Raw genomic sequence first — 45,835 nt, 5'->3', positions numbered from 1 at the left:
GAATGTTCATTCGCGGCGATCCCTCCGACTCGAGATGTGGTAGCTCCAGTCTCCTCGATCCGCTCCGAATGGACAACCTCCCGAAAGCTCACACCAGAGCGGTTCAGCTTTTCACGGAAACGCGGAACCGCTCTAACCTTTTGGATTTACGCAATTCCGAAACTCAAAACCGCCGTGCACTTTTGCTGGAATTGCTCCGCGGAATTTTTACTGGCTTTCGGGCAGGCCGGCGCCGACACTGTCGCCGACCGAACCGACCGTGTTGTCCATCGACTGGCCGAGCCGTTTCAGCTGCGCATCGTAATTGCGCCGGGTGCGCGGATCGAAGATCGCGATCGGGGTGCTGACGGCGACGCTGACGGCACTTCCGGCGGTCTGGGCAGCCCCCATCGCCACCGCGCCGACGGCCTCGCCGAGACCGACATTGGAATCGGTGATCGTCTGGCCGGCAATCATCCGATCACCGATCAGCTTCACCACTTCGGGGCTTTCGGCGAATTTGCCGTGGTTCAGCCGGTCGCCGCCCTTAAGCTTGGTGAGATCGAGCACGGTGATGCCGGCGGCTTCCAGCTTGCTGCGATAGGGCTCGGCGGAAGGATCAATCTGGCCGAGCCGGTCGACATTGCCGGAGATGCGCCGCGACAGCGCCAGCGCCCGATCATCCCTGGAGACGAAGATGGTGAAATGCGGCTTGTCTTTGCCGAGGCTCATGAACTGACGGCCGAAGACGTCGACATCGAGATCCGGCGAGGCAAGGATGACATTGTTGATCTTCGAAGCGACCTTACCGTTGCGGATCGCCATCTGCCGGAGCGCTTCGACGGTCAGCCAGGTGCCCATCGAATGGGCCATGACCGTGACGTCGCTGACGGCGGGATTGGCGGCGGTGCGGGTGAGCAGCTCTTCCAGCGCATCGCGGGAATAGTTGGTGCTTTCCTTGTCGTAATTATAATCGAAGATGCTGGCGCGCGACGGCCAGGTGAAAACAACCGGCGCGACGTCGGCATGCGAATCATGGACGATCTGCGCGAAGCGGTAGACGGCATCCTCATAGCGATTGTTGAAGCCATGCACGAAGACCAGCACGCGGCGGCTCTTCGGCATATGGCTCTTCAGCCAGCTTTCGCCCGCCCGCTCGCCCTCGAGCGGATCGACGGAGACGGTGACGAAATCACGGAGCGGATCGGCCGGCAGCCGCTTTGGCCATTGCACCTGGCCGACCTTGCGGTTGGCTTCCGGCGGGATCGACACATCGACGGCGTTGACGGCAAGCCCCGTGCCGCGTTCGCCGGAGAAAAGCACGGCCGGATTGTCGTCGGCAGCGCGCGTCGTCGCCACCAGGAGATCGACCTTCGACGTGCCCGGCGGCACGGTGCCGGCCGCCTGCATCACCCCGACTGGCCTCCCACCGCAGCCGGCGAGCACCATCGTTGCAACCAGAAGCGCTGCCAGAGCCGCATGCGAGCCGCGCCATTTGCCGATCATGACCAAACTCCAACCGGTTCACGCGCCGGACGGGCGGCACAGGTTCAAATAGTCCGACGAAGCCTGTCGAGTCAAACCGCGTGCTAGAGCAGCGCCGGCGGTTGGCATGAGGGGAAAAGAAAAGAGCCTGGCGCGGGAGGAGGTGCGCCAGGCTCTTGATCCTGACCGACAACTGGGAGGAGGAGTGTTGTCGGTCCGATGTAAGAGCGCTTGGGAGGAGGAGTGCGCTGCTTACGGAGATAGTGATACCCCATGCATTTGCCCGGGAACAGCGAAATTACCGCAATGCAGCAATGCAGTGAACGCAAGGCTTGCCTTTTAAATGACAGGTCATCGCCTCATTTTGCAGCATCTTTGACCGGGTGGTCAAAATTTGCTGAAAGATGTGGCAATGGCGGCAGCCCCTCATCCGCCCGCCGGCCAGCTCCGCACTGTTCCCGCCCTCACGCCGCCTTGAAGACCTTTCGGCCTTCGGCGTCGAGCGCCGTGAACTCCTCATCCGACAGCGTGATGTCCACCGCCGCGACGTTTTCTTCCAGGTGCCTGACCTTCGACGTCCCGGGGATCGGCAGCATCACCGGGCTGCGCTTCAGCACCCAGGCGAGCGCGATCTGGCTGGGGGCGGCATTGTGCTTTCTGGCGATCGTATCGAGCAGCGAGCCTGATTGGGCGAGATCGCCGGCGGCGAGGGGATACCAGGGGATGAAGCCGATATTGTGCTTGGCGCAATAATCGAGCACGTCCTCGCTGGTGCGATCGACGAGGTTGTAGCGGTTCTGGACGGTGGCGACCTTGAAGTGTTTCGAGGCCGCCTCGATCTCGGCGACGGAGACTTCGCTCAGACCCGCATGGCGGATGAGGCCGGCATCGAGCAGCGATCTGATCGCATCGAATTGTTCCTTGGCCGGCACCTTCGGATCGATGCGGTGAAGCTGCCACAGATCGATCTGCTCGACGCCGAGATTGCGCAGACTCTTATGCGCCTGCTGGATCAGATATTCCGGACGGCCGACCGGCAGCCAGATGTCGGGGCCGTGTCGGGTCAGGCCGCCCTTGGTGGCGACGACGGATCCGGCGCCATAGGGATGCAGCGCCTCCTTGATCAGCCATTCGGAGACATCGGGGCCGTAGGAATCGGCGGTATCGATGAAATTGACGCCAAGCTCCGGCAGGCGCTTCAGCGTCCGGATGGACTCGGCGTGATCATCGGGCTCGCCCCAGATCCCCTTGCCGGTAACGCGCATGGCGCCGAAACCGAGACGGTTGACCTCGATCTCGCCGCCGATCCTGAAGGTGCCTGACTTGGCTGCGTTGTGACTGGACATGATCTTTCCTCTCTTCGTCACTAAAATCGTTCAATGTCGATGAAATGGCCGAAGCCGCCCGCTTCGCCAGCGCGGGGATGCCGGGCTGGCGAGGATGGATCCGGTTCTGAATGTCTGCCGTGTCTGGTGATGCCCGGCATGGTGATGACCCGGCCGCCGCGGCGATATCGGACATGCGGCCGTAGCGACGCTTGCACATATAGGACGACCCCGCTGGGATAACAGGGAGGGGCCGAAAACATCGTCCTTCGACCGGCGCCGCAGCGGTGCGCCGGGATATCGGCCGGGGTGCGTCGAAGCCTGTCGCTTCCGCTTAGCCGTTGCGGCGTTCAGCCGACCGATTCGCCGGAAAAGGCGGCGACTTCGATGTCCGCCTCACGATATCTCGGGCGCTCGCGCGAGAGTTCCAACGGTTTGCGGCGCGAGATCCGGTAGACGGAGGCCGGCGGCAGGTTGCGAACCGTGCCGCCAATGCGAACGGCTTTCAGGCCGAGGCGATCGAGAATCGGCCGCGGCACCGGGCAGCGCGGACCATAGGTAAATTGATAGACCGCCCCGCCCGGGCGCATATAGGTGAAGACGCCGGCAAGAATCGAGGCGATCTTGCGCGGCGACATCGACAGAAGCGGCAGGCCGCTGATGACGGCGCCGACCGGTTCGCCCTCGAAAATATCCGCCTGGGCCAGGTGGGCCGCGTCCATCTGCAATATGCGCGCCGCCGGGAACCGCGCCTGCAGGGCATGGATGAATTCCGGGCCGTATTCGATCAGCGTCAGATCCGTTTCGCTAATGCCGCGGGCAAGCAGCGCCCGGGTGAAGACGCCGGTGCCCGGGCCGAGCTCGATGATCGGCCCATCGAGCGCCGCAATTTCGCTGGTCATGATCCTGGCAAGTGAATCACCCGACGGCGCGATGGCGGCCACCCGAAGCGGATTGCTGATCCAGGAGCGGAAAAAATGCAGGAAATCGGAGCATGCAGCCTTTGCGGTCATGACTGTCCCACCTGTCTGAAATTCAATTGATTATGAATGCGACCATCGCGGCCAGAATGGCAATTCCAAGGCAGAGACGTCAATCGCCCTTGTGAGCCGGCATTTCCCACCTCTTTTCCCACCGGCGTCCGGCATTTTTGCATCAATGGCAGCTATGACATATGGAGCGCCATCGTATGCGGCGACGAAGGGCGGCCGGGAAGCCGCCCCCCCCCCCCCATGGTCTGGTCGCCACCGCAAGGCGCCGTTAATAGTTGCAGCCGGAGCTGCTGGTCGGATTGAAGCCGAGCTTGCAACCCATGTTCAGCGGCTTCTTCGGGTTCATCATATAGGGCGAAGCCATGCCCTTCTGGCTGCGTTCACCGATCGAACCGGTCGTGCCCCTGTCGTGCTGTACGCGGGTCTCGTTCCGGGCAACCGGCTGCTTGACCGAGCCCTGCTCCGTCGCGCTCGACTGGAGGGGAGCCGCTTGTGCTGCGAAGGCGGAAAGGCCGAACATTGCGCCGAACGCCGCCGCCGCCAGGCCGCTCTTGAACGTCGTGGTCATGGTCGTCTCCTTGGGAGGATCAGGTGAATTTACGCCGAGGAGTTAGGAAGCGGATCTGTCACAATCTACCGCATCGCAACAGAGGTCACGAACATGTGAGCGGCGCCCGAAACAGGAAAAAGGTGGCACACGCCGCCTTTTTCATTCGCCGGCTCAATAGCCGTTATCACAGGGCATGCTGCCGGGACCGATCGACCCCGAAAACGTAGGGTTGCACATTGTCGGAGCCGCCGGCCTGTTCACCGGCTGGCGGACGATGGAGCCGGTGGCGCCGGCCTCGACACCGAAAGCGGCAAGCGGATACCAGTAGCCATCGGAATGACGGCGGGTGCCGGGACGCTCCGTTCGAAAGCCTCGATAGCCATGCCAGAAACCCGGACGCGGCTTATATTGCACTGTTGTTACGTAGGAAACATTGGGCGGCCGAACCGTTTGAACGGGAGTGGCCTCAGCTCGGCCGATCGGCGCGAGGGCGAGAAGGGCACTGAGCGCGGTGGCGGAACGGACAATATTGAACATCTTCATGATAAACCCTCCTTCGTGGATTTATCCCGGCAAAATGCCTTTCCCAGCTGCGCGGTTCCGCACGCACGCGCAGCTTCCAAAACTCGTGATTGCAGGCGATTCCGCGTGAGATTTTCGCGAGAAAACGTGAAAAGCCGCGACGGCAAGAATGGCGCGAAGGGGCGCTGGCCAAGAATGCGAATTCTCTGTTCTCAATTCGCATATAATGCCCGATAACCCTGGGCGGACAGGCAAGCGACATATTGGCGATGGGCGGCGCCGCGCGCCGTCGTTTCCGCTTCCAGCGCATCGGCCTCGGCATAGCCGGTCAGCTGCGCGCGCAGATCGTACTGCTTCTTCGCCTCGTCATACATAGCGTTGCCGTCGGTTACGCAGATGCCCTGGGCGACGGCAGGCGGATTGACCGGCACGCCGATGGGTAAAAGCACGGGCGCATTCGCATGGTCGACGCAGCCGGCAAGGGCGGCCATCGTCGCCGCCGCGCCCAAAGCCCGAAAAGTTCCCATCGCCATGCATTCCCCCGGCTGAAGCGCCTCAAACATCGTCAAACTCGCGGATACACGAGCAAGGTTGCGCGAAACTAGGCATGCCGGCAGCAGGCAACCACGCCACCAGCTCCTGGTTTGATCATCTTGCGGACTCATGAGGTACTCCTCACCAAGATCTATATAGCACTGCGGAATCCCGAAATTGGTTGGGGCATTGAAATCATTGCCTATTCCCGCGCCTCGACTTCTCACGAGGCGCGGCGAATTTCGGGATCCCGAAGCGGGGGAATTTCGGATTCCCGAAGTGGCGTTTTTTTTCTTCCTGCCGACCCGCCCGCGTTTGTCTGCGGCAAGCTTGCGGTCCATCTCCGACCACTTGCGGCACCTCTCCGCCTGGCATCGCTGCCAATCGTTCGTTGGCGGCGCGCCTTCATGGTCGCCGACAAAAGTCAGCGTGAACAGGTTGGGATGCGCGACACCGCTGCCCGCCCGGCCGCGGCGAACTTTGATGAGGCCCTTATATTCCAGCTCATCGAGGGCATCGGCCACATATTCACCGGTCACGCCGTAAGAGACGAACTGCGCGTGCGTCACGACTAGCTTGCCATTTTCCAGGGCGGCATGCGCGGTGTGCTCGATGATGATGCGGAAGAAGGCGCGGCTGGCATTCGCGCTCAGCGACGTGAACGCCGCCGATTCCAGCAGCTGAATCGTCAGCCATTGCCAGCGAAGGCTGCTGTCGTTGCTCCCGCTTGGCGGCGCGGTATGTTTGCGCACAAGCGATCGCGTCTTGCCGGCACTGGTTCGGCTCTTGTCGCGAGGATTGAATTCCGCCATCAGCCCCTCGCCTCGGCTGCCGGCACGTCCTTCCCAGAAACGACAGAAGAACGCATTTTTTCAGGCGTGCGGAGGGAAAGACCCACCCAAGCACCCACATCACCAATCACTGCAAAATTCTTCGACATTCAACATTCCATGGTTGCAACGGTGAGCAATCTAGCGTAAGAACGTTTCAAGAACTAGGAAAATAATCTTAGGCGATTTTGATATCATCTGACGACGGGTAATTGCGGCGGAGGCCAGAATGCGAAAGAGCGGCATGAGGGAGAAGGGCTCGATGGTCTACGGCCAGCGGCTGATGGCATTGATTTCAATCTTGCTGGGAAGCGCCGTCCAGGCTTTTCCCTGCGATCAGCCAATCATGATATCGAATTGGTCGCTCTGTGCGATCGCCAATGTGAGCGACGAGGGTGGGCAGGCTGATTGGAAAGCCGTGCCTGCATGGACTCGTCAGAAAGCCATAAGCGCGTATTTCGGAAACGAGCCGCGGATGCTAGCAAACCACGGACTCTGCAACGCCAAGTTTCAACGCGTCGTGCTCTGCCTGCCGGGATGGGACATGGGCGACCCGGATGAGTGCTCCTATCTGATTTGCAGCGGCTATTACTCATCCATGTCCGGGAAGAAAGACCGGGAAGACTTTGAGAAAGAGTTCAACTAGGCGATCTTTCGATACTTTTCGCTTTCCTGCATTGGGATTGAGAATCAAGCGGCGAAAAGAAGCGACTGCCGGAAAATAGGCGAGCCGAATATACCGGTGTTTCACGAGGCAGCTCACTGCTCGATAAAACATCGCGTTCAGGCGGCCACCTCGCCACGCCGAATGAATTGCCTTATGTGAGCAGGCGGCAGAGAATACGCAGTGGAGATCCTGCAAGCATGCAAACCCTATGGAAGAAGCCGGTGACGCTGGCCCTTGAAGGTCCGGATCAGTGGGTGGTTATCCAGACGACCCAGGCCGCCACATGGGCCCTGATCGAAGACTGGCCCACCGAGGAGGGCCCTGCGCTCGACAGAGCGTGTGCGGTTTGCGCCGATGTCATATCTGGGAAACGGAGCCGGGAAGAGGCGCGGCAGGCGTTCATTGAGGCTGCGGTCGAAGCCGGGATTCCTATCAAGGAATGAGCGGCCGCCCCAGCTATTGTGCATGCCTCCAAGCGGGGAAGCGAGGAGCGAAGCGCTGATTGGGGCGGCAGCGATGTCCGACGCCTATAACTTTGCTGATGCATGTGGGAAAGAATGGCGCACCCGAAGAGATTCGAACTCCTGACCCCCAGATTCGTAGTCTGGTGCTCTATCCAGCTGAGCTACGGGTGCGTGGCAGAAGCGGCGGTGCCGCTTGCGTGGGCGATCCTCTAAATGGTCCTTTCGGACATTGCAAGAGCATTTCTGAAAAAATCACGTCTTTGCCTGGTTGCGGCCGCGCCGGCTGAAATTCCGTCACTTCTCGCCGTGCGTCCGGTTGCGGTAATCGTCCAGCGAAACCGGGCGATCGGGAATCTCAATGCGGAACTGGGTGCCTACCGTCGGCTTTTCCACCAGTGCGATCGTGCCGCCATGGGCGAGCACCAGTTCACGGGCGATGGTCAGGCCGAGGCCGGTGCCGCCGGAGCGGGCCGAGCCGCGAAAGGCGGCAAAGAGGTTCTGGCGCGCCTTCAGCGGCATGCCGGGGCCGGTATCGTCCACAGTGATGCTGACGACGCTGCCGACACGCTGGGCGGAGACGGTGATGCGCCTGATGGCGCCGGGGCCGCCCTCGCCCGGCGAAGTCAGCGCCTGCAGGGCGTTGCGGCAGAGATTGTGAATAACCCGGAAAAGCTGCTCGCCGTCGGCATCGACTTCGAGATCGGCAGCGAACTGTTCGACAAACTCGATGCCGCTGTGCGGATCGATCGCCAGCATATCCTTGACGTCCTGAGTCAGTCCCAGCAGCCGAACATGGCGGCGGCGGGGCGCCGATTCGCTCGCCTTGCCGTAAGACAGCACCTCCGTCGTATAACCGACCGCGCGGTCGATGGTGCGCAGCAGCTTCGGCGCGAAGCTCTTGACCATCGGATCGTCGACATCGACGAGCCGGTCCGACATCAGTTGCGCGGAAGCCAGGATATTGCGCATGTCGTGATTGATCTTGGAAACGGCGAGGCCAAGAGCGGCAAGATTCTTCTGCTGCTTCAGCGTCTTCTGCAGCTCCATCTGCATCGAGGTGAGATTGCGGCCGGCCACCGCCAGCTCGTCACGGCCGCCGTCACCGATATAGATATGGGCCGGGTTCTCGGGATCGGAAGAGAATTGCTGCATGCTGCCGGTCAGCCGGCGAATCGGGCCGATCAGAATACGGTTGATCGCAAAGAAGATCAGCGTCGCCGTGAACAGCGAGATCAGTACCGAAAGCAGCAGCACGTTGCGGGAATAGGCGAACATCGCCGTGCGCAGCGGCCGATCCTTCATCACAACCTCGACGCCGACCTTGTTTTCACCGACCGGGCCGTAGACGCGGATCATCCTGCTGCCGCCGAAAATCAAGGTGTCGAGAGCGTCGCGGATCGCCGTCAGCGGCGGCACGTCGGTGAGGTCGTAGGATTCGTCGACGGAGGTCGGCATGTCGGTCGTCGCCAGCAGCCGCGACGTGCCTTCCTTGCGCAGCACGATCGCCTTGGTGCCGGTCGCTTCCAGCGTCTCCTTCTGCAGGGCGCGCGGCAGCTCGATCGGCTGCAGCCCGTCGATGACGATGGCGGCGGCGGCGGCCGTGTTCAGCCTGTCCTGCAGCCAGCGCATCCGCATGCTGGCGACCGAGGGAAAGAAAATCAGGATCTCGGCGAGCATAATGAAGACGACGGTGAGCCAGAGCAGCTTGCCCGAAAGCCCGCCGAACAAGCCGGACGGGCACCGCCCCTTGGCAGCCTCGCCGGCCGCCGGGATGTCAGCCGAAGGATCTTTGCCCTGGTCTCGAACCGGCATGGTCATCTCGCCCGATCGGCAGCGCTCGCCGCCCTCACCGTTGGGTTCATATATTAGACCAAGATGCTCCGCTTTCAAATCTTTGCGAGCAGCGTCACCTCGTCACAACAAAACGTGCGGAGTGAAGCCCCCTCCCCAACCCCTCCCTACAAGGGGAGGGACTAATTTGCGGCACCCGCGCAGCAAATAGCAGCCTTTCCGCGGATGAATCGGCGAAGTGGGAGGCGCCGGTGCTACAGGTTAAGCCCCTCCCCCTTGTGGGGAGGGTTTTGGGCGGGGTCGTTGCCCGGCGCGGACCGGGCAGAACTAACGCCGCCCGGAGGCGGCGTTAAAAGGCGCCTGATCAGTGACGATCAGAACTCTTCCCAGCTCTGCTCGGCTGCGGCCGCATTGCCGCCGCCGAAGGCGCGGGTGACCTTGGCGATCGCCCGGCGGGCGGGCGAGGCGACCGGCTGCCTGTGCGGCTCGTTGCGCACAAGCGCCACGGGCGCCACCGCATCCGAAAGCCTGAATCGGGCGATGAGATGCACCAGCCCGTTGGCTTCGGCCGAGAGCCGGTGCGTGGCGGCGGAGGTTTCCTCCACCATCGCGGCATTCTGCTGGGTCACCTGATCCATCTGGTTGACGGCGGTGTTGACCTCCTTGAGGCCAGTCGACTGTTCGACTGCGGCCGTGGCGATCGAATGGATATGGTCGTTGATGGCGATGACGCGGGTGCCGATTTCCGACAACGCCTCACCGGTCGCCTGGACGAGCTTGACGCCGACCTGGACCTCGTCGCCAGACTTGGTGATCAGCGCCTTGATGTCCTTGGCGGCCGTCGCCGAACGCTGGGCGAGTTCACGCACTTCCTGCGCGACCACTGCGAAACCCTTGCCGGCCTCGCCGGCGCGGGCGGCTTCGACGCCGGCATTCAGCGCCAGGAGGTTGGTCTGGAAGGCTATCTCATCGATGACGTTGATGATCTGGCTGATTTCGCGCGAGGCCTGCTCAATGCGGCCCATGGCCTCGACGGCGTTGCGGACGACGACGCCGGAGCGGCCGGCATTTTCCTTCGCTTCGGACACCATGACGGTTGCTTCATGCGCCCGCACGGTGGAATTCTGGACGACGGCGGTGATCTCGTCGAGCGCCGCCGAGGTTTGTTCGAGCGCTGCCGCCTGCTGCTCCGTGCGCTTCGACAGGTCGTCGCTGGCATTGCGCAGCTCTGATGTGTTGCCGTTCATCGCTTCGGTCGTCTCGCGCACTTCGCGCATCGTCGCCTGCAGCGTTACGAAGCTGTTGTTGACGTTCTGCTGCAGCTCGGCGAAGGCGCCCTGGAAATTGCCGTTCATCGTCTGGGTCAGGTCGCCTTCGGCAAGGCTTGCGATGACGCGGCGGGTCTCGCCGATGCCGGCATCGACGCTCGACAGCAGCGTGTTGATATTGCCGGCGAACTGATTGAGGTTCTCGTCCTGATAGTCCTTGTCGATGCGGTGGCTGAAATCGCCGGCCGCAGCCGCGGCCACGACGACGGACATGCTCGACTGCAGATCGTCGCTCTTGGCGCGCATCGCCGCCTCCTGAGCGTTCAGGCGCTTGACGGCAAGGCCGTTCTCCTTGAAAACCGCCACCGCGGCGGCCATCTCGCCGATTTCGTCCTTGCGGCCAGCAAAGGGAACCTCGGCGTCGAAATTGCCATTGGCGACCTCCTTGATTGCGTGGGTGACACGCTTGATCGGGCGGCTCAGATGGCTGGTGCCGATATAAAAGCCCATGCCGATGCCAACCGCGATGCCGATGCCGGTAATGCCGAGCACGAGCGTCAGGATCCAAGAGCGGAAACTTTCGATCCCGGCGTTAACGGCCTCGAGCGCTGCCTTGTCGGTAGCGACGACCGCGTCGATTTCAGCCTGGAAGGCCTTGCGATTGGCGCGATTGGCCTCATTGTTGCCCTGCTGGCTGGCGGCCTCGGGCCCGACTTCGGTGCCGAGGCGGGCCGTTTCCGTGCGGAAGGTGCGGAATTCGGCGGCGCGGGAGACGAGCTTGGCGAAGTCGGCCTTCTCGTTTTCGGGAACGAGCGGCGCCCAGCCGGCAATGACCTTGTCGATCTCATCCAGCGCGGCCGTAAGACCCTTGGCGAAATTCGGCGTATCCTTGATCGTCTTGGCCGCATAGATGCCGCGCGATTCCATGACGACCGCGGTAACGAAACGGTTGAGGCGCTCGCCGGCATAGGCGCGGGCGGCGGCCTGCTCGTAGGCCGTGAGGTTACGGCTGTATTCGCGCATGGCCGACAACGCCGTTGCGCCGATCAGAAGCGCCACCGCGCCCATCACGCACACCAGCAAATTAATTTTCCCGCGGATCTTCAATGCAGTGCCTCCTAGCTACCCCAAACTGCCTGGAAAGCAAATTCCCAGCCGGTGATCCGACTATCGGCGAAATTCCTTAAAGTTGGATTTCTAATATTTACGATTATGACCACTAAGAAATAGCCATGCCGGCGTCCGTCCGAGGCGCAAGTCGCTGAAAATCAGAGCTTTTCATCGCGGCGGCGACAAAGTACAACCTCCTGGAGCAAAGCGGGGCACGTTAACACTTGTGTGCGAAAATCGCGCGCCGGTCAGCATTGCCAGTGAATTGATCTGGTATAATTGACTTTGGCGGCCTTCATCCGTATAAGCCGCCGCACGTCCGGTCACCTAAGGCCTTCATGGCCCGCCCGTTCGAAAAACAACGCTCCTTGCATCATGCAAATTCAAGAAGGGCCGCACTCCGCGGTGTTTAAATAAATGAAGCGTACCTACCAACCATCCAAGCTTGTTCGCAAGCGTCGCCACGGCTTCCGTGCGCGCATGTCCACGAAGGGTGGCCGCAAGGTCATCGCTGCCCGCCGCGCGCAGGGCCGCAAGCGTCTCTCGGCTTAAGGCCGGGTTGCCCGATAAGAGATGGCGGGCGAATTGACGACCAGTGAGAAGAAACACGCTGTCGGGCGGCTGAAGAGCCGCCCGCAGTTTCTTGCCGTGCGCGAGGGCGAAAAACGCCGGGGAGGACTCTTCCTTCTCGAAATCCTCGACCGGAAGGAGCCCGACAGCCAGGCGCGTGTCGGTTTTACAGTCACCAAAAAACATGGCAACGCTGTCGAGCGGAACCGCATGCGCCGCCGCCTGAAAGAGGCGGTGCGGCTTCATGCGGGGTTTGCAATGCAGCCCGGACACGACTATGTGGTTGTCGCGCGCAGGGACGTGCTTGACGCGTCCTTCCAGGAATTGGCCGCGGAATTGAAATCCCGCGTGGAAACCAGGCCGAAACACCGGCGCCCCGGAGACGGACGCCCCAGGAACCTATGATGGAAAACAACCGCAATTATTTCATTGCGATCGCTCTCTCGGTGCTGATCGTCCTCGGCTGGCAGTTTCTCTATATGAATCCGCGCATCGAAGCCCAGCGCAAGACGCAGGAAGCCCAGAAGGCGCAACAGCAGACCGAGCAGACGCAGCAGCCCGCGGCAGGCGGCCAGGCGCCTGCCCAGACGACCGGCGCGGCCCCGTCCGGCCAGGCGGCCGCGACGGCGACCCGCGAGCAGGCGCTCGAAAAGACCCCGCGCATCGCCATCGATACTGCTGCGCTTTCCGGCTCGATCAACCTTGCCGGCGCCCGGCTCGACGACCTGAAGCTCAAGGGCTATCACGAGACCGTCGACGACTCGAGCCCGACCATCACGCTGTTCAGCCCGGCGGAAACCAAGGATGGTTACTTCACCGAGCTCGGCTATATCGGCAGCGACGCGACCGGTGCGGTTCCCGGTCCCTCGACGCTGTGGACGGCGCCTGAAGGCGCCAAGCTCACCGAGAAGACGCCGGTGACGCTTTCCTATACCAATGACAAGGGCCTGACCTTCACCCGCACGATTTCCGTCGACGAGCGCTACATGTTTACCGTCGCCGACAAGGTTCAGAATTCGGGCCAGGCTCCTGCCTCGCTTTCCTCCTACGGCCGCGTGACCCGTTACAACAAGCCGACGACCCCCTCCGTCTACGTGCTGCACGAAGGTTTTATCGGCGTCATCGGCGACGACGGCCTGATCGAAACCAAATATAGCGCCGTCGAGAAGGAAGCTGTGGCCCCGGCGAAATCCACCGGCGGCTGGCTCGGCATCACCGACAAATACTGGGCGGCGACGATCGTTCCGCCGCAGACGTCAGCCTATGAGGCGCACTTCTCGTATTTTTCCGACGGTCAGCCGCGCTATCAGGCCGACTATAAGGACGATGCCTTCACCGTTGCGCCTGGCCAGTCGGTCGAGCTCAAGAACCTCGTCTTTGCCGGCGCCAAGGAAGTGCCCGTCATCGACGGCTACGAGGCCTCCTATTCGATCCCGAAGTTTGACCGGCTGATCGACTGGGGCTGGTTCTATTTCATCACCAAGCCGATGTTCAAGCTGATGGACTTCTTCTATCGCTTCTTCGGCAATTTCGGCGTGGCGATCCTCTGCACCACGATCGTCGTCAAGGCGCTGTTCTTCCCGCTCGCCAGCAAGCAGTACGCCTCGATGGCGAACATGAAGCGCATGCAGCCGAAGATGGAGGAGCTGAAGGCGAAATTCGGCGACGACCGCATGGCGCTGCAGCAGGCGACGATGCAGCTCTACAAGGACGAGAAGATCAACCCAATCGCCGGCTGCTGGCCGGTGGCGCTGCAGATCCCGATCTTTTTCTCGCTCTACAAGGTGATCTACATCACCATCGAGATGCGGCACGCGCCTTTCTTCGGCTGGATCAAGGACCTTTCAGCGCCCGATCCGACGACGATCGTCAATCTGTTCGGCCTGCTGCCCTTCGAAGCGCCGACCTTCCTGCATCTTGGCGTCTGGCCGCTGATCATGGGCGTCACCATGTTCCTGCAGATGCGCATGAACCCGACGCCGCCCGATCCGACGCAGGCGATGATCTTCAACTGGATGCCGCTGGTGTTCATGTTCATGCTGGCAAGCTTCCCGGCCGGCCTCGTCATCTACTGGGCCTGGAACAACACGCTTTCGGTGATCCAGCAGTCGGTGATCATGAAGCGCCACGGCGTGAAGATCGAACTCTTCGACAATCTGAAGGGTCTGTTCCGACGAAAGACGGCGCCGTCGAAATGATGCCCACAAGCCCCGCTCCGGCGGGGCTTTTCATTTCCGGGCGGCCCGCGAAGCAAAGCGCGGTCGCCTCAAAGCTTGACATCCGCCCCTAAAACCACGAAGCCGACTGAAGACCGAACCCGGAGATTGCCGAGCCCGCATGCCCGAAACCGAAAAGCCGCTCTTCGGCCACCCATGGATCTTCATCCGCGGCGTCCCGTCGCTCAACTTCCTGCCGCCGGAAGGACCGCCTGAAGTCGCCTTCGCCGGCCGCTCAAATGTCGGCAAGTCGTCGTTGATCAATGCGCTGGTCGGCCAGAAGGGCCTGGCGCGCACGTCGAACACGCCGGGGCGCACCCAGGAGCTCAACTATTTCGTTCCCGACGGTTATTCCGGCGAAGCGGGCGACCTGCCGCCGACGGCGATCGTCGACATGCCAGGATACGGCTATGCGCAGGCGCCGAAGGAGCAGGTCGACAAGTGGACCAAGCTCGTCTTCGATTACCTGCGCGGCCGCGCGACGCTGAAGCGCGTCTACGTGCTGATCGACAGCCGCCACGGCATCAAGAAGAACGACGAGGAGGTGCTTGATCTGCTCGACAAAGCGGCCGTCTCCTACCAGCTGGTGCTGACCAAGACCGACAAGATCAAGGCGCCGGCCGTGCCGAAGCTGCTGGCCGACACGGCGGAGAAGATCCGCAAGCGTCCGGCCGCCTATCCCTATCTGCTGTCCACCTCCTCCGAAAAGGGCGACGGGCTCGACGACCTGCGCCAGGCGATCGCCGAAACGGTCGGCATTGCAACCTGGAAATAAAAGGGGGCGCCCCGAAGAGCGCCCCTTCCTGCCGATACCGGTGGTCTTACATCTTCGGCAGCAGCACTTTGTCGACGACGTGAATGACGCCGTTCGACTGCTTGACGTCGGCGATGGTCACATGGGCAATGCCGCCGTTTTCGTCGGTCAGCGTGATCTTGCCCATGCTCTCCCTGGCTTTGATCGCGCAGCCGCCGACGGTCTTGATGTCGTGCTCGCCGCCATCATCCTTGATCATCTTGGCAACGGTTTTGGCCATAGCGTCCGCAGCCACCAGGTGGCAGGTCAGAACTTTGGTCAGCGTCGCCTTGTTTTCCGGCTTCAGCAACGTATCGACGGTGCCCTTGGGCAGGGCGGCGAAGGCCTCGTTGGTCGGCGCAAAGATCGTAAAAGGCCCCTTGCTCTCAAGCGTGCCGACGAGACCGGCGGCCTTGACGGCAGCGACCAGGGTCGTGTGATCCTTGGAATTCATGGCGTTCTCGATGATGTTCTTGTTGTCGAACATCGCAGCGCCGCCGACGACCGGGTTCTTCGCCGCAGCAAAGGCGACAGCGGACAGGGCGGTGGCAAGCGCAAAGCCGCGCAATAAGGACTTGATCATGATCTTCTCCTCTGGCCGGATAGTCTTCGCCGGCATCATGCCTGAGCGTCGTCCGGGCAATGCCAACTACGAAGGGATGCGCCGAAGAGTTTCAGAGGAGAGAAATTGATTATGGCCGGCGTACGGTGCCGCTCGCAATCACCGGACCGGTCACCTGTCCGCTCGGCGAGCCGCCAAAAGGCTCGAGGCTGACGGCAAGCGTTGCGCCAGCGGCGACATTGTTGCGCAGATCGGCGGGAATGACGAGTTCGCCGCTTTCGCCGGGCTGGAAGATGCCGAGCGATTTCGGGGCGCCGCTGCCCGGCACCAGCCAGAGTTCCAGCGATTTCTCCTCCGGCTTGCCGGCCGCGACCGGCACGATCTTCAGCCGGCCGCTCTGGATCTCGTAGGAGGCGCGGAGATTGATCGCGTTGTTCTGACTCGAAAGTTCGGCCACCAGCGGTGCCGGCCCCTGCGGCTGCGGTAAAAGGCCGGAGGCGAAAATGACGGCACTGACGGCGATGACGATGCAGGCGAACGCCAGTGAGCGCCAGAAGACCGCGGAATTCCACAGCCCCTGCGAAAAGGATGCGGGCTTTCCGGCATCGCCGAACAACCGAGACTCGATCTGCTTGAAGGTTTCCCGGCTTGGCGCGACGCCGTCATATTCGTCGTTGAATGCGGAGAGGTTGGTTTCCCAACGGCTGACGATCGCAGCAAAGGTGCGGTCGCGGCGCATGCGCTCTTCCACCACCCGGCGATCCTGCAGCGACAGGACGCCCAACACATATTCACCGGCGAGGACCTCGTCGCGGGAGCGATTTCCCTTACTTTTGTCGGGCGATGTCATCGTTCCATGCACTCTCTCAGTTTCAAGAGCTGCGCCTGAGCCAGGTCCGCATCGTGTCCAGCGGAACGCCGAACTGAGCCGCCAGTTCCTGATAGCTCAGCCCTTCGACATAAGCCCGTTTCACGGCGACCGCACGATCAGCTTCCAACTCTTCCATGCAGGTGTCAATCCGCCTTCCGTCAACCTTCGTCACCGTCTGTCTTTCCAGGTCGGGTTCGGTATCGGCAAGATCGTAAACGCTGTCGAGTTCATCGGCGACGGGCTTGCGCGCACGCAGCAGATCGATCGACCGGTTGCGGGCAATTGCGGCCAGCCATGCCCGGGACGATCCCGAGGCTGCCTGGAAGCTTCGAGCGCGTTGCCAGATGCTGATATAGACCTCCTGCAGGGCCTCCTCGGCCTCCGTGCGGTCTGGTTGTAGAGGGCAGCGAAGGCCATGCGGTCGCAGAGCGCGACGCGGCCGATCAGGCCCTTGATCTCATCGCCTTGCATGCCGTTCCCCTATCGCGCCTGGCTCAGCCGGCGGGTCCAACTCCCCCGGCTTCGTGCCACATACGAAAAACTATTGCGTTCTGGATTATTCCCTCTGTCAGAAACTTGCGATAAAAGGCCGCGATCAATTCTGCGGGGTTCCCATGAACGAAACCGAAAGCGAACTTCAGGCACGGCTTCTGGCCAAGGCGCTGCCCTTCATGCAGCGTTATGAAAACAAGACGATCGTGGTGAAATACGGCGGCCATGCGATGGGCAATCCCGAGCTCGGCAAGGCCTTTGCCAGCGACATCGCGCTTTTGAAGCAGTCGGGCGTCAACCCGATCGTCGTTCACGGCGGCGGTCCGCAGATCGGCGCCATGCTGACCAAGATGGGCATCGAATCGAAGTTCGAAGGCGGCCTTCGCGTCACCGACCAGAAGACGGTCGAGATCGTCGAGATGGTGCTCGCTGGCTCGATCAACAAAGAGATCGTCGCGCTGATCAACCAGACCGGCGAATGGGCGATCGGCCTTTGCGGCAAGGACGGCAACATGGTCTTCGCCGAAAAGGCGCGCAAGACCATCAAAGATCCGGATTCCAACATTGAGCGGGTGCTTGATCTCGGCTTCGTCGGCGAAGTGGTCGAAGTCGACCGCACGCTGCTCGATCTGCTCGCCCGCTCCGAGATGATCCCGGTCATCGCGCCGGTGGCACCCGGCCGCGACGGCGCGACCTATAATATCAACGCCGACACTTTCGCCGGCGCCATCGCCGGCGCGCTGAACGCCACCCGCCTGCTGTTTTTGACCGACGTTCCAGGCGTGCTCGACAAGAAGGGGCAACTGATCAAGGAGCTTTCCGTCGCCGAAGCGCATGGGCTGATCGCCGACGGCACGATCTCGGGCGGCATGATCCCCAAGGTCGAGACCTGCATCGATGCGATCAAAGCCGGCGTGCAGGGCGTCGTCATCCTCAACGGCAAGACCGCTCATTCCGTCCTGCTCGAGATCTTCACCGAGCACGGCATCGGAACGCTGATCGTTCCCTGATCGAGGACTATGCCCCTCATCACACGAGGGGTGCATCTTTCTCACGCCGGCGCATCGCCCGCCCAACTCTTTCCTGCTCCCGCGCCCCATTGTCCCACGATTACGCCGGCATGGGATTCGCCCGCCGCTCAAGGCAAATCCTTCGCGCGAGCGCGCGCCTGGCTTTCCTTTTTGATCGGCCGGCCGATCGGGCAGACCTCCTGCACGAAGCCGTTGAGCGTGTTGACGAGATTGTTCTCGATCAGGGAATAGTGAACGAACTGGCCCCGTTTCTCCCGTCGGATCAGCCCCGCAGTTTCGAGGACGGAAAGATGCTGCGAAACGGCCGGCTTGGACATGCTGAAGCGGTCGGCTATCTCCCCGGCGGTCAGGCCCGATGCGGAGAGATAGGCGAGGATTTTTCGCCGTGGCGCGCTGGAAAGCGCATGGAATACCCGTTGCGCGGCGCCGACAGAGCTGCCTTCTGCAAGGTCATCGAAAGTCTCGTCTACCAAATCCGGTCTCCGTGGCGCGGCATCATCTCATCGATGCGCCACAAATTAAGCAATTAGCTTATTGCTTAATTATTTTTTCTGGCGCAAGGTAATTAGGCAATTTCTTAATTAATGAACGGGCGGGCGATGTTCAAGCGGAGAATGCGCCCGATCGGAAGGAGTTAGCATGAGCAGTATTTCCACCGGACGCATGATCGATAACAACAGCGATCCGGCGAAGGGCAGAGTGGTCTGGGTGCCAGCAAAGTCGATCTGGATCACCGCCATGAGCCTGACCGCCATAATTGGCGGGCCGGCGACCTTCACCTGGGGCGCATTTGCCGTCTTTATCCTCGCGACCGCCATCACGATCTGCCTCGGACATTCGGTCGGCATGCACCGGCTCCTGATCCACAGCTCCTTCCGCACCCCTCTCTGGATCGAGTATTTTCTCGTCTATCTCGGTACACTGGTCGGCATGGCCGGCCCCTGCGGCATGATTTACGCGCATGACATTCGCGACTGGGCGCAGCGGCAGCGAAACTGCCATGACCTGTATGCCCACCGACGGCCTTTCCTGGTCGACGCCTTCTGGCAGATGCATTGCGTCATGAGGCTCGCCCATCCGCCGCGTTTCGAGATTGAAGAGCGCGTGCGGCACGATCGCTTCTACCGCTTCCTGGAGGCGACATGGATGGCGCAGCAGCTTCCCCTGGCGCTCGCGCTTTTCGCGCTCGGCGGGCTGCCGTGGCTGGTCTGGGGGACTGCGGTGCGGATATCGGTATCGCTGATCGGGCACTGGCTGGTCGGCCATTTCGCCCATCGTGGCGGCCATCAGGGCTGGAGCGTCGATCATGTCGCAGTGCAGGGCTACAACCTGCCGCGTTTCGGGCTCGTAACCTTCGGCGAAAGCTTCCACGGCAATCACCACGCTTTTCCGCAATCGGCCAGACTGGGCATCGAACGGGGCCAGTTGGACCTCGGCTGGTGTTTCATCCGGCTGCTGGAAAGGCTCGGTCTGGCGTCGGCGATCAAGCTCCCACACATGATCACGCCGCGGGAAGGGCTGCGACGTGTCGGATTATCCGCAGATGCCGGTGCCCCGTTGTCCTGTGGCACGGCGTTGGGCGGGTGCGCTGGTGGGCGGGTGGATGCAAGGAGCGGCGTTGGAGCGTGTCCTTCGAGGCTCCGGCCCTCGGCCTGCGCACTTCAGGATGAGGGAGATTGGTGGATGCCGCGCCCATGAAAGAGATTGCCGGATGCCGCGGCCATGAGATAGATGCCGCGCCGGAATAGAGGCGTTGGAAGATGCCGTGATTGTCAATCTTCGCGCGATCCATCGCCCCAAGTGACGATATCCCTCCGAGAGGTCGCAAATCGTATAATGAAGCCTTGGCAAGATTTCGCATCGTGCTTTAGGTTGCGGCCCGAAAACTCAACGGGTCGAGCAAAAGATGCGCCTTACAGACTGCTATAATTTTCACGATTTCCGGCGCATGGCCAAACAGCGTCTTCCCGGGCCGATCTTCGACTATATCGATGGCGCCGCCGATGACGAGGTGACGTATCGGCGCAATACCGCGGCTTTCGAAAATTGCGATCTGGTGCCCGATGTTCTCAAAGGGGTGGCCGAGGTCGATATGTCGGTGACGGTCATGGGGCAGAAGCTCGCCATGCCGGTCTATTGCTCGCCGACGGCGCTGCAGCGGCTGTTTCACCACCAGGGGGAACGGGCGGTCGCGGCGGCAGCGGCGAAATACGGCACGATGTTCGGCGTCTCCTCGCTCGGCACGATCAGCCTGGAGGAGGCCCGGCAGATCAGCGACGGGCCACAGGTCTATCAGTTCTATTTCCATAAGGATCGCGGGCTGAACCACGAAATGATGGCGCGGGCGAAAACGGCGGGCGTGCAGGCGATGATGCTGACGGTCGACAGCATCACCGGTGGCAATCGCGAGCGCGACAAGCGCACCGGCTTTGCCATTCCCTTCAAGCTCAATCTCGCCGGCATGATGCAGTTTGCGATCAAGCCCTCCTGGGCGATCGGCTGGATGACGCATGAGGCTTTCCGGCTGCCGCAGCTCGAAAACCATGTGAAGATGGATGGCGGCGCGCTGTCGATCAGCCGCTACTTCACAGAGATGCTCGACCCCTCGATGTCGTGGAACGACGTGGCCGAGATGGTGCAGGCCTGGGGCGGGCAATTTTGCCTGAAGGGCATCATGTCGGTGGAGGACGCCAAGCGCGCGGTCGAGATCGGCTGCACCGGCATCGTGCTGTCCAACCATGGCGGCCGCCAGCTCGATGGCTCGCGCAGCGCTTTCGACCAGCTGGCCGAGATCGTCGATGCCGTCGGCGACCGGATCGACGTGATGATGGATGGCGGCGTGCAGCGGGGAACGCATGTTCTTAAAGCGCTGTCGCTCGGGGCTAAGGCCGTCGGGCTCGGCCGCTACTATCTCTTCCCGCTGGCCGCGGCCGGACAGCCCGGCGTCGAACGGGCGTTGGAGACGATGCGCACTGAAATCGAGCGCGACATGAAGCTGATGGGCTGCACCTCGGTCGACCAGCTGACGCGGCGCAATCTGCGCTTCCGCTCCTGAGCGGAACAGTCACTCCGGGCCGCAGCCTTTCCTCAGGATGCGGCCCTCGCATGTATTGGCCTCAGAGCAGGCTATAGATCGCCGCAGCCTCCTGCCTCAGCTTTTCCATCATCGAACGGTAAGGCCCCGGCCCATAGCTGATGCGGCCAACCCCGAGCTTCGCCAGGGTTTTAACGTCAGGCGCGCCTGCCCGCATCATGACGTTCACCGGCAGCGACGAAGCCGCGCAGATCTTTTCGATCAAGGCGGGATCGATCAGGCCGGGCACGAAGAAGCCGTTGCCGCCGGCCGCCGCATAGGCCCTGCCCCGCTCGATCGCCTCGTCCACCAGACCGGCATGTTTCGAAAGGTCGCTCTCGGCGAGGAAGAGGTCGGTGCGGGCATTGATGAAGAAAGGCATGTCTTTGCCGTCGGCCATGGCGCGAATGGCGCGGATGCGGGTTGCCTGGCTGTCGACCGGATAAAGCGCGTCGCCGGCGACCACCCGATCTTCGAAATTGATGCCGATGGCGCCGACATCCACGAGCTTGGCGACATTGGCGGCCGCCCCCTGAGGCTCTGGCGAATAGGCACCTTCGAAATCGACCGAGAGCGGCAGGTCGACAGCAGCGGTGATGGATTTCGCCGTCTCCACAAGCACCGGCATCGGCAGCTTTTCGCCATCGGCAAAGCCGTGGGCGGCGGCAACCGACCAGCTTCCCGTTGCAAGCGCCTTGGCGCCGGCATCGGCGACGGCCTTTGCCGTGCCCGCATCCCAAATATTGTAGAGCACGATCGGATCGCCCTTCCGGTGAAGCGCGGCGAATGCCTTGGCCTTTTCAGTCTGGTTCATGCTGTCTCCTCCATCCTTGTTTGCGTACTGATCTTCTCTTCATGCCGCAGCAGCCACTGCTTGCGCCAGAGCCCGCCGCCGTAACCGGTCAGCGAGCCATCGGCGCCGAGGATACGATGACAGGGCACGATGATGGCAAGCTGGTTGGCGCCATTGGCGCGGCCGACCGCACGCACGACTTCCGGCCTCTCCATCTCCCTGGCGAGATCGCCATAGGCGCGCGTCTGCCCGATCGGGATCTCCATCAGCCTTGCCCAGACATGCTTTTCGAAGGGCGTGCCGCCAAGCGCCAGCGGCGTCCTGAAAACGGTCAGCCGGCCTTCGAAATAGTCGCGGATCTCCGCCTCGATCTGATCGATCGCCGGGGTGCGGCCGATCGCGACAGAGGAGCGGACGCGCTTCTGCAGCGCTTCGAGTTCGCTCAGCAGCGCCTTGCGATCGTGAAATTCGAGAAGATGCAGATGTGTCTGATCGCCGACCGCGATCATCGGTCCGAGCGGCGTATCGAACCAATCGGCAAAGAGCAGCTCGCGGTTCTGCGAGAGCGCCGGCGCCTTGCCGACGAGCCGCTGGAATGCCGCCCGGAAACCGCTCGGAGAACCGTATCCGGCGTCGAGCTGCGCATCGATGACGCGCGCCCCGTCGGCGAGCTGCCGGGCCGCTTCGCCGAGCCTGATATAACGGACGATGTCATGGAAGGTCATGCCGAGCGCCCGCTTGAAGGCGCGCCGCACGGTCGAAGGATCATGGCCGCGGCGCACGAGCTCCTCCTCGGTCCAGCGAACCTCCGGCTCTCCGTCGAGTGCGGCAAGCAACAGATCGACGACCGGCTCCCTGCCCGGCTGCTCCAGCGGCCTGCAGCGCCGGCAAGGGCGGAACCCGGAATGCATGCAGGCGGCGATTGTCTCGAAGAACAGCGTATTTTCCCGCTTCGGCTTACGCGCCGGACAGGTCAGACGGCAGAAGATGCCTGTCGTCTTGACGCAGACATAGGCCTGGCCTTCATAGTCGGCGCTGCGCGCGATCAGGGCATCATAGAGCGTATCATCGTCGGGACGTTCGAAAAGCATGTGCGCTTTCTAACATCCAACGCCGGCCACGTCCGCCGAAAATCGGGCGTCTATTTTTTCTTGTCGATTTCCTTGGACGAGCAGCCATGCCATAAGACCGCCATGACCAAGATCGACCGTACGCCTGAAAAAGCCGATTTCGAACACGTGACAGACTGGGTGTTCGACCTCGACAACACGCTCTATCCCCATCACATCAATCTTTTCGCGCAGATCGACAAGAACATGACCGCCTATGTTGCGGCGCTGTTACAGATGGAGCGGGAAGAAGCGCGCAAGCTGCAGAAGCAATATTATCTCGACCACGGCACGACGCTGCAGGGCCTGATGATCCATCACGGCATCGATCCGAACGATTTCCTCGAAAAGGCGCATGCGATCGACTATTCGGCGCTGACGCCGCAGCCGGAACTCGGCGAAGCGATCAAGGCGCTGCCGGGGCGCAAGTTCATCTTTACAAACGGCAGCGTCAAACATGCCGAAATGACCGCCGGAGCGCTCGGCATTCTCGAGCATTTCGACGATATCTTCGACATCGTCGCCGCCGATTACGTGCCGAAGCCGGCGCAGGCGACCTACGACAAGTTTGCGGCGCTGAAGCGCGTCGAAACGAACAAGGCGGCGATGTTCGAGGATCTGCCGCGCAATCTGACGGTGCCGAAGGCGCTCGGCATGCAGACCGTGCTGCTGGTGCCGCGCAATCTGGAAGAAACGGTCGTCGAATGGTGGGAAAAGACCAGCGGCGACGAGGATCACATCGATTTCGTCACCGATGACCTTGCTGCATTTCTCGGCAAGGTGACCGGATCCGGCGGCTGACTGCCACGTTACCAAAGTTTCACTCGCCTTACCGATGTTTAACTGGGTCTTTGAGGCCAGCTGCCGTAGCTTCTTTCGTGAGGGGACACCTTACGAAAGGGAAACACGATGTACCGCAACAAGCTGATATTGGCAGCGCTCTCCTCCGTCCTTATCTCAGGCGCTGCAGCCGGGGCAAGCTTTGCCGCACCGGGCGACGGACCGCGCCCGCATCATGCCGGCATGGACCGCCCGGGCCGCGACGCCTTCCTCGAAATCACCTATGTTCGCATGCTCAAGGAGTTCGACGCGAACAAGGACGGAAAGGTCTCCAAGGAGGAAGCGGCCAGCGGCCTCGACAAGATCTTCGCCGCGATCGACACCAACAATGACGGTTCGCTGACGCCCGGCGAAATTCGCCAGTACCGGCAGACGCAGTTGCAGGCGATGAGAGATCAGCACCAGCAGGACGCCGGCGCCGAAAAGGACGCGAACGCCGCGCCCGACACGCCGGACGATGAATCCGGGCGGCCGTCGCGCGACGGCCATGACGGTCATCGCTGGATGCGCCACGGCGGCAACATCATGCACGCCTCGATGATAATGCATCGGATGGACACCGACGAAAACGGCCAGATTTCCAAACAGGAGGCCGTGGCCGCCTTCGACAAGCTGTTTACAGGCATGGACCGCAATAAGGATGGCGTCATCTCGATCGACGACATGCCGGATCGGCCGCTGCTGTAAGGGCGGACGAACCCTTGCCTCCGATCTTTCCCCGCTCCGGCGGGGAAAGATCCCTCCCGCTGGGCTGAAGGCGGCCCCTACTCCCGATGCTCGTAAAAATCCTGGACGATCTTCCACGCGGCGTCGGCCGTGTCGACGAAGCTGATCAGCTTGACGTCATCGGGCGCGATCGTGCCGAATTCGGCCAAGGCCTCGAAATTGATGATGCGGCGCCAGAAGGCCTCGCCGAAAAGGATCAGCGGCAGACGTTCCATGCGGCCGGTCTGGATCAACGTCAGGCATTCGAAGAATTCATCGAGCGTTCCGAAGCCGCCGGGAAAAACCGCGATCGCCTTGGCGCGCACCATGAAATGCATCTTGCGAATGGCGAAATAGTGGAAGTTGAAGCTGAGCTCCGGCGTCACATAGGTGTTCGGAGCCTGTTCGTGCGGCAGCACGATGTTGAGACCGATCGACGGCGCGCCCTCATCGGCTGCGCCGCGATTGCCAGCCTCCATGACGCCGGGGCCGCCGCCGGTGACGATGACATATTCCTGAAAGTCGAAGCCCGCCGAATATTTCGAGCAGAGACGGGCAAATTTGCGCGCCTCGTCATAATAGACGGAGGCGGCCTCCAGGTTGGCGCGCTGGATCTCGTTGCGCGCCGCCCAGGCACTTTGGCCGGGAGCGGGAATGCGGGCGCCGCCGAACATGACGACGGTCGAGCGGATGCCGCGTTCGGTCAGCATCATCTCGGTCTTCAAGAGTTCCAGCTGCAGGCGGATGGGCCGCAACTCCTCGCGGCAGAGGAAATCCTCGTCGACATAGGCCAGGCGATAGGCCGGCGACAACGTCTGCGGCGTCTTCGGCACGGCTTCGGCGCGCTGCCTGTCGGTCGAGCTGCTCTTCAACGGGTCCCATACGCCATCCTTGCGCCGCGAACCGCCGTTTCGTCCCTTCGCCATGTCGAAATGCCTTTCAGTATTGCCGGCCGTGAGACCGGATATGTCGCTATAACGCCTTGAATCCAGGTATGATCTTGTTCGAAAAATCATTCCGTTCTACGGGTGCATGCTGTAGAGCAGGACAAACCCACGCCGATCGCATCTCCGGAGACTCCGCCGTCTCCACGATAAAGATCGAAGTTTAAGGAATTCTCATGAGCGCCACCGACCTCGCATCCCTGGAAAAGACCATCGAAGCCGCCTTCGACAATCGCGACAATGTGAACATGTCGACGAAGGGCGAGGTCCGTGATGCGGTCGAAGCGGCGCTCGATCTGCTCGATTCCGGTAGGGCCCGCGTGGCGACCCGCGGCGCCGACGGCGCCTGGACGGTCAATCAGTGGCTGAAGAAGGCGGTGCTCTTGTCCTTCCGCCTCAACGACATGGACGTGGTCAAGGGCGGCTCCGGCAATTCCACCTGGTGGGACAAGGTTCCCTCGAAGTTCGAGAACTGGGGCGAAAACCAGTTCCGCGCCGCAGGCTTCCGCGCCGTGCCGAACTGCGTCGTGCGCCGCTCGGCCTATATCGCCCCGAATGCGATCCTGATGCCCTCCTTCGTCAATCTCGGCGCCTATGTCGGCGAAGGCACGATGGTCGACACCTGGGCAACGGTCGGCTCCTGCGCGCAGATCGGCAAACACGTGCATCTCTCCGGCGGCGTCGGCATCGGCGGCGTGCTCGAACCGATGCAGGCCGGCCCGACCATCATCGAGGACAATTGCTTCATTGGCGCCCGTTCCGAAGTGGTCGAAGGCTGCATCGTCCGCGAAGGCTCGGTGCTCGGCATGGGCGTCTATATCGGCAAGTCGACCAAGATCGTCGACCGCGCCACCGGCGAGGTGATGTACGGCGAAGTGCCGCCTTATTCCGTCGTTGTCGCCGGCTCGATGGCGTCGGCCAACGCGACGATGGCAAACGGCCAGCCGGCGCCGCATCTCTACTGCGCCGTCATCGTCAAGCGCGTCGATGAACAGACCCGCTCGAAGACCGGTATCAACGAGCTGCTCAGAGATTGATGACACCGGGGCCTTGATCCGGTAAACAGGCGACGTCTTTTGGGCGAGGCGGCCCCGCCTTGCCATGTCTTTGCCATTCCCGCCGGATAGTTCGACCGCCATGACCGCTACCGATCCCGTCGCCAATCTGCAGACGCTGATTCGCTGCCCCTCCGTCACACCAGCCGAAGGAGGCGCGCTGACGGCGTTGGAAGCGATGCTTGCGCCGCTCGGCTTCAAAGTCGACAAAGTGAGAGCGAGCGAAGAGGGAACACCCGATATCGAGAACCTCTATGCCCGCCTCGGCGGCGACGGTCCGCACCTGATGTTTGCCGGCCATACCGATGTGGTGCCGGTCGGCGATGAAGCCGCCTGGACGCACCCGCCTTTTGCCGCGGAGATATCAAAGGGCGAGCTCTTCGGACGCGGCGCCGTCGACATGAAGGGCGGCATCGCCTGTTTCGTCGCCGCGGTCGCCCGTCATATCGAAAAGAACGGGCCGCCGGCCGGCTCGATCTCTTTCCTCATCACCGGCGACGAAGAAGGCCCGGCGATCAACGGCACGATCAAACTGCTGCAATGGGCGGCGGAGCGCGGCGAGCGCTGGGACGCCTGCCTTGTGGGAGAACCGACCAATCCGGACCGGCTCGGCGACATGATCAAGATCGGCCGGCGCGGCTCGCTGTCGGGCAGGATCATCGTACACGGCATTCAGGGCCATGCCGCTTACCCGCACCTTGCCGACAATCCGGTGCGCGGCATGCTGCAGCTGACGCAGGCGCTGATGGATCCGCCTTTCGACGGCGGCACCGACGATTTCCAGCCGTCGAACCTCGAAGTGACGACGGTCGATGTCGGCAATCCTGCGACGAACGTCATTCCGGCCAAGGCATCGGCAAGCTTCAACATCCGCTTCAACGACAGCTGGACCGTCGAAACGCTGCGCGCCGAAATCCTGCGCCGTCTCGAAGCCGCCGCCGTCGACGGCCAGCTGCGACCAGGCAGGGAGCCGGTCAAATACGATATCGTCTGGGCCGACCGGCCAAGCCATGTCTTCCTGACCCGCAACAACGCCCTGATCGCTTCGCTGTCGTCTGCCGTCGAAAGTGTGGCCGGCCGGTCGCCCAAGCTTTCGACCACCGGCGGCACGTCGGATGCGCGCTTCATCAAGGACTATTGCCCGGTCGTCGAGTTCGGCCTGGTCGGCCAGACGATGCACATGGTCGACGAGCGCGTCACTGTTGCCGATCTGGAGACGCTGACGGCGATCTACGAGGCCTTCATCGACCGCTGGTTCGCCCATGCCGGGTCTTAGGGAAGTCCAGTATTACCTGGCCGGCCTCTGGCTGCTGATCCGGATGGATCCGCGCGGCTTCCGCTTCCTCGATCTGTCGGAGCGCGGCGTCAACCGCTCGTTCTGGGCGATGGCCTGGTGCCTGCCGCCGATGGGCATTTCCTGGCTCTGGTGGCGACAGGCCTTCCTGCGGTCGATGCCGCCGGAGGCCGATGTCGATCTTGCCTTCTACATCAGGCTCGGCCTTGTCGAGGTCGCCAACTGGTTCGTGCCGCTGGTCTTTGCTGGGCTGCTGCTGCTTGCCTTCCGCATGGGCGAGCGCTTCGCCCCCATCGTCGTCAGCGTCAACTGGCTCGGCGTGCCACTCTCCTATATCAACGGTCTGCTGCTGGCGCTGGTGTTCTTCCTGCCCGGCACCGTCGGCTTCGTCTCGCTGCTACTGCTCGCCTTCATGCTGGCGCAGGTCTTCGCCCTCGCGCGTATCCTGAGGATGATCTGCCATGATCACGCGCTGATGGTCGGGGCGCTGACGCTGGTGCTGCTGGTGCCATCGATGATCCTTTCGGAATATCTGCAGCACTTCCTCGGCATCTACCCCGCCTGACCCGCGCTATAGCATGAGCATCAGAGATCGTCGTCGTTCTCCTCGGCGGGCCTGCGTCGGTCGGTGATCACCTCGGGATAATCCACCTGCAGGAAATAGAGCCCTTCGGGCGGCGCCACCGGGCCGCAGGCCTTGCGGTCCTGCGCCTCGAGCGCCGCCTGCACATCCTCAGGGGTCCATTTGCCTTCGCCGGCAAGCTTCAGTGTGCCGGCGAAGGAACGGATCTGGTTGTGGAGGAAGCTCTGCGCCGTGGCGCGGATCTCGATCAATTCGCCATTTCGCGTCACGTCAAGCCGGTCGAGCGTGCGCACCGGGCTGTTCGCCTGGCAATGGGCGGAGCGGAAGGTGGAGAAATCGTGCCGGCCGACCAGCCTCTGGGCGGCGGCGTGCATGACCTCGTGATCGAGCGTCTTCGGCACCCACCAAGCCTTGCCGGCTTCGAGCGCCAGCGGCGCCCGGCGGCTGACGATGCGGTAGAGATAATGGCGCCGCAGTGCCGAAAAGCGGGCATCGAAAAAGTCGGGAACCGCCTCGACGTCGAGAATGGAGACACGCTCGCCGGCAAGCCTCAGATGCGCGTTCAGGGCATTCTGCAGCTTGTAGGGCGACCACGACTTGGAAAGGTCGGCATGGATCACCTGTCCAATCGCGTGGACGCCGGAATCGGTGCGGCCGGCGCCGCGGATCGACACGGTCTCGTCGGTCAGCGACAGCACCGCCGCCTCGATCGCCCCCTGCACCGAGGGGCCGTTCTCCTGCCGCTGCCAGCCGACATAGGGGCCGCCGTCATATTCGACGGTCATGCGGAAACGCGGCATCAGGAAAGCCTCGTGCCTGCGCCGAGCGGCGTGCCTCGGAGGAAATCCGCCGCGGTCAGCGGCTTGCCGCCGGCCTTCTGCAGCTTCGTCAATCGCACCGCACCCGAACCGCAGGCAATCACGAGATCGTCCGTCAGCAGCTCTCCGGCAGCGCCCTGCCCCTCAGTCAGTTCAGAGCCCAGCACCTTGACCCGTTCTGGCTTGCCGCCGATCTCAAGCTCGAACCATGCGCCCGGGAACGGCGCGAGGCCGCGAATATGGTTGTGCACATCACGGGCATTTCTTGCGAAGTCGATGCGCGTCTCGGCCTTGTCGATCTTGGCAGCATAAAGCACGCCCTCTTCGGGCTGCGGCGTCAGCGGCAGGTCGTTCATCTCGAGCTTCACCATGGCTTCCGCCATCGCCTTGGCGCCGACTTGCATCAGCCGGTCGTGCAATTCGCCCGCCGTCATGTTCGGGCCGATCTCGACTTCGCGGGTCAGCGCGACGGCGCCGGTATCGAGGCCCTTGTCCATCTTCATCACCATCATGCCGGTCTTGTCGTCGCCCGCCATGATCGCCCGCTGGATGGGCGCGGCACCGCGCCAGCGCGGCAGCAGTGAGGCATGACCGTTGTAGCAGCCCTCGCGGGTGCCGTTCAAAATCGCTTCCGGCAGCAACAGCCCGTAGGCGACGACGACGCCGACATCGGCCTTGAGGGCGGCAAACCGCTCGCGCTCCCCCGGGTCCTTGAAATTGACCGGCGTGAAGACCGGAAGACCGAGCAGTTCGGCCGCCTGATGCACCGGCGACTTCTGCAGATCGAGCCCACGCCGTCCGCCCGGCCGCGGCGGCTGCGTATAGACCGCGACGATCTTATGGCCGGCATCGACAAGCAGGCGCAGGGTCGGAACCGAGAACTCCGGCGTTCCCATGAAGATGATGCGAAGAGACATTTTAACTCGCCAGTTAAGGATCAGCCGTCTTCAAACGGATTTACGAGCTTGAGATCAAGCCCCTCGAAATCGCTGGTGTTGCGGGTGGCAAGCGTCGCACCGGTTGCGAGGCAGATGGCGGCGATCATGGCATCCTTCGTTTCCACCGGCCGTCCCGCCTTTCTTCGCGTAGCAGCCAGCAGGCCGTAACGATTCGCCGCGCTGATCGAAAAACCCAGTATGCGACCGGCAAATTCGGATTCGATCCGGTTGAAGTCGGAAATCAATGCCGTCTTTCGCCTGCCGTCATCCAGGAGTTCAAGCCCGTAGCGCATTTCCCCGATGGAGATCGTCGTGAGGAAAAGCGTGTCGACGTCGTAACCGTCCAGCCAATTCAATATCCGCTCGCTATGGGTCCTTCCCTGCAATTCGGAAATCACGTTCGTGTCGAGGACAATCATCTGTCGAAACGTGGTGGTTCGCGGTCGCGTTCGTGGCGAGACGCGGCGATAGCCTCCACTTCGTCATCGCTCAATCTTTCGTCGCCCATCAGCGAACGCAGGCGCTGCCCGGCGGGAGCTCCCGAACGCTCCGCTGCAATCTGCCGGCGGATGATTTCGATCGCTTCCTCCGAAAGGCTCCGGCCATTGCGTTGCGCGCTTTCCTGAAGCTGCCGCTTCATAGCGTCCGGAACATCCCGGATAAGCAGATCACCCATTCGGCACCTCCATTATGATATCGGTGATATCATAGGGCTTTGCCCATCAATTTACAACTCTTTGTCAGAGCGCCTTAGACTTGGCCGCCTTGGTGAACTTCTTGATCACCATCTCCCGCTTCAGCCGCGAGATATGGTCGATGAAGAGCACGCCGTTCAAGTGGTCGATCTCGTGCTGCAGACAGGTGGCGAGCAGCCCATCGGCTTCCACCATCTGCTCCTTGCCGTCACGGTCGAGATACTTGACCGAGACGGCAGCCGGGCGCTCGACCTCGGCATAATAGTCAGGAATCGACAGGCAGCCTTCCTCATAGATCGAGCGCTCGTCGGAGGATTTGACGATCTCCGGATTGATGAAGACCTGCGGCTGCTTTTCCTCGCCCTCGCGGGAGACGTCGATAACCAGCATGCGACGCGGCACGCCGATCTGGATTGCGGCAAGGCCGATGCCCGGCGCGTCGTACATGGTTTCCAGCATGTCGTCGGCAAGGCGCTGCAGGTCGGCATCCACACGTTCGATCGGCTTGGAGAGCTGACGGAGAACGGGGTCGGGAAGAATGATGAGTGGCTTGATGGTCATGGGCGTTCCCATAACCCATCTTTTCCCGCTATGGAATTATCCGGCGGGCGGGGAAGACGCTTTTTTGCATCCCCCGCCCGGAATTTCGCCATATTCGCGTCAGGCCGCCCGGCGTTCACCGACGACGGCGTGGCCTTCCGGCCGGGCACGGAAGCGGCGCAACAGCTCGATCAGCTGATCCACCTCGTCCTTGAGGCGGCCGGTTTCCGCCGACGTGCGCTCGACCATGCCGGAATTCTGCTGGGTGATTTCGCCCATGCTGCGGATTGCCACGCTGACCTCGTTGACGCCGGTCGCCTGATCGCGGGCGGCGGCGGCGATATCGGCGACGAAGCGGTTGATGATGTCGATGCGGCCGATCATGTCGTTCAGCGCTTCGCCGGTGCTGGAGACGATGCCGACACCCTCATTGACCTGGGTGGAGCTCTGCGAGATCAGGTTCTTGATCTCCTTGGCGGCTTCGGCCGTACGCTGGGCAAGTTGGCGCACTTCCTGGGCGACGACGGCAAAACCCTTGCCGGCATCGCCGGCGCGCGCTGCCTCGACACCGGCGTTCAGCGCCAGAAGATTGGTCTGGAAGGCGATTTCGTCGATGACGCCGATGATCTTGGAAATCTCCGTCGAGGATTTTTCGATGCCGGCCATCGCCGAGACGGCGCTGGTGACGAGCTCACCCGAATTCTTCGCCTTCTGCTGCGTCTCGCGTACGGCATCCGAAGCCTTCTCGGCATTGGCGGCGGTCTGACCGACGCTGACGGAAAGCTGCTGCAGGGCAGCCGAACTCTCCTCGACGCCCGCCGCCTGCTGGGCCGTGCGCAACGCCAGGTCGTTGGTCGCATTGGAGATGACGTCGGCGCCGTTCATGATCTGGCTGGACGTGTCGCGCACCGATGCGAAGGACTGGCGAAGCGCCTTGACGGCACGATTGTAATCCTCGGCCATCTGCCGGAAATTGCCCGGCAGGTCGGATGGCAGCGTGGCCTCGAGATCACCGCTCGACAGCGCCTCCAGACCGCGGCGCAACTGCTCCAGCGCCATCGTCTGATCGGCCTCGGCCTGGGCGCGCTGCTCTTCCAGAGCCTGGCGTTTGGCTTCAAGCGTCTCGAGATAGACCGAGATGGAATAATCCATGTCGAGCATGCCCGCCTTGATGACGGCCGACAGCTTCTCGGCGAGCAGTTTGCCCTGCTGGCGCGCGAAGACCGACGGCCACTGCTTCTCCATGATGCCCTTGACGAGTTCGGACATGACGAGGGCATAGCCGCCGACATACCAGCGCGGCTCCAGCCCGATGCGGGCATGGGTGCGGCCGACCGCGGTCACGCCGTCCACATAGGCTTCGTCGAAGGCGCCGCCGGCAAGCTTGCGCCAATGATCCTGCTGCCGCTTCTTGGCATGAGCGACATGGTTCTTATCGGCGAAAAAGCCTGAGACGGCGGGGGTCCTGGCGATCTTGGCATAAAACTTGTCGAGGGCGGCGCCGATCAGCTCTGATATGACCGGGCTGAGATCCCGCATCGACCGGCGCGCCGCCTCGTCCAGTTCGATGAAATCGAGGCGCTGCCTGAGGGCACTGTCGGTCTGCTGGGATGTCATGGAAATCTCTGTACTTGGCGCAACGGCGCGGGAGGGAATTCTGCAGCACAGATTTTGGCGAATATGGTTGAGCAATGGTTAAATCGGCTGCGATTTTCCGCAGCGGCGAAGAAAAGACGACAGAGAAGATATTGAGGATCGCCGATTTCGTTCACGTTTTGATCTATATATTGCCGCATCTTCTGTTATGGTTGCAGCATGACCGTTCATTCCGAATCGCTTGCCCTCTCCGTCGCCTCGCTCAGTCCCGCCATGCTGGCGCTTGCCGGCGGTGTTCTGATCGCCTTCGTGCTTCTGGTGATCATCCTTCTCTTGCGCGGCGCCAGCCTCCGCCGCGAGCAGGCAGAGGAGGCGAGCCTGCGGGCTGGCGAAAGCGAGGCGCGCATGGCCGAGCTTTTGAAGATCCAGGCGGAAATGCAGGGCCGCATCGCGGCCATGGCCGAGGTTTTCGGCGCGCGCCAGAGCGAGCTCAACCAGGCGATCAGCCAACGCCTCGACGGCATGTCGCAGCGCGTCAGCTCGACGATCACCGAGCAGACGAAGTCGACGCATGAGAACCTGCAGCGGCTGCAGGAGCGGCTGGCGGTCATCGATGCCGCGCAGAACAATATCCAGACGCTCGCCAAGGACGTCGTCGGACTGCAGGCCATTCTTTCCAATAAGCAGACGCGCGGCGCCTTCGGCCAGTCGCGGATGGAGACGATCGTCGCCGACGGCCTGCCGATGGGCGCCTATGCCTTCCAACAGACGCTCTCGAACGGCTCGCGGCCGGACTGCACGATCCGCATGCCGAACGGCGCACCGCCGCTTGTCATCGATGCGAAGTTCCCGCTCGAAGCCTGGAACGCCATCCGTGACGCCGGCAGCCCCGAGGCCGCCAAGATCGCCGGCCAACAGTTCCGCCGCGATATGGAGATCCATATCCGCGATATTTCCGAGAAATATCTGATTCAGGGGGAAACCCAGGAGACGGCCTTTCTCTTTGTGCCGTCGGAATCGATCTTCGCGGAGATCCACGAGAACTTCGAGGCCCTGGTGCAGAAGGCACACCGGGCGCGCATCGTCATCGTCTCGCCGTCACTGCTGATGCTGTCGATCCAGGTCATCCAGGCAGTGCTGAAAGACCAGCGCATGCGGGCGCAGGCGCATCTGATCCAGGGCGAGGTGGCGCTGCTGATGGACGATCTCGGCCGCCTCGACGAGCGGGTGCGCAAGCTGCAGGGCCATTTCGCCATAGCGCAGAAGGATATCGACATGGTGGTCACATCAGCCGACAAGCTCACCAAACGCGGTGCCAAGATCGAGGCGCTGGAATTCGAGGCAGACGGCGACACCAAGCCCGCCCGCCACGACGAGAGCCCGGCCAAATCCGTGGAAAGCCGTACCGGCCTTCTCAAGCTTCGGGTGGTTGACGAAGAGTGACCGCTTCGGGCAGTGTCTCGCCCCATGAAATAGCAGGAGCATGATGTCATTCGATGCTCCAAAAGACGGTGCAGCCTGATGATCACAGTTTTCGGATCCATCAACATGGATCTCATCGCCACGACCGAACGACTGCCGAAACCCGGCGAGACGGTGGCCGGCAACGGTTTTGCCACGGCCGCCGGCGGCAAGGGCGCCAACCAGGCGCTCGCGGCCCGCCGCGCCGGCCGCTATGTGCATATGGCCGGCGCCGTCGGCAAGGACGGCTTCGCCGCCGATGCGCTCGCCCTGCTCGATGAAGCCGGAACCGACCTCTCCCTTGTCAAGCATGTCGACGGTCCCACAGGCACGGCGCTGATCCTGGTCGGCGGCGACGGCGAGAACATGATCGCCGTCGTTCCGGGCGCCAACGGCCTGGTCACGCCTGCGGATGCGGAAATCGCAGTCGGCCGTATGAACGAAGGTGACATGCTGATGTTGCAGCTCGAGGTGCCCGTCGCGGCCGTCGAACGCGCGCTCTCGGCCGCGCGCGCCAAGGGCATCACCAGCATCCTCAATCTCGCCCCCTTGATCCCCGATGCACCGCGTCTCGGTCGCCTGGCCGATATCGTCATTGCCAATGAGACGGAGTTCGAGCGGCTTGCCGGACAGGACGGCATGGACGCACAAGCGCGCGAGGCAGCGCTTGTCCGCCTGCATCAGGAAACCGGCCAGACGCTGATCGTGACGCTCGGCGGTGACGGCGTCATCGCCATCCGGGACGGAGTCATTTCACGGGCGCAAGGGTTGGCGATCGATCCTGTCGACACGGTCGGAGCGGGAGACACCTTCTGCGGCTATTTCGCCGCCAGCCTCGACGACGGCGCGGATTTTCCGACGGCGCTGCGCCGCGCTGCGGTCGCCGGTTCACTCGCATGCCTCAAATCAGGCGCGCAACCGTCGATTCCATTGAGCGAGGAAGTCGCAGACAGACTATAGGCTGGCCTGCTTGCGAAAGGCGGTCGGACCTCCCTTCGATTTTAAGGGGATTTCCGCGGCGTTCCTCATATAAGCCGCTAAAATTTCATTCAAATTTAACAGGTCTCCGGCGATCTTCCCGGTGATCGACGGGTCTTCGCGCTTGCGGATCCGCGGCTCATGCGGCTGCTCCATGAGGGAGCCATGCCTTCGCTCCTGTGCCGAAGAATGCCCCTTCGGCGCATCCTTGCCCGAGGACCCCATGTTCATCTTTCGCATGAAATCGCTTGCGGCGAAGCTTATCGTCATCACCGGCATCGCCATCGCGCTTGTTCTCATCGTTTCGAATTTCTTCCTCATCGGCCAGACCCGGGATCGCGTCCAGACGCTGACGATGGATCAGGCCAACCTCGAGGCGAAATCGATCGCCAATGAAATCGCCGCCAATGTCGGCGAGCTCGCCAGTGCTGCGCGCAGCATGATGGGCGTCCTCGGCCGCGCCCATGACGGCAAGTCGCTCGATCGCAAGGGCATGATCAACGTGCTGAAGGCCAATCTCGAACAGAATGCTTTCGCCTTCGGCAGCTGGTTCTGCGAGCAGCTCGGCGCGCTCGACGGCAAGACCACCGAGATCGCCAACAATAACGACGAAGGCACGAACAAGAACGGCGCCTTCACGCCCTATTGGTCGAAGACCAAGGACGGCGGCATTCAATACTCCACCTTCGACAATGATTATACCGCCGAATGGTGGAAGCTTGCTGCCGACAGCGGCAAGGGCGCGATCACGACCCCCTACCTCGCCCAGGGAACAGATGTACCGACGCTGCTGACATCAATTGCCTATCCCGTCATATCGGGCGGCAAGATGATCGGTGTCGGCGGTGTCGACATCTCGCTGAAGTCGCTGACCGACAAGCTGCAGGCGCTGCACCCCTTCGGCTCGGGGCGCGTGACGCTGCTGTCCCAGGCGGGCAACTGGATCGTCGCGCCGATCCCCGACCTGATGACCAAACAATATGACGGCGAAGGCGCCGACGTCGTCAAGGCGGCGCTGTCGACCAAGCAGCCCGGCCTCGTCCGCAACCTCGCCTATGACGGCCTCGATCCCTTTGACCGCGTCGTCTATCCGTTCGAAGTCCCCGGCGTCAACGCCACCTGGGTCGTGCTTGTCGACGTCCCGCACACCGCGATCAACGCGCCGGTGCAGGACCAGACCTACATGATGATCGCCACCGGCCTGATCGTGCTCGGTGCGGTGATGCTCGCGCTCTATTTCGCCGTCCGCTCGCTCGTACAGCGGCCGCTCGGCAGCCTTGTCGCCAGCGTCAAAACGCTCAGCGACGGCGAATATGCCGAACCCATCGCTGCCCAGGACCGTACCGACGAGGTCGGTTCGGTCGCCAAGGCGCTCGAGGGCTTCCGCTTCAAACTCGCCGACTCCAGGCGCCTCGAAGACGAGGCCACCCACCAGCGGCAGGCCGCCGAGACCGAGCGCAGCCGTTCGGAATCGGAACGGCTGCAATCGGTGTCGCTGCAGCGCCATATCGTCTCGATCGTCGGGGCCGGCCTTTCTGAACTGTCCCAGGGCAATCTGGGTCACCGCATCACCGAGGAATTCCCGGGCGAATACGGCAAACTGAAGCAGGACTTCAACGCCGCGCTTGCGAGCCTCGAAGAGACCATCAACACGATGAATCTCAGTGTCGTCAATATCGGCGCCGGCACCGGCGAGATCAGCAACAGCGCGTCCGACCTCGCCAAACGCACCGAGCAGCAGGCGGCAAGCCTGGAAGAGACGGCGGCAGCGCTCAATGAGCTTACCGCCCAGGTCGATTCCAGTGCCGAGAATGCCCGCACGGCTGCCGACAACGTCAACCTCGCCTGCCAGGATGCCGAGAAATCAGGCGAAGTGGTGCAGAAAGCCATCGCCTCCATGCATGGGATCGAGCAGTCTTCGACGGAGGTGTCGCGGATCATCGGCGTCATCGACGAAATCGCCTTCCAGACGAACCTGCTGGCGCTGAACGCCGGCGTCGAAGCGGCCCGCGCCGGCGAAGCCGGTAAGGGTTTTGCCGTCGTCGCCCAGGAAGTGCGTGAACTCGCGCAGCGTTCGGCCAATGCCGCCAAGGAGATCAAGACGCTGATCAACACATCGGCTGTCCAGGTCAAGGAAGGCGTCGATCTCGTCGGTCGCGCCGGCGGGACGCTGCACAAGATCGCCGAACAGGTGATGGGCATCAACAGCCTCATCCGGCAGATCTCGGCATCGGCGAGCGAACAGGCGGTCGGGCTGAAGGAAATCAACCAGGCCATGAACCAGATGGATCAGGTGACGCAGCAGAATGCGGCGATGGTGGAGGAAGCGACCGCCGCCAGCGTGGCGCTCAACGACGAGGCGCAGACGCTGAAGGCGCTCGCCACGCGCTTCAGCGTCTCCGGCTCCGCCAACGCGACGGCGCTCGCCTCCGTGGCAAGGCAGATGCGTGCGCCGGCTGCAGACCCCTCGCATTTCGCGGCCGCTCCCGCGATCCGCCACGCCCCGGCGACCCGCCGCACCACGCCTCAATCGCATGGCTCGGCTGCGGTGGCTCGGGATAATTGGGAAGAGTTCTGACCGTTCAGCCCTGCATAAGAAAAAAGGCGCCTGCGAAATCAGGCGCCTTTTTTCATTTAGGGATTATGCAGCTCAAGCAGCGTTCGACGTCTGCTCCTCGTTGAGGAAGGCGTAGATCGCCGAGGCGGAATCGGTGGCCCGCAGCTTTGCAACCAGGTCTTGATCGCGCAGGACGCGGGCAATGCGCGACAGGGCTTTGAGATGATCGGCGCCGGCGCCCTCCGGCGCAAGCAGCAGGAAGACGAGGTCGACAGGCTGGTCGTCCAGCGCTTCGAAATCGACAGGCTGCTCCAGCCGGGCGAAGATGCCGACGATGGAATGAATGTTCACCAGCTTGCCGTGAGGAATGGCGATACCGTTGCCGACACCGGTCGAGCCCAGGCGTTCGCGCTGCAGGATGACGTCGAAGATCTCCCGTTCGGAGAGCCCGGTGATCCTCGCGGCTCTTGCCGCCAATTCCTGAAGCAACTGTTTCTTGGAATTTACTCTGAGGGCGGGAATGATCGCATCCTGATGGAGCAAATCTGCCAATGCCATTTCTTTTTCCTTCTGTCGCCGGGATCAGTTGATGCGAGGAGCGGCGGCGATACCGCCGCTCACCACCCTGATCTCAGCCTTTGATATTGGCCGAATCGATCCAGCCAATATTGCCGTCGTGCCGACGATAAACGATGTTCAGATGTTCCTTGCCGGGACTGCGGAACAGGAGAAGCGGCTCGTCGGTCATGTCGAGCGCCATCACGGCGGTGGCGACGGACATGGTCTTCAACTGCTTCGTGCTTTCAGCGACGATTGCCGGGGCGAAATCGTCGGGAATTTCATCCTCGTGATCAGGAACGGAGTCCATGACCGTGTAGGAGACTTCTGCAAAACCATTCAGGTGGTTTCCGGCATGATGGTCCTTCAGCTTGCGCTTGTAGCGGCGCAGGCGTTTCTCGATGCGCTCGGAAGCGGCGTCAAAAGCAAGCTGCGGATCCGTGGCTTCGCCGGCGGCGTGAAGCACCACCCCGCTGTCGAGATGAAGCTTGCAGTCTGCCGAGAAACGAGAACTCGCCTTTTCGACGGTCACCTGGCCGGAATACCCCCCATCGAAGTATTTCGTGATGGCCGTTCCAATTTGGTCCTCGATCTTTTGACGGAAGGATTCACCAATTTCCATATGTTTCCCGGATACACGCACACTCATGGAGTTTCCCTTCTTATGGTCGTTTGCGGGTATCAGTTTACGCCAAGCCTCGGGTTCATCCAAGCACTTCGCGCAATCTCAAGCAAGATCGGCGTAGGCCTGTAGGCCCTCGGTGCCCTTGGGATGATGGGGATAACTTCAAAACGCCGTTCACGGCGACGATTGCGGCGGGCTTCTAGCCAGAGGTTGCCGGAAAGTCAATAGGGCGCCGAATCAACTCCGGGCGTGCTCGCAGAAGGTGTAGCAAATCTCCTACGGAAGGAGCCTTCCGGCGACTTTCCCTTCATCAGCTCCCGCGCTTCGTGCCTGCGTTGCGCGCGGCATCGTCATGGCGATGACACCGAGAATGACGCAGACCAGTCCGATCCACGCCGTCGGGCTCAGCCTCTCGCCGAGAAAGACGATACCGATCGCCACACCGATCGGCACACGGAGATAGGCTTGCGACGTGGTTCCGACCGAACCCAGCGTCTGAACGAGGCGGAAATAGATCGTAAAGGCAAGCGCCGTCGAAAAGGCAGAAAGGGCAAGCAGCGCCAGCACCGATGCGGCCGAGGGATCGAGCCACCAGGGCCGGTCGACGAGCAGGCTCACAGGCATCAGAATGACCGCGCCCGAGATCAGCGAACCGGCCGCCGGCACGGCAGGATCGAGGCCTCTAAAGTTCTTGCTGAAAATCGCGGCCCCTGCGTAACAGATGGTTGCCAGGATGATGGCGAGCTGCGCCATCAGGCTTTCGCCAAGACCGCCGAGCGCTTCGACGCCGATGACGAGGCAGATGCCGGCAAGCCCGGAGACGACGCCGAAAAGCTTTCGCGCCGTCGCCTGCTCATGGCGGGTTATCGATACGGTCAGCAGGAAGGTGAAAATCGGCGTCGCCGAATTCAGGATCACCGCCAGCCCGGCATCGACGGACTGCTCCGCCCAGGCGATCAGCGTGAAAGGAAAGACGCTGTTCAGGCAGGCCTGAACGACGAACAGGCGCCATGTCGCGCGATCGCGCGGCAGGCGGACGTGCCGATGGCGAAGCACGGCCAGCAGAATGGTGCCGGCGATCAATGTGCGCACCGCGATCAAGGTCACCGGCGGGATCGTTTCGACCCCGATTTTGATAAAGGTGTAGGAAGAACCCCAGAGGGTCGCCAGCACCAAAAGCAGGACAAGTTCTCTGGCGAGATTCGGACTTTGCGGTGTCATAGGCACATCGATATTCGTTCAAGACACCGGAGAAATAGGCAAATTTGCGAAGTGGATGCTTCGATCAAGATCGAAGCGTGCTGCCGCATCAGAAGCCCGCCACCTTGGCGAGCGCCCGCTTCTCGCGGCGGCGCTGGACCGAGGAAGCGATGTTCATCGCTTCCCGGTATTTCGCGACCGTGCGGCGGGCGAGATCGACGCCGCCCTTCTTCAGCATGTCGACGATATCGTCATCGGAGAGCACCGCCTCCGGGCTCTCCTGCATGATCAGCGCGCGGATCTTGTGACGCACTGCCTCGGCCGAATGGCTGTCGCCGCCCTCGACGGCGCCGATCGACACGGTGAAGAAATATTTGAGTTCGAAGAGGCCGCGCGGCGTCAGCATATATTTGTTCGAGGTGACGCGGCTGACGGTGGATTCATGCATCTTGATCGCCTCGGCCACCGTCTTCAGGTTCAGCGGCCGCAAGTGGTCGACACCGTGCAGCAGGAAGGCGTCCTGCTGGCGAACGATCTCGCTTGCCACCTTCATGATGGTCTTTGCCCGCTGGTCGAGGCTGCGGGTCAGCCAGTTGGCGCTCTGCAGGCACTCGGACAGGAAGGCATGATCCTCGCCGTTCCGGGTCACGCGGGAAAAATAGGACTGATTAACCAGCACACGCGGCAGCGTATCCGGATTGAGCTCGACCAGCCAGCCACCCTCCGCGGAGGGCCTGACGACGACATCGGGCATGATCGCCTCGGAAACACCGGTCTCGAAACCGCTGCCGGGCTTCGGGTTGAGCTGGCGGATCTCGCCGAGCATGTCGAGAAGATCTTCCTCGTCAACGCCGCAGAGCCGCTTCAGCGTGGCGAAGTCGCGCCGCGCCAGGAGTTCGAGATTTTCGACCAGCGCCTGCATGGCAGGGTCGTAACGGTCCTTCTGCCGGAGCTGGATCGCCAGGCATTCGGCGAGGCTGCGCGCGAAAACACCCGGCGGATCGAGCGTCTGGAGGGCGGCGAGCACGTGTTCGACCTGCGGGAGACTCGTGCCGAGCCGCTCGCCGGTCTCGACGAGATCGACCTGGATGTAACCGGCATCGTCGAGCTGATCGATAAAATTCTGGGCGATCAGCCGGTCGCTCATATCGGGCAGGACGAAGGGGATCTGCTGCGCGAGATGATCGCGCAGCGACACCTGACCGGCGACAAAATCGTCGAGATCGTAATCGGCGCCGTCGGCGCTGCCCGGCATCGATTTCCACTGTCCAACGAGTTCCGGTGCATCGAGGCGCTGCGGGCCACCGTCATCGGGAAAGACATTGGTGTAATTGGCGTCGAGCTCGTCGTTCAGCCGGCCGGTGCTTTCGCTGCCGCCGTTGTCGTACCAGTCGCTCGACAGCGCCTCGGCGCGATTGTCGGCGCCGTCGTCCGAGCCGGCGTCCTCCGGCGAATGACCGAACTGCTCGTCCTCGCCTGCCGCCCGTTCGTCGCCCGCCTCGCCGTCATTCGACGGAAATTCGAGCAGCGGGTTCTTCTCCACTTCCTGAGCGATGAACTGGTTGAGCTCGAAATGGGTCATCTGCAGCAACTGGATGGATTGCATCAGTTGCGGCGTCATGACCAGGGACTGGCTCTGGCGCAGAAATAGATTGGCGGACAGTGCCATGACGGACGCGAAACTCCCTCGACTCCAGGAAACCGCGCCCGATCCACGCTTCAGGCCACGGAAATCCGAGTTGGCCCAAAAATTGCTTTTTTATCTCATTTGGTCAAGCGGAACTACGCGGCAAGGTGAATCAGCGCCGGATCAGAGGCTGAAATTATCGCCGAGATAGAGCCGGCGCACTTCCGGATTGTTGACGATGTCATTCGCCCGGCCGTGGGTCAACACTTCACCGGCATGGATGATATAGGCGCGGTCGATGAGGCCAAGCGTCTCACGCACATTGTGGTCGGTAATGAGAACGCCGATGCCGCGCGCCGTTAGATGGTGGACGAGGTTCTGGATATCGGCGACCGAAATCGGGTCGACACCGGCGAAGGGCTCGTCGAGCAGCATGAAGGTCGGGTCGGTTGCAAGCGCTCGTGCGATTTCGAGGCGGCGGCGTTCGCCGCCGGAAAGGGCGACGGCGGCACTCTTGCGCAGCTTCTGGATATGAAACTCCTCCAGCAGCTCGTTCAGCTTCTGCTCACGCTCGGCCTTGTCCTTCACATGCACTTCGAGGACGGCACGGATATTTTCTTCGACCGTCAGTCCGCGAAAGATCGAGGCTTCCTGCGGCAGATAACCGACGCCGAGCCGCGAGCGGCGGTACATCGGCATGGTCGTGACATCGTTTCCATCGATCTCGATCGTGCCTTCATCCACCGGCACCAGGCCGGTGATCATGTAAAAGCAGGTCGTCTTGCCGGCGCCGTTCGGACCGAGCAGGCCGACGGCTTCGCCGCGACGCACCACCAGGGAGACGCCGTTGACGACACGGCGCGTCGCATAGGTCTTGGTCAGACCACGGGCGATCAGCGTTCCCTGATAGCGGCTCTTGTCGGCGGCACCCGCAGCTTGCGGCTCAGGCCTGCCGAACATGGTGGATAGCGATGATAATTTCACGTGGGAGGCCGGTTCAGTTCTGCTTCTGCGCGTTCGGCTGCGATTTGGGATCGAGCTGAATCTGGACACGACCGCCGCAGCTTTCAAGCTCCGCCTGGCCGGTTTGCATATGAACGGTCAGCTTGCAGCCGGTGAAGACGTTCGGACCGTCCGACAAAATGACCTTGTTTCCCTGATCCGCGGTCAGGATGAATGTCTGCGAGGCCATGTCGAAATTGCCGTCGTCGGCAGTCGCCGTCTGCGTGCCCGAGACCAGGTAGACCTTGTCCGTCACCAGGATCTTGTCGATATCCGCACTTCCCGACGCCAGCGAGGCCGACTGCTCCGGTTTGGCTTCGGGTTGAGCCGGCGCGCCGGCGCCCGGCTTCGCCGCCTTGTCCTTGTAATAGACGGTCATCTTGCCGGACTGCATCGTCGTCGTGCCCTGGACGACCTTGACGTTGCCGGTGAAGAGCGCGGTGTGCTCCTGGTCATGGATCTCCAGCTTGTCGCTTTCGATCTGGATCGGCTGGTCGTTGGAAAGCTTCATGCCCGACATGGTCGTTGACTGCGCGCCCGCGCCCGAGACCGTCAGAATAAGGGCAAATGCGCCGGCAACGAATGCGATGGCCGTCTTGCAAGCTGAAATGCGACAATCTTTTGTCATGGGTGACCCGGCTGGTTAAGTGCCCTGTTTATGAATGGTGGATGGATCGACATTCATGCGAACATTCCCCTCGAATGTGATCACGCGCCCCTTATCGGTTATCTCCAGCGTCTTCGCAACAATGGAAGCATTGTCCTTGGTAATGGTGACGGGATCGTCGCTGCGCATGTTGCCGCCCTTGATGTCGAGCCGGGCGGACTGGAATTGCGCGTTGAGGCCGCTGCTCAGCACCAGGGTGAAGGGAGCCGTCATATGCAAGTTGTCGGTGGCGCGATTATAATCGGCAGTCGAAGCGATGACGCGGGCAATCAGCCCGTCATTCATCGGCACGGCGGCCTTGATGGTTTCGAGGGTGATGAGATCGGGATTGCGGATATCCTGCAGCGCCCTTTCGGCAAGCATGGAATAATTGACGCCGTCGGAGTTGCGTCCGGCAATTGCCGGCTTTTCCATCACGACCTTGCCGTTCTCGATCTTGGCGCCTTCAAACTTGACGTTTTCGGGCAGGTACAGGCTCACCAAGGCCACCGTCGTGAGGGCGCCGGCGACGATAAGGGCAGCCAACGGCAGCAAGATCTTCAGCCGCCGCACGCGGGCGGAATGAAACAACGCATCGCCATAAGGGCTCCTGCCGGAGCCCGCATAGGCGGCATGTCCGTTGTTCTTCAGGGTATCGAGCATAGGTCTCGTTCCAAGTGCGGTGATCGCCGCGCCCGCGTAACAAAGCCGGACGGCAATCACAGATCGTTTCGCATTATTACATTGGCTTGCCAATACGGAATTTTTTCTGCAACAAGCAACAAAACGGAAAAACATACAAAAGTGGCATTCATACGCGCCGCTGCGATCAATTTCACCGGACCCACGGCGCCATGCCGACCCCGGGCCAGCGCTGGAGGTTTCTATGGACAGTTCGATCATCGCGGATCGCCGGCGGCTGCGCCGCAAGCTGGGCTTCTGGCGCATCGTCGCGGTCGCCCTCGTCGTGGCGCTCGGTTTTGCCTTTTACCGCTTCGCCGTCGGCGAGGCCGGCACGGCAAGCCCGCATATCGCCCATGTGACGATATCGGGGCTGATCGTCGATGACGACGAGCTGCTGGAGCGGCTGAAGAAGGTCGAGACCAGCGATCAGGTAAAGGCCGCGGTGATTTCGATCTCCTCGCCCGGCGGCACGACCTATGGCGGCGAAAAAATCTTCAATGCGATCCGGGGGATATCAGCCAAGAAGCCTGTTGTCTCGGACGTGCGCACGCTGGCCGCCTCCGCCGGCTATATGATCGCCACCGCCGGCGACACGATCATTGCCGGCGACAGCTCGATCACCGGCTCGATCGGCGTCATCTTCCAGTATCCGCAGATCCAGCCGCTGCTCGACAAGATCGGCGTATCGCTGCAGGAGATCAAATCCTCGCCCCTGAAGGCCGAGCCCTCGCCCTTCCACGAGGCGAGCGAGGAAGCCAAGGCGATGATCCGCAACATGGTGGTCGACAGCTATAACTGGTTCGTCGACCTGGTCGCCGACCGGCGCAAGCTGCCGCGGGATGAGGTGCTGAAACTCGCCGACGGCACGATCTATACCGGCCGGCAGGCGCTGAAGGCGAAGCTCGTCGATACGATCGGCGGCGAGGCGGAAATCCGTGCCTATCTCAAGTCGCGCGGCGTCGACACCGATCTGCCGATGGTGGATTGGGACAAGAAGAGCAACACGCCTTTTCTGCTCGCTGGAGCTGTTTCGCGGCTCATTACTATCCTGGGTTATGATGATCTGGTCAAAGGCCAGGATATCAATGGAATCCTGCCCCCAAAGTTGCTTCTTGACGGGCTGCTTTCAGTTTGGCAGGTTGGCCGCGATTGATAAGAAATCAATAATTTAAGGGGGCGACTGTGATCAAGTCCGAATTGGTGCAGATTGTTGCGGCACGCAACCCGCATCTCTATCATCGCGACGTCGAAAATATCGTCAACGCGGTTCTCGACGAGATCACCGATGCACTGGCTGCGGGCAACCGCGTCGAATTGCGCGGCTTCGGCGCGTTTTCGGTCAAGAACCGCCCTTCCCGCTCGGGCCGCAACCCACGCACCGGCGATACCGTCTTCGTCGAGGAGAAGTGGGTTCCCTTCTTCAAAACAGGCAAGGAACTGCGCGAGCGGCTCAATCCCGGCC

Annotated in this window: 48 protein-coding genes, 1 tRNA gene and 2 pseudogenes (1 of these 51 only partly in view); 19 read left to right on the top strand and 32 right to left on the bottom strand. The window is 61.9% G+C overall.

What is annotated here, in order from left to right; translation table 11 throughout:
- Window positions 1-207: 207 nt before the first annotated feature.
- The 8 genes and pseudogenes from GGD53_RS18640 to GGD53_RS32170 form a co-directional block, all read right to left on the bottom strand.
- Window positions 208-1,485, bottom strand: coding sequence for an alpha/beta hydrolase (locus GGD53_RS18640; RefSeq protein ID WP_184458201.1), 1,278 nt, complete (start codon window positions 1,483-1,485; stop codon window positions 208-210).
- A 443-nt stretch (window positions 1,486-1,928) separates the two neighbouring features.
- Window positions 1,929-2,810: an aldo/keto reductase gene (locus GGD53_RS18635; protein ID WP_184458199.1), complete on the bottom strand. Its 882-nt coding sequence runs from the start codon at window positions 2,808-2,810 to the stop codon at window positions 1,929-1,931.
- A gap of 329 nt (window positions 2,811-3,139) precedes the next feature.
- A complete protein-coding gene (locus GGD53_RS18630; protein WP_184458197.1) occupies window positions 3,140-3,802 on the bottom strand; it encodes a class I SAM-dependent methyltransferase in 663 nt (220 codons plus the stop codon).
- 247 nt (window positions 3,803-4,049) lie between these two features.
- Window positions 4,050-4,349, bottom strand: coding sequence for a hypothetical protein (locus GGD53_RS18625; protein ID WP_184458196.1), 300 nt, complete (start codon window positions 4,347-4,349; stop codon window positions 4,050-4,052).
- Between the two features lie 153 nt (window positions 4,350-4,502).
- On the bottom strand, window positions 4,503-4,874 hold the full coding sequence (locus GGD53_RS18620; protein ID WP_184458194.1) for a cell surface protein: 372 nt from the start codon (window positions 4,872-4,874) through the stop codon (window positions 4,503-4,505).
- Window positions 4,875-5,065: 191 nt separating this feature from the next.
- Window positions 5,066-5,386: a hypothetical protein gene (locus GGD53_RS18615; RefSeq protein WP_184458192.1), complete on the bottom strand. Its 321-nt coding sequence runs from the start codon at window positions 5,384-5,386 to the stop codon at window positions 5,066-5,068.
- Window positions 5,387-5,610: 224 nt separating this feature from the next.
- A pseudogene (locus tag GGD53_RS32285) lies at window positions 5,611-6,199 on the bottom strand (hypothetical protein).
- Complete coding sequence (locus GGD53_RS32170; RefSeq protein WP_281413919.1) at window positions 6,199-6,327, bottom strand: hypothetical protein; 129 nt, start codon at window positions 6,325-6,327, stop codon at window positions 6,199-6,201. The pseudogene GGD53_RS32285 and the gene GGD53_RS32170 overlap by 1 nt, the downstream one beginning before the upstream one ends.
- 119 nt (window positions 6,328-6,446) lie before the next feature.
- Between GGD53_RS32170 and GGD53_RS18605 the strand changes: the two genes are divergently transcribed.
- Together GGD53_RS18605 and GGD53_RS18600 are read left to right on the top strand one after the other, a co-directional pair.
- A complete protein-coding gene (locus GGD53_RS18605) occupies window positions 6,447-6,863 on the top strand; it encodes a hypothetical protein (protein ID WP_184458190.1) in 417 nt (138 codons plus the stop codon).
- 218 nt (window positions 6,864-7,081) lie between these two features.
- Entirely contained in the window at window positions 7,082-7,327 is a 246-nt protein-coding gene (locus GGD53_RS18600) for a DUF982 domain-containing protein (RefSeq protein ID WP_184458189.1), read from the top strand.
- Window positions 7,328-7,442: 115 nt separating this feature from the next.
- Here the strand turns inward: GGD53_RS18600 and GGD53_RS18595 are convergent.
- The 3 genes from GGD53_RS18595 to GGD53_RS18585 all read right to left on the bottom strand — a co-directional run bounded on the left by GGD53_RS18595 (window position 7,443) and on the right by GGD53_RS18585 (window position 11,514).
- Window positions 7,443-7,519: transfer RNA gene (locus GGD53_RS18595), tRNA-Arg, on the bottom strand.
- Window positions 7,520-7,642: 123 nt separating this feature from the next.
- Complete coding sequence (locus GGD53_RS18590) at window positions 7,643-9,160, bottom strand: ATP-binding protein (RefSeq protein WP_184458187.1); 1,518 nt, start codon at window positions 9,158-9,160, stop codon at window positions 7,643-7,645.
- 353 nt (window positions 9,161-9,513) lie between these two features.
- Window positions 9,514-11,514 carry a methyl-accepting chemotaxis protein gene (locus GGD53_RS18585; RefSeq protein ID WP_184458185.1) on the bottom strand — a complete coding sequence of 667 codons (2,001 nt, stop codon included), beginning with the start codon at window positions 11,512-11,514 and terminating at the stop codon, window positions 9,514-9,516.
- A 420-nt stretch (window positions 11,515-11,934) separates the two neighbouring features.
- Here GGD53_RS18585 and rpmH point away from each other — a divergent pair, with 420 nt between their 5' ends.
- The 4 genes from rpmH (at window position 11,935) to yihA (ending at window position 15,078) form a co-directional block, all read left to right on the top strand.
- Complete coding sequence (rpmH, locus tag GGD53_RS18580; RefSeq protein ID WP_008524438.1) at window positions 11,935-12,069, top strand: 50S ribosomal protein L34; 135 nt, start codon at window positions 11,935-11,937, stop codon at window positions 12,067-12,069.
- Window positions 12,070-12,090: 21 nt separating this feature from the next.
- Window positions 12,091-12,492, top strand: coding sequence for a ribonuclease P protein component (gene rnpA, locus GGD53_RS18575; protein ID WP_184458183.1), 402 nt, complete (start codon window positions 12,091-12,093; stop codon window positions 12,490-12,492).
- A complete protein-coding gene (gene yidC / locus GGD53_RS18570) occupies window positions 12,492-14,285 on the top strand; it encodes a membrane protein insertase YidC (RefSeq protein ID WP_184458220.1) in 1,794 nt (597 codons plus the stop codon). The genes rnpA and yidC overlap by 1 nt, the downstream gene beginning before the upstream one ends.
- Window positions 14,286-14,424: 139 nt before the next feature.
- Window positions 14,425-15,078, top strand: coding sequence for a ribosome biogenesis GTP-binding protein YihA/YsxC (yihA, locus tag GGD53_RS18565; protein WP_184458181.1), 654 nt, complete (start codon window positions 14,425-14,427; stop codon window positions 15,076-15,078).
- 46 nt (window positions 15,079-15,124) lie between these two features.
- On the opposite strand, the gene GGD53_RS18560 is transcribed toward yihA, so the two are convergent.
- The 3 genes and pseudogenes from GGD53_RS18560 to GGD53_RS18550 all read right to left on the bottom strand — a co-directional run bounded on the left by GGD53_RS18560 (window position 15,125) and on the right by GGD53_RS18550 (window position 17,000).
- Window positions 15,125-15,679, bottom strand: a complete 555-nt coding sequence (locus GGD53_RS18560) for a fasciclin domain-containing protein (protein WP_184458179.1) — start codon at window positions 15,677-15,679, stop codon at window positions 15,125-15,127.
- Between the two features lie 109 nt (window positions 15,680-15,788).
- Window positions 15,789-16,508: an anti-sigma factor gene (locus GGD53_RS18555; protein WP_184458177.1), complete on the bottom strand. Its 720-nt coding sequence runs from the start codon at window positions 16,506-16,508 to the stop codon at window positions 15,789-15,791.
- Window positions 16,505-17,000, bottom strand: a pseudogene (locus GGD53_RS18550) (sigma-70 family RNA polymerase sigma factor). The gene GGD53_RS18555 and the pseudogene GGD53_RS18550 overlap by 4 nt, the downstream one beginning before the upstream one ends.
- 143 nt (window positions 17,001-17,143) lie before the next feature.
- Between GGD53_RS18550 and argB the strand changes: the two are divergent.
- Window positions 17,144-18,031, top strand: coding sequence for an acetylglutamate kinase (gene argB, locus GGD53_RS18545; protein WP_184458175.1), 888 nt, complete (start codon window positions 17,144-17,146; stop codon window positions 18,029-18,031).
- A gap of 128 nt (window positions 18,032-18,159) precedes the next feature.
- On the opposite strand, the gene GGD53_RS18540 is transcribed toward argB, so the two are convergent.
- Complete coding sequence (locus GGD53_RS18540; RefSeq protein ID WP_184458173.1) at window positions 18,160-18,525, bottom strand: metalloregulator ArsR/SmtB family transcription factor; 366 nt, start codon at window positions 18,523-18,525, stop codon at window positions 18,160-18,162.
- A gap of 166 nt (window positions 18,526-18,691) precedes the next feature.
- On the opposite strand from GGD53_RS18540, the gene GGD53_RS18535 reads away from it, so the two are divergent.
- Both GGD53_RS18535 and GGD53_RS18530 read left to right on the top strand, forming a co-directional pair.
- Window positions 18,692-19,750 carry an acyl-CoA desaturase gene (locus GGD53_RS18535; RefSeq protein ID WP_246717828.1) on the top strand — a complete coding sequence of 353 codons (1,059 nt, stop codon included), beginning with the start codon at window positions 18,692-18,694 and terminating at the stop codon, window positions 19,748-19,750.
- Window positions 19,751-19,958: 208 nt separating this feature from the next.
- Entirely contained in the window at window positions 19,959-21,107 is a 1,149-nt protein-coding gene (locus GGD53_RS18530) for an alpha-hydroxy acid oxidase (protein ID WP_184458171.1), read from the top strand.
- A 61-nt stretch (window positions 21,108-21,168) separates the two neighbouring features.
- Here GGD53_RS18530 and GGD53_RS18525 read toward each other — a convergent pair whose 3' ends face one another.
- Both GGD53_RS18525 and GGD53_RS18520 read right to left on the bottom strand, forming a co-directional pair.
- Entirely contained in the window at window positions 21,169-21,939 is a 771-nt protein-coding gene (locus GGD53_RS18525) for an isocitrate lyase/PEP mutase family protein (protein ID WP_184458169.1), read from the bottom strand.
- Complete coding sequence (locus tag GGD53_RS18520; protein WP_184458167.1) at window positions 21,936-23,009, bottom strand: bifunctional transcriptional activator/DNA repair enzyme AdaA; 1,074 nt, start codon at window positions 23,007-23,009, stop codon at window positions 21,936-21,938. Before GGD53_RS18520 ends, GGD53_RS18525 begins: the two co-directional genes overlap by 4 nt.
- A gap of 102 nt (window positions 23,010-23,111) precedes the next feature.
- Here GGD53_RS18520 and GGD53_RS18515 point away from each other — a divergent pair, with 102 nt between their 5' ends.
- Both GGD53_RS18515 and GGD53_RS18510 read left to right on the top strand, forming a co-directional pair.
- Window positions 23,112-23,828 (top strand): pyrimidine 5'-nucleotidase, encoded by a 717-nt coding sequence (locus GGD53_RS18515; RefSeq protein WP_184458165.1) that lies wholly within the window; start codon window positions 23,112-23,114, stop codon window positions 23,826-23,828.
- Window positions 23,829-23,936: 108 nt separating this feature from the next.
- A complete protein-coding gene (locus GGD53_RS18510; protein ID WP_184458163.1) occupies window positions 23,937-24,554 on the top strand; it encodes an EF-hand domain-containing protein in 618 nt (205 codons plus the stop codon).
- A 77-nt stretch (window positions 24,555-24,631) separates the two neighbouring features.
- Here GGD53_RS18510 and GGD53_RS18505 read toward each other — a convergent pair whose 3' ends face one another.
- Window positions 24,632-25,498 carry an LOG family protein gene (locus tag GGD53_RS18505; protein WP_184458161.1) on the bottom strand — a complete coding sequence of 289 codons (867 nt, stop codon included), beginning with the start codon at window positions 25,496-25,498 and terminating at the stop codon, window positions 24,632-24,634.
- A gap of 194 nt (window positions 25,499-25,692) precedes the next feature.
- Here GGD53_RS18505 and dapD point away from each other — a divergent pair, with 194 nt between their 5' ends.
- The 3 genes from dapD (at window position 25,693) to GGD53_RS18490 (ending at window position 28,430) form a co-directional block, all read left to right on the top strand.
- Window positions 25,693-26,553: a 2,3,4,5-tetrahydropyridine-2,6-dicarboxylate N-succinyltransferase gene (gene dapD, locus GGD53_RS18500; protein WP_184458158.1), complete on the top strand. Its 861-nt coding sequence runs from the start codon at window positions 25,693-25,695 to the stop codon at window positions 26,551-26,553.
- A 100-nt stretch (window positions 26,554-26,653) separates the two neighbouring features.
- Entirely contained in the window at window positions 26,654-27,847 is a 1,194-nt protein-coding gene (dapE, locus tag GGD53_RS18495; protein WP_184458218.1) for a succinyl-diaminopimelate desuccinylase, read from the top strand.
- A complete protein-coding gene (locus GGD53_RS18490) occupies window positions 27,834-28,430 on the top strand; it encodes a hypothetical protein (RefSeq protein ID WP_184458156.1) in 597 nt (198 codons plus the stop codon). Before dapE ends, GGD53_RS18490 begins: the two co-directional genes overlap by 14 nt.
- Before the next feature lie 20 nt (window positions 28,431-28,450).
- Here GGD53_RS18490 and truA read toward each other — a convergent pair whose 3' ends face one another.
- The 6 genes from truA to GGD53_RS18460 all read right to left on the bottom strand — a co-directional run bounded on the left by truA (window position 28,451) and on the right by GGD53_RS18460 (window position 33,056).
- A complete protein-coding gene (gene truA, locus GGD53_RS18485; RefSeq protein WP_184458154.1) occupies window positions 28,451-29,248 on the bottom strand; it encodes a tRNA pseudouridine(38-40) synthase TruA in 798 nt (265 codons plus the stop codon).
- Complete coding sequence (gene fmt, locus GGD53_RS18480; protein ID WP_184458152.1) at window positions 29,248-30,183, bottom strand: methionyl-tRNA formyltransferase; 936 nt, start codon at window positions 30,181-30,183, stop codon at window positions 29,248-29,250. Before fmt ends, truA begins: the two co-directional genes overlap by 1 nt.
- A gap of 20 nt (window positions 30,184-30,203) precedes the next feature.
- Window positions 30,204-30,623 carry a type II toxin-antitoxin system VapC family toxin gene (locus GGD53_RS18475; RefSeq protein WP_184458150.1) on the bottom strand — a complete coding sequence of 140 codons (420 nt, stop codon included), beginning with the start codon at window positions 30,621-30,623 and terminating at the stop codon, window positions 30,204-30,206.
- Window positions 30,620-30,880 (bottom strand): FitA-like ribbon-helix-helix domain-containing protein, encoded by a 261-nt coding sequence (locus tag GGD53_RS18470; protein WP_184458148.1) that lies wholly within the window; start codon window positions 30,878-30,880, stop codon window positions 30,620-30,622. Before GGD53_RS18470 ends, GGD53_RS18475 begins: the two co-directional genes overlap by 4 nt.
- Before the next feature lie 64 nt (window positions 30,881-30,944).
- Window positions 30,945-31,460 (bottom strand): peptide deformylase, encoded by a 516-nt coding sequence (gene def, locus GGD53_RS18465; protein ID WP_184458146.1) that lies wholly within the window; start codon window positions 31,458-31,460, stop codon window positions 30,945-30,947.
- A 99-nt stretch (window positions 31,461-31,559) separates the two neighbouring features.
- A complete protein-coding gene (locus GGD53_RS18460) occupies window positions 31,560-33,056 on the bottom strand; it encodes a globin-coupled sensor protein (protein WP_184458144.1) in 1,497 nt (498 codons plus the stop codon).
- Between the two features lie 198 nt (window positions 33,057-33,254).
- Here GGD53_RS18460 and GGD53_RS18455 point away from each other — a divergent pair, with 198 nt between their 5' ends.
- Both GGD53_RS18455 and GGD53_RS18450 read left to right on the top strand, forming a co-directional pair.
- Window positions 33,255-34,478 (top strand): DNA recombination protein RmuC, encoded by a 1,224-nt coding sequence (locus GGD53_RS18455; RefSeq protein ID WP_184458143.1) that lies wholly within the window; start codon window positions 33,255-33,257, stop codon window positions 34,476-34,478.
- A 78-nt stretch (window positions 34,479-34,556) separates the two neighbouring features.
- Window positions 34,557-35,456 (top strand): ribokinase, encoded by a 900-nt coding sequence (locus GGD53_RS18450; RefSeq protein WP_184458141.1) that lies wholly within the window; start codon window positions 34,557-34,559, stop codon window positions 35,454-35,456.
- On the opposite strand, the gene GGD53_RS18445 is transcribed toward GGD53_RS18450, so the two are convergent.
- The gene (locus GGD53_RS18445) at window positions 35,451-35,714 is read right to left on the bottom strand and encodes a hypothetical protein (protein WP_184458139.1); all 264 of its coding nucleotides are present in this window, start codon (window positions 35,712-35,714) and stop codon (window positions 35,451-35,453) included. The two genes, GGD53_RS18450 and GGD53_RS18445, sit on opposite strands and share 6 nt — an antisense overlap.
- On the opposite strand from GGD53_RS18445, the gene GGD53_RS18440 reads away from it, so the two are divergent.
- Entirely contained in the window at window positions 35,698-38,052 is a 2,355-nt protein-coding gene (locus GGD53_RS18440; protein ID WP_184458137.1) for a methyl-accepting chemotaxis protein, read from the top strand. The genes GGD53_RS18445 and GGD53_RS18440 overlap by 17 nt on opposite strands.
- A gap of 72 nt (window positions 38,053-38,124) precedes the next feature.
- Here the strand turns inward: GGD53_RS18440 and ptsN are convergent, their stop codons facing one another.
- From ptsN to lptC, 7 genes are all read right to left on the bottom strand, one after another.
- Window positions 38,125-38,589, bottom strand: a complete 465-nt coding sequence (ptsN, locus tag GGD53_RS18435) for a PTS IIA-like nitrogen regulatory protein PtsN (protein WP_011423788.1) — start codon at window positions 38,587-38,589, stop codon at window positions 38,125-38,127.
- Window positions 38,590-38,662: 73 nt separating this feature from the next.
- Window positions 38,663-39,238: a ribosome hibernation-promoting factor, HPF/YfiA family gene (gene hpf / locus GGD53_RS18430; protein WP_085776747.1), complete on the bottom strand. Its 576-nt coding sequence runs from the start codon at window positions 39,236-39,238 to the stop codon at window positions 38,663-38,665.
- Window positions 39,239-39,490: 252 nt separating this feature from the next.
- The gene (locus GGD53_RS18425; protein WP_184458135.1) at window positions 39,491-40,435 is read right to left on the bottom strand and encodes a DMT family transporter; all 945 of its coding nucleotides are present in this window, start codon (window positions 40,433-40,435) and stop codon (window positions 39,491-39,493) included.
- Window positions 40,436-40,523: 88 nt separating this feature from the next.
- On the bottom strand, window positions 40,524-42,083 hold the full coding sequence (gene rpoN / locus GGD53_RS18420; RefSeq protein ID WP_184458133.1) for an RNA polymerase factor sigma-54: 1,560 nt from the start codon (window positions 42,081-42,083) through the stop codon (window positions 40,524-40,526).
- Between the two features lie 141 nt (window positions 42,084-42,224).
- Window positions 42,225-43,001 (bottom strand): LPS export ABC transporter ATP-binding protein, encoded by a 777-nt coding sequence (gene lptB, locus GGD53_RS18415; protein ID WP_085776744.1) that lies wholly within the window; start codon window positions 42,999-43,001, stop codon window positions 42,225-42,227.
- 37 nt (window positions 43,002-43,038) lie between these two features.
- Window positions 43,039-43,671: an LptA/OstA family protein gene (locus GGD53_RS18410; RefSeq protein ID WP_184458130.1), complete on the bottom strand. Its 633-nt coding sequence runs from the start codon at window positions 43,669-43,671 to the stop codon at window positions 43,039-43,041.
- 15 nt (window positions 43,672-43,686) lie between these two features.
- Window positions 43,687-44,352 carry an LPS export ABC transporter periplasmic protein LptC gene (gene lptC, locus GGD53_RS18405; RefSeq protein ID WP_184458215.1) on the bottom strand — a complete coding sequence of 222 codons (666 nt, stop codon included), beginning with the start codon at window positions 44,350-44,352 and terminating at the stop codon, window positions 43,687-43,689.
- A 223-nt stretch (window positions 44,353-44,575) separates the two neighbouring features.
- Between lptC and sppA the strand changes: the two genes are divergently transcribed.
- Both sppA and GGD53_RS18395 read left to right on the top strand, forming a co-directional pair.
- Window positions 44,576-45,526, top strand: a complete 951-nt coding sequence (sppA, locus tag GGD53_RS18400) for a signal peptide peptidase SppA (protein ID WP_184458128.1) — start codon at window positions 44,576-44,578, stop codon at window positions 45,524-45,526.
- 29 nt (window positions 45,527-45,555) lie between these two features.
- Window positions 45,556-45,835, top strand: partial view of an integration host factor subunit beta gene (locus GGD53_RS18395; protein WP_003544934.1) — the 5' portion only. It continues 20 nt past the right edge of the window; the window shows 280 of its 300 coding nt (coding positions 1-280); its start codon is at window positions 45,556-45,558; its stop codon lies beyond the right edge, outside the window.

The sequence above is a fragment of the Rhizobium aethiopicum genome (genome assembly GCF_014197535.1).
Taxonomy (GTDB): Bacteria; Pseudomonadota; Alphaproteobacteria; order Rhizobiales; family Rhizobiaceae; genus Rhizobium; species Rhizobium aethiopicum_A.
The sequence above is the reverse complement of the archived record's forward strand: the minus strand, read 5'-3'. Positions and strand labels throughout refer to the sequence as shown.

What these genes read in the sequence shown, in the direction of transcription:
- GGD53_RS18640 (WP_184458201.1), bottom strand. Translation starts at nt 1,485, where the DNA reads ATGATCGGCAAATGGCGCGGCTCGCATGCGGCTCTGGCAGCGCTTCTG.
- GGD53_RS18635 (WP_184458199.1), bottom strand. Translation starts at nt 2,810, where the DNA reads ATGTCCAGTCACAACGCAGCCAAGTCAGGCACCTTCAGGATCGGCGGC.
- GGD53_RS18630 (WP_184458197.1), bottom strand. Translation starts at nt 3,802, where the DNA reads ATGACCGCAAAGGCTGCATGCTCCGATTTCCTGCATTTTTTCCGCTCC.
- GGD53_RS18625 (WP_184458196.1), bottom strand. Translation starts at nt 4,349, where the DNA reads ATGACCACGACGTTCAAGAGCGGCCTGGCGGCGGCGGCGTTCGGCGCA.
- GGD53_RS18620 (WP_184458194.1), bottom strand. Translation starts at nt 4,874, where the DNA reads ATGAAGATGTTCAATATTGTCCGTTCCGCCACCGCGCTCAGTGCCCTT.
- GGD53_RS18615 (WP_184458192.1), bottom strand. Translation starts at nt 5,386, where the DNA reads ATGGCGATGGGAACTTTTCGGGCTTTGGGCGCGGCGGCGACGATGGCC.
- GGD53_RS32170 (WP_281413919.1), bottom strand. Translation starts at nt 6,327, where the DNA reads ATGTCGAAGAATTTTGCAGTGATTGGTGATGTGGGTGCTTGGGTGGGT.
- GGD53_RS18605 (WP_184458190.1), top strand. Translation starts at nt 6,447, where the DNA reads ATGCGAAAGAGCGGCATGAGGGAGAAGGGCTCGATGGTCTACGGCCAG.
- GGD53_RS18600 (WP_184458189.1), top strand. Translation starts at nt 7,082, where the DNA reads ATGCAAACCCTATGGAAGAAGCCGGTGACGCTGGCCCTTGAAGGTCCG.
- GGD53_RS18590 (WP_184458187.1), bottom strand. Translation starts at nt 9,160, where the DNA reads ATGCCGGTTCGAGACCAGGGCAAAGATCCTTCGGCTGACATCCCGGCG.
- rpmH (WP_008524438.1), top strand. Translation starts at nt 11,935, where the DNA reads ATGAAGCGTACCTACCAACCATCCAAGCTTGTTCGCAAGCGTCGCCAC.
- rnpA (WP_184458183.1), top strand. Translation starts at nt 12,091, where the DNA reads ATGGCGGGCGAATTGACGACCAGTGAGAAGAAACACGCTGTCGGGCGG.
- yidC (WP_184458220.1), top strand. Translation starts at nt 12,492, where the DNA reads ATGGAAAACAACCGCAATTATTTCATTGCGATCGCTCTCTCGGTGCTG.
- yihA (WP_184458181.1), top strand. Translation starts at nt 14,425, where the DNA reads ATGCCCGAAACCGAAAAGCCGCTCTTCGGCCACCCATGGATCTTCATC.
- GGD53_RS18560 (WP_184458179.1), bottom strand. Translation starts at nt 15,679, where the DNA reads ATGATCAAGTCCTTATTGCGCGGCTTTGCGCTTGCCACCGCCCTGTCC.
- GGD53_RS18555 (WP_184458177.1), bottom strand. Translation starts at nt 16,508, where the DNA reads ATGACATCGCCCGACAAAAGTAAGGGAAATCGCTCCCGCGACGAGGTC.
- argB (WP_184458175.1), top strand. Translation starts at nt 17,144, where the DNA reads ATGAACGAAACCGAAAGCGAACTTCAGGCACGGCTTCTGGCCAAGGCG.
- GGD53_RS18535 (WP_246717828.1), top strand. Translation starts at nt 18,692, where the DNA reads ATGAGCAGTATTTCCACCGGACGCATGATCGATAACAACAGCGATCCG.
- GGD53_RS18530 (WP_184458171.1), top strand. Translation starts at nt 19,959, where the DNA reads ATGCGCCTTACAGACTGCTATAATTTTCACGATTTCCGGCGCATGGCC.
- GGD53_RS18525 (WP_184458169.1), bottom strand. Translation starts at nt 21,939, where the DNA reads ATGAACCAGACTGAAAAGGCCAAGGCATTCGCCGCGCTTCACCGGAAG.
- GGD53_RS18520 (WP_184458167.1), bottom strand. Translation starts at nt 23,009, where the DNA reads ATGCTTTTCGAACGTCCCGACGATGATACGCTCTATGATGCCCTGATC.
- GGD53_RS18515 (WP_184458165.1), top strand. Translation starts at nt 23,112, where the DNA reads ATGACCAAGATCGACCGTACGCCTGAAAAAGCCGATTTCGAACACGTG.
- GGD53_RS18510 (WP_184458163.1), top strand. Translation starts at nt 23,937, where the DNA reads ATGTACCGCAACAAGCTGATATTGGCAGCGCTCTCCTCCGTCCTTATC.
- GGD53_RS18505 (WP_184458161.1), bottom strand. Translation starts at nt 25,498, where the DNA reads ATGGCGAAGGGACGAAACGGCGGTTCGCGGCGCAAGGATGGCGTATGG.
- dapD (WP_184458158.1), top strand. Translation starts at nt 25,693, where the DNA reads ATGAGCGCCACCGACCTCGCATCCCTGGAAAAGACCATCGAAGCCGCC.
- dapE (WP_184458218.1), top strand. Translation starts at nt 26,654, where the DNA reads ATGACCGCTACCGATCCCGTCGCCAATCTGCAGACGCTGATTCGCTGC.
- GGD53_RS18490 (WP_184458156.1), top strand. Translation starts at nt 27,834, where the DNA reads ATGCCGGGTCTTAGGGAAGTCCAGTATTACCTGGCCGGCCTCTGGCTG.
- truA (WP_184458154.1), bottom strand. Translation starts at nt 29,248, where the DNA reads ATGCCGCGTTTCCGCATGACCGTCGAATATGACGGCGGCCCCTATGTC.
- fmt (WP_184458152.1), bottom strand. Translation starts at nt 30,183, where the DNA reads ATGTCTCTTCGCATCATCTTCATGGGAACGCCGGAGTTCTCGGTTCCG.
- GGD53_RS18475 (WP_184458150.1), bottom strand. Translation starts at nt 30,623, where the DNA reads ATGATTGTCCTCGACACGAACGTGATTTCCGAATTGCAGGGAAGGACC.
- GGD53_RS18470 (WP_184458148.1), bottom strand. Translation starts at nt 30,880, where the DNA reads ATGGGTGATCTGCTTATCCGGGATGTTCCGGACGCTATGAAGCGGCAG.
- def (WP_184458146.1), bottom strand. Translation starts at nt 31,460, where the DNA reads ATGACCATCAAGCCACTCATCATTCTTCCCGACCCCGTTCTCCGTCAG.
- GGD53_RS18460 (WP_184458144.1), bottom strand. Translation starts at nt 33,056, where the DNA reads ATGACATCCCAGCAGACCGACAGTGCCCTCAGGCAGCGCCTCGATTTC.
- GGD53_RS18455 (WP_184458143.1), top strand. Translation starts at nt 33,255, where the DNA reads ATGACCGTTCATTCCGAATCGCTTGCCCTCTCCGTCGCCTCGCTCAGT.
- GGD53_RS18450 (WP_184458141.1), top strand. Translation starts at nt 34,557, where the DNA reads ATGATCACAGTTTTCGGATCCATCAACATGGATCTCATCGCCACGACC.
- GGD53_RS18440 (WP_184458137.1), top strand. Translation starts at nt 35,698, where the DNA reads ATGTTCATCTTTCGCATGAAATCGCTTGCGGCGAAGCTTATCGTCATC.
- GGD53_RS18445 (WP_184458139.1), bottom strand. Translation starts at nt 35,714, where the DNA reads ATGCGAAAGATGAACATGGGGTCCTCGGGCAAGGATGCGCCGAAGGGG.
- ptsN (WP_011423788.1), bottom strand. Translation starts at nt 38,589, where the DNA reads ATGGCATTGGCAGATTTGCTCCATCAGGATGCGATCATTCCCGCCCTC.
- hpf (WP_085776747.1), bottom strand. Translation starts at nt 39,238, where the DNA reads ATGAGTGTGCGTGTATCCGGGAAACATATGGAAATTGGTGAATCCTTC.
- GGD53_RS18425 (WP_184458135.1), bottom strand. Translation starts at nt 40,435, where the DNA reads ATGACACCGCAAAGTCCGAATCTCGCCAGAGAACTTGTCCTGCTTTTG.
- rpoN (WP_184458133.1), bottom strand. Translation starts at nt 42,083, where the DNA reads ATGGCACTGTCCGCCAATCTATTTCTGCGCCAGAGCCAGTCCCTGGTC.
- lptB (WP_085776744.1), bottom strand. Translation starts at nt 43,001, where the DNA reads ATGTTCGGCAGGCCTGAGCCGCAAGCTGCGGGTGCCGCCGACAAGAGC.
- GGD53_RS18410 (WP_184458130.1), bottom strand. Translation starts at nt 43,671, where the DNA reads ATGACAAAAGATTGTCGCATTTCAGCTTGCAAGACGGCCATCGCATTC.
- lptC (WP_184458215.1), bottom strand. Translation starts at nt 44,352, where the DNA reads ATGCTCGATACCCTGAAGAACAACGGACATGCCGCCTATGCGGGCTCC.
- sppA (WP_184458128.1), top strand. Translation starts at nt 44,576, where the DNA reads ATGGACAGTTCGATCATCGCGGATCGCCGGCGGCTGCGCCGCAAGCTG.